Origin of the sequence: Algoriphagus sp. (assembly GCF_029254265.1) — a bacterium.
GTDB lineage: Bacteria > Bacteroidota > Bacteroidia > Cytophagales > Cyclobacteriaceae > Algoriphagus.
Window position 1 is genome coordinate 113,773 of record NZ_JAQWXX010000047.1, and the last position, 57,671, is coordinate 171,443.

At 39.8% G+C, this 57,671-nt stretch carries 56 protein-coding genes and 2 tRNA genes (2 of these 58 only partly in view); 34 read left to right on the forward strand and 24 right to left on the reverse strand.

Features of this window, described 5'->3' with window-relative positions; translation table 11 throughout:
* From P8O16_RS06655 to pgk, 4 genes are all read left to right on the forward strand, one after another.
* A protein-coding gene (locus P8O16_RS06655; RefSeq protein ID WP_300312304.1) for a thioesterase family protein crosses the window boundary here: on the forward strand, positions 1-278 show its 3' portion. Its footprint begins 160 nt before the window's first position; 278 of the gene's 438 nt are visible here — the last part of the coding sequence; its start codon lies off the left edge, out of view; its stop codon occupies positions 276-278.
* Between the two features lie 114 nt (positions 279-392).
* Positions 393-1,028 (forward strand): tetratricopeptide repeat protein, encoded by a 636-nt coding sequence (locus P8O16_RS06660; protein ID WP_300312456.1) that lies wholly within the window; start codon positions 393-395, stop codon positions 1,026-1,028.
* A gap of 3 nt (positions 1,029-1,031) precedes the next feature.
* Complete coding sequence (locus P8O16_RS06665) at positions 1,032-1,997, forward strand: L-threonylcarbamoyladenylate synthase (protein WP_300312307.1); 966 nt, start codon at positions 1,032-1,034, stop codon at positions 1,995-1,997.
* 102 nt (positions 1,998-2,099) lie between these two features.
* Positions 2,100-3,299, forward strand: a complete 1,200-nt coding sequence (pgk, locus tag P8O16_RS06670) for a phosphoglycerate kinase (RefSeq protein WP_300312310.1) — start codon at positions 2,100-2,102, stop codon at positions 3,297-3,299.
* 87 nt (positions 3,300-3,386) lie between these two features.
* Here the strand turns inward: pgk and P8O16_RS06675 are convergent, their stop codons facing one another.
* Positions 3,387-4,235 (reverse strand): endonuclease/exonuclease/phosphatase family protein, encoded by an 849-nt coding sequence (locus P8O16_RS06675; RefSeq protein ID WP_300312312.1) that lies wholly within the window; start codon positions 4,233-4,235, stop codon positions 3,387-3,389.
* 139 nt (positions 4,236-4,374) lie between these two features.
* Between P8O16_RS06675 and P8O16_RS06680 the strand changes: the two genes are divergently transcribed.
* Positions 4,375-5,268: a flavin reductase family protein gene (locus P8O16_RS06680; protein WP_300312315.1), complete on the forward strand. Its 894-nt coding sequence runs from the start codon at positions 4,375-4,377 to the stop codon at positions 5,266-5,268.
* A gap of 25 nt (positions 5,269-5,293) precedes the next feature.
* Here the strand turns inward: P8O16_RS06680 and sppA are convergent, their stop codons facing one another.
* Positions 5,294-7,063 (reverse strand): signal peptide peptidase SppA, encoded by a 1,770-nt coding sequence (gene sppA / locus P8O16_RS06685; protein ID WP_300312318.1) that lies wholly within the window; start codon positions 7,061-7,063, stop codon positions 5,294-5,296.
* 70 nt (positions 7,064-7,133) lie between these two features.
* Between sppA and folK the strand changes: the two genes are divergently transcribed.
* A complete protein-coding gene (folK, locus tag P8O16_RS06690) occupies positions 7,134-7,622 on the forward strand; it encodes a 2-amino-4-hydroxy-6-hydroxymethyldihydropteridine diphosphokinase (protein WP_300312321.1) in 489 nt (162 codons plus the stop codon).
* A 33-nt stretch (positions 7,623-7,655) separates the two neighbouring features.
* On the opposite strand, the gene fabD is transcribed toward folK, so the two are convergent.
* The gene (gene fabD / locus P8O16_RS06695; protein ID WP_300312324.1) at positions 7,656-8,531 is read right to left on the reverse strand and encodes an ACP S-malonyltransferase; all 876 of its coding nucleotides are present in this window, start codon (positions 8,529-8,531) and stop codon (positions 7,656-7,658) included.
* A 61-nt stretch (positions 8,532-8,592) separates the two neighbouring features.
* Positions 8,593-9,519, reverse strand: coding sequence for a LysR family transcriptional regulator (locus P8O16_RS06700; RefSeq protein ID WP_300312326.1), 927 nt, complete (start codon positions 9,517-9,519; stop codon positions 8,593-8,595).
* Positions 9,520-9,606: 87 nt separating this feature from the next.
* On the opposite strand from P8O16_RS06700, the gene P8O16_RS06705 reads away from it, so the two are divergent.
* Complete coding sequence (locus tag P8O16_RS06705) at positions 9,607-10,566, forward strand: sodium-dependent bicarbonate transport family permease (RefSeq protein ID WP_300312329.1); 960 nt, start codon at positions 9,607-9,609, stop codon at positions 10,564-10,566.
* Positions 10,567-10,607: 41 nt separating this feature from the next.
* On the opposite strand, the gene P8O16_RS06710 is transcribed toward P8O16_RS06705, so the two are convergent.
* The gene (locus P8O16_RS06710; RefSeq protein WP_300312332.1) at positions 10,608-11,030 is read right to left on the reverse strand and encodes a thiol-disulfide oxidoreductase DCC family protein; all 423 of its coding nucleotides are present in this window, start codon (positions 11,028-11,030) and stop codon (positions 10,608-10,610) included.
* Positions 11,027-13,804: a gliding motility-associated C-terminal domain-containing protein gene (locus P8O16_RS06715; protein WP_300312335.1), complete on the reverse strand. Its 2,778-nt coding sequence runs from the start codon at positions 13,802-13,804 to the stop codon at positions 11,027-11,029. Before P8O16_RS06715 ends, P8O16_RS06710 begins: the two co-directional genes overlap by 4 nt.
* Before the next feature lie 313 nt (positions 13,805-14,117).
* Between P8O16_RS06715 and P8O16_RS06720 the strand changes: the two genes are divergently transcribed.
* From P8O16_RS06720 to P8O16_RS06750, 7 genes are all read left to right on the forward strand, one after another.
* Complete coding sequence (locus P8O16_RS06720; protein WP_300312338.1) at positions 14,118-14,804, forward strand: succinate dehydrogenase cytochrome b subunit; 687 nt, start codon at positions 14,118-14,120, stop codon at positions 14,802-14,804.
* A 12-nt stretch (positions 14,805-14,816) separates the two neighbouring features.
* Positions 14,817-16,751: a fumarate reductase/succinate dehydrogenase flavoprotein subunit gene (locus P8O16_RS06725; protein WP_300312341.1), complete on the forward strand. Its 1,935-nt coding sequence runs from the start codon at positions 14,817-14,819 to the stop codon at positions 16,749-16,751.
* 25 nt (positions 16,752-16,776) lie between these two features.
* A complete protein-coding gene (locus tag P8O16_RS06730; RefSeq protein WP_300312343.1) occupies positions 16,777-17,526 on the forward strand; it encodes a succinate dehydrogenase/fumarate reductase iron-sulfur subunit in 750 nt (249 codons plus the stop codon).
* A 245-nt stretch (positions 17,527-17,771) separates the two neighbouring features.
* Complete coding sequence (locus P8O16_RS06735) at positions 17,772-19,502, forward strand: FAD-dependent oxidoreductase (protein WP_300312346.1); 1,731 nt, start codon at positions 17,772-17,774, stop codon at positions 19,500-19,502.
* Between the two features lie 295 nt (positions 19,503-19,797).
* Complete coding sequence (locus P8O16_RS06740) at positions 19,798-21,234, forward strand: sodium:solute symporter (RefSeq protein ID WP_300312349.1); 1,437 nt, start codon at positions 19,798-19,800, stop codon at positions 21,232-21,234.
* Positions 21,231-21,671, forward strand: coding sequence for a GNAT family N-acetyltransferase (locus P8O16_RS06745; protein WP_300312352.1), 441 nt, complete (start codon positions 21,231-21,233; stop codon positions 21,669-21,671). Before P8O16_RS06740 ends, P8O16_RS06745 begins: the two co-directional genes overlap by 4 nt.
* Before the next feature lies 1 nt (position 21,672).
* Positions 21,673-22,746, forward strand: a complete 1,074-nt coding sequence (locus tag P8O16_RS06750; RefSeq protein WP_300312354.1) for an alanine/ornithine racemase family PLP-dependent enzyme — start codon at positions 21,673-21,675, stop codon at positions 22,744-22,746.
* 36 nt (positions 22,747-22,782) lie between these two features.
* Here the strand turns inward: P8O16_RS06750 and P8O16_RS06755 are convergent, their stop codons facing one another.
* From P8O16_RS06755 to P8O16_RS06765, 3 genes are all read right to left on the reverse strand, one after another.
* Positions 22,783-23,877 (reverse strand): SO2930 family diheme c-type cytochrome, encoded by a 1,095-nt coding sequence (locus P8O16_RS06755; protein ID WP_300312357.1) that lies wholly within the window; start codon positions 23,875-23,877, stop codon positions 22,783-22,785.
* Positions 23,877-25,169 carry a parallel beta-helix domain-containing protein gene (locus tag P8O16_RS06760; RefSeq protein WP_300312360.1) on the reverse strand — a complete coding sequence of 431 codons (1,293 nt, stop codon included), beginning with the start codon at positions 25,167-25,169 and terminating at the stop codon, positions 23,877-23,879. The genes P8O16_RS06755 and P8O16_RS06760 overlap by 1 nt, the downstream gene beginning before the upstream one ends.
* A gap of 74 nt (positions 25,170-25,243) precedes the next feature.
* Positions 25,244-25,807, reverse strand: coding sequence for a Crp/Fnr family transcriptional regulator (locus tag P8O16_RS06765; protein ID WP_300312362.1), 564 nt, complete (start codon positions 25,805-25,807; stop codon positions 25,244-25,246).
* Positions 25,808-25,985: 178 nt separating this feature from the next.
* Here P8O16_RS06765 and P8O16_RS06770 point away from each other — a divergent pair, with 178 nt between their 5' ends.
* A complete protein-coding gene (locus P8O16_RS06770; protein ID WP_300312365.1) occupies positions 25,986-26,534 on the forward strand; it encodes an outer membrane beta-barrel protein in 549 nt (182 codons plus the stop codon).
* Between the two features lie 43 nt (positions 26,535-26,577).
* Here P8O16_RS06770 and ruvC read toward each other — a convergent pair whose 3' ends face one another.
* On the reverse strand, positions 26,578-27,153 hold the full coding sequence (gene ruvC, locus P8O16_RS06775; RefSeq protein WP_075350524.1) for a crossover junction endodeoxyribonuclease RuvC: 576 nt from the start codon (positions 27,151-27,153) through the stop codon (positions 26,578-26,580).
* 21 nt (positions 27,154-27,174) lie between these two features.
* On the opposite strand from ruvC, the gene P8O16_RS06780 reads away from it, so the two are divergent.
* The 8 genes from P8O16_RS06780 to P8O16_RS06815 all read left to right on the forward strand — a co-directional run bounded on the left by P8O16_RS06780 (position 27,175) and on the right by P8O16_RS06815 (position 33,525).
* Complete coding sequence (locus P8O16_RS06780; RefSeq protein WP_300312371.1) at positions 27,175-28,311, forward strand: glycosyltransferase; 1,137 nt, start codon at positions 27,175-27,177, stop codon at positions 28,309-28,311.
* A complete protein-coding gene (locus tag P8O16_RS06785) occupies positions 28,308-28,559 on the forward strand; it encodes a hypothetical protein (RefSeq protein ID WP_300312374.1) in 252 nt (83 codons plus the stop codon). Before P8O16_RS06780 ends, P8O16_RS06785 begins: the two co-directional genes overlap by 4 nt.
* Positions 28,560-28,561: 2 nt before the next feature.
* On the forward strand, positions 28,562-29,773 hold the full coding sequence (locus P8O16_RS06790; RefSeq protein ID WP_300312376.1) for a PP2C family protein-serine/threonine phosphatase: 1,212 nt from the start codon (positions 28,562-28,564) through the stop codon (positions 29,771-29,773).
* A gap of 1 nt (position 29,774) precedes the next feature.
* Entirely contained in the window at positions 29,775-30,401 is a 627-nt protein-coding gene (locus P8O16_RS06795; protein ID WP_300312379.1) for a polysaccharide deacetylase family protein, read from the forward strand.
* A complete protein-coding gene (locus P8O16_RS06800) occupies positions 30,398-31,507 on the forward strand; it encodes a glycosyltransferase (protein WP_300312382.1) in 1,110 nt (369 codons plus the stop codon). The genes P8O16_RS06795 and P8O16_RS06800 overlap by 4 nt, the downstream gene beginning before the upstream one ends.
* The gene (locus P8O16_RS06805; protein ID WP_300312384.1) at positions 31,504-32,280 is read left to right on the forward strand and encodes a TatD family hydrolase; all 777 of its coding nucleotides are present in this window, start codon (positions 31,504-31,506) and stop codon (positions 32,278-32,280) included. Before P8O16_RS06800 ends, P8O16_RS06805 begins: the two co-directional genes overlap by 4 nt.
* Complete coding sequence (locus P8O16_RS06810; RefSeq protein WP_300312387.1) at positions 32,277-33,344, forward strand: asparaginase; 1,068 nt, start codon at positions 32,277-32,279, stop codon at positions 33,342-33,344. Before P8O16_RS06805 ends, P8O16_RS06810 begins: the two co-directional genes overlap by 4 nt.
* Before the next feature lie 94 nt (positions 33,345-33,438).
* Positions 33,439-33,525, forward strand: a tRNA-Ser gene (locus tag P8O16_RS06815).
* A 33-nt stretch (positions 33,526-33,558) separates the two neighbouring features.
* On the opposite strand, the gene P8O16_RS06820 is transcribed toward P8O16_RS06815, so the two are convergent.
* A complete protein-coding gene (locus P8O16_RS06820; RefSeq protein ID WP_300312389.1) occupies positions 33,559-34,737 on the reverse strand; it encodes a 6-bladed beta-propeller in 1,179 nt (392 codons plus the stop codon).
* A 422-nt stretch (positions 34,738-35,159) separates the two neighbouring features.
* Between P8O16_RS06820 and P8O16_RS06825 the strand changes: the two genes are divergently transcribed.
* From P8O16_RS06825 to P8O16_RS06855, 7 genes are all read left to right on the forward strand, one after another.
* Positions 35,160-35,969, forward strand: coding sequence for a MotA/TolQ/ExbB proton channel family protein (locus tag P8O16_RS06825; protein WP_300312392.1), 810 nt, complete (start codon positions 35,160-35,162; stop codon positions 35,967-35,969).
* Between the two features lie 55 nt (positions 35,970-36,024).
* Positions 36,025-36,354 carry a hypothetical protein gene (locus P8O16_RS06830; RefSeq protein WP_300312395.1) on the forward strand — a complete coding sequence of 110 codons (330 nt, stop codon included), beginning with the start codon at positions 36,025-36,027 and terminating at the stop codon, positions 36,352-36,354.
* Between the two features lies 1 nt (position 36,355).
* Complete coding sequence (locus tag P8O16_RS06835) at positions 36,356-36,994, forward strand: biopolymer transporter ExbD (RefSeq protein ID WP_300312398.1); 639 nt, start codon at positions 36,356-36,358, stop codon at positions 36,992-36,994.
* 1 nt (position 36,995) lies between these two features.
* Positions 36,996-37,460, forward strand: coding sequence for a biopolymer transporter ExbD (locus P8O16_RS06840; protein ID WP_300312401.1), 465 nt, complete (start codon positions 36,996-36,998; stop codon positions 37,458-37,460).
* Between the two features lie 65 nt (positions 37,461-37,525).
* Positions 37,526-38,842 (forward strand): MFS transporter, encoded by a 1,317-nt coding sequence (locus P8O16_RS06845; RefSeq protein WP_300312403.1) that lies wholly within the window; start codon positions 37,526-37,528, stop codon positions 38,840-38,842.
* Positions 38,842-40,311 carry an NAD(P)H-hydrate dehydratase gene (locus P8O16_RS06850; protein WP_300312404.1) on the forward strand — a complete coding sequence of 490 codons (1,470 nt, stop codon included), beginning with the start codon at positions 38,842-38,844 and terminating at the stop codon, positions 40,309-40,311. Before P8O16_RS06845 ends, P8O16_RS06850 begins: the two co-directional genes overlap by 1 nt.
* A 62-nt stretch (positions 40,312-40,373) precedes the next feature.
* On the forward strand, positions 40,374-41,561 hold the full coding sequence (locus P8O16_RS06855; protein ID WP_300312406.1) for an MFS transporter: 1,188 nt from the start codon (positions 40,374-40,376) through the stop codon (positions 41,559-41,561).
* 103 nt (positions 41,562-41,664) lie between these two features.
* Here P8O16_RS06855 and asnS read toward each other — a convergent pair whose 3' ends face one another.
* The gene (asnS, locus tag P8O16_RS06860; protein WP_300312408.1) at positions 41,665-43,116 is read right to left on the reverse strand and encodes an asparagine--tRNA ligase; all 1,452 of its coding nucleotides are present in this window, start codon (positions 43,114-43,116) and stop codon (positions 41,665-41,667) included.
* 174 nt (positions 43,117-43,290) lie between these two features.
* On the opposite strand from asnS, the gene rpoN reads away from it, so the two are divergent.
* Positions 43,291-44,745 (forward strand): RNA polymerase factor sigma-54, encoded by a 1,455-nt coding sequence (gene rpoN, locus P8O16_RS06865; protein ID WP_300312410.1) that lies wholly within the window; start codon positions 43,291-43,293, stop codon positions 44,743-44,745.
* Positions 44,745-45,365: a PA-phosphatase gene (locus P8O16_RS06870; protein ID WP_300312412.1), complete on the forward strand. Its 621-nt coding sequence runs from the start codon at positions 44,745-44,747 to the stop codon at positions 45,363-45,365. Before rpoN ends, P8O16_RS06870 begins: the two co-directional genes overlap by 1 nt.
* A gap of 45 nt (positions 45,366-45,410) precedes the next feature.
* Here the strand turns inward: P8O16_RS06870 and P8O16_RS06875 are convergent, their stop codons facing one another.
* The gene (locus tag P8O16_RS06875) at positions 45,411-46,157 is read right to left on the reverse strand and encodes a porin family protein (RefSeq protein ID WP_300312414.1); all 747 of its coding nucleotides are present in this window, start codon (positions 46,155-46,157) and stop codon (positions 45,411-45,413) included.
* Between the two features lie 178 nt (positions 46,158-46,335).
* On the opposite strand from P8O16_RS06875, the gene P8O16_RS06880 reads away from it, so the two are divergent.
* A tRNA-Arg gene (locus P8O16_RS06880) sits at positions 46,336-46,409 on the forward strand.
* Positions 46,410-46,545: 136 nt separating this feature from the next.
* Here the strand turns inward: P8O16_RS06880 and P8O16_RS06885 are convergent.
* The 5 genes from P8O16_RS06885 to P8O16_RS06905 form a co-directional block, all read right to left on the reverse strand.
* Positions 46,546-46,998 (reverse strand): JAB domain-containing protein, encoded by a 453-nt coding sequence (locus P8O16_RS06885; protein WP_300312415.1) that lies wholly within the window; start codon positions 46,996-46,998, stop codon positions 46,546-46,548.
* 49 nt (positions 46,999-47,047) lie between these two features.
* Positions 47,048-48,034, reverse strand: a complete 987-nt coding sequence (locus P8O16_RS06890) for a DUF3871 family protein (protein WP_300312417.1) — start codon at positions 48,032-48,034, stop codon at positions 47,048-47,050.
* Positions 48,015-48,905: an AAA family ATPase gene (locus P8O16_RS06895; RefSeq protein ID WP_300312419.1), complete on the reverse strand. Its 891-nt coding sequence runs from the start codon at positions 48,903-48,905 to the stop codon at positions 48,015-48,017. The genes P8O16_RS06890 and P8O16_RS06895 overlap by 20 nt, the downstream gene beginning before the upstream one ends.
* A 207-nt stretch (positions 48,906-49,112) precedes the next feature.
* Entirely contained in the window at positions 49,113-49,490 is a 378-nt protein-coding gene (locus tag P8O16_RS06900; protein WP_300312421.1) for a Bro-N domain-containing protein, read from the reverse strand.
* 127 nt (positions 49,491-49,617) lie between these two features.
* Positions 49,618-50,373 (reverse strand): hypothetical protein, encoded by a 756-nt coding sequence (locus tag P8O16_RS06905; protein WP_300312423.1) that lies wholly within the window; start codon positions 50,371-50,373, stop codon positions 49,618-49,620.
* A 102-nt stretch (positions 50,374-50,475) separates the two neighbouring features.
* Between P8O16_RS06905 and P8O16_RS06910 the strand changes: the two genes are divergently transcribed.
* The gene (locus P8O16_RS06910) at positions 50,476-50,979 is read left to right on the forward strand and encodes a hypothetical protein (protein WP_300312425.1); all 504 of its coding nucleotides are present in this window, start codon (positions 50,476-50,478) and stop codon (positions 50,977-50,979) included.
* A 9-nt stretch (positions 50,980-50,988) separates the two neighbouring features.
* Here P8O16_RS06910 and P8O16_RS06915 read toward each other — a convergent pair whose 3' ends face one another.
* From P8O16_RS06915 to P8O16_RS06940, 6 genes are all read right to left on the reverse strand, one after another.
* Complete coding sequence (locus P8O16_RS06915) at positions 50,989-53,862, reverse strand: type I restriction endonuclease subunit R (RefSeq protein ID WP_300312428.1); 2,874 nt, start codon at positions 53,860-53,862, stop codon at positions 50,989-50,991.
* Positions 53,863-54,029: 167 nt separating this feature from the next.
* Positions 54,030-54,935, reverse strand: coding sequence for an Abi family protein (locus P8O16_RS06920; protein ID WP_300312430.1), 906 nt, complete (start codon positions 54,933-54,935; stop codon positions 54,030-54,032).
* A gap of 147 nt (positions 54,936-55,082) precedes the next feature.
* Positions 55,083-55,559, reverse strand: coding sequence for a hypothetical protein (locus P8O16_RS06925; protein WP_300312432.1), 477 nt, complete (start codon positions 55,557-55,559; stop codon positions 55,083-55,085).
* 145 nt (positions 55,560-55,704) lie between these two features.
* Entirely contained in the window at positions 55,705-56,652 is a 948-nt protein-coding gene (locus P8O16_RS06930) for a hypothetical protein (RefSeq protein ID WP_300312434.1), read from the reverse strand.
* Between the two features lie 5 nt (positions 56,653-56,657).
* Positions 56,658-57,386 carry a hypothetical protein gene (locus P8O16_RS06935; protein WP_300312436.1) on the reverse strand — a complete coding sequence of 243 codons (729 nt, stop codon included), beginning with the start codon at positions 57,384-57,386 and terminating at the stop codon, positions 56,658-56,660.
* An 87-nt stretch (positions 57,387-57,473) separates the two neighbouring features.
* Positions 57,474-57,671, reverse strand: partial view of a hypothetical protein gene (locus P8O16_RS06940; protein WP_300312439.1) — the 3' end only. It continues 459 nt past the right edge of the window; only the last 198 of its 657 coding nucleotides appear in the window; its start codon lies beyond the right edge, outside the window; its stop codon occupies positions 57,474-57,476.

Below are 57,671 nucleotides of genomic sequence, written 5' to 3' on the forward strand. Positions count from 1 at the left end.
ATTGGAATATCATGGAAGTGGGTACCGTAGTTGGTAGAGTTGAGATCGATTATTTGCGTCCAATCCACCTAGAAGATCAAATTCAAGGATTGGTCAAATGCACCCGATTGGGAAACTCCTCCTTTGACATCGAACAATACTTGATCGGAACTACGAAGCAGGGAGAGTCAGTTACGTTCTCTCATTGCAAATGTGTGATGGTCTCCGTAGATATGAAGACCATGAAGCCGACATCCATTCCTGTGGCGTTCCGTGAGAAACTTTCTCTCAAAGACTGATCTAAAAGGTCTAACCCCTATCTTTGCCCAAAATTTTATTCTGTGAAAAAGCTTTTATTTATAGCCGTGACATTGATTGCGCTGGTAAGTTGTAGTCCTAGTGAAGAAGAATTGATGATCGCTGGAATGGAGAAAATGGATACTCAGTCTTGGAAGGAGGCTATTGCCTATTTTGATCAATTATTAGAGCAAAACCCTGCAAACAGTCAAGCCTTGAATGCAAAAGGAGTTGCGCTTTTTCAACTTGGGGATTTCAAAGAAGCGATTCCGGTTTTCACCGAGGCGATCAAATCAGATTCTTCATCCTACAAACCATGGTTTAACCGTGGTAACTCGAATTTGGAATTAGAGAATTTCAAGGAGTCGGTTTCAGATTATAATATGGCCAATCGACTTGATCCGAACCAAACTGATATTTATTACAATCGTGGCTTAGCGTTGCTTGGCTTGGAGGAATACGAAGATGCACTGCTGGATTTTGATGCTGCACTGCAAGTAAATCCCAATCAGGCATTGGTTTTTTTCAATCGTGGTAAAGCTCAGCTGGGTAATAACGATCCTGCAGGCGCCATGGAATCACTTACCAATGCGGTGAACCTTGATGGGAAAAATGCTGCCGCTTATTACTTGCTGGGAGTCACCCGGATGAGTGCATTGGGTCAGAAAGAAGAAGGTTGTGTTGACTTAAAAATGGCCTATTCATTGGGTTATGAAGAGGCGAAAACTTGGATTGAAGATTTTTGCGACTAATAAATGGCTGAAATTTCAAAAGATTTGCGGCTTGCCAAAAGGCTTTTGGAAGAAGCAAAATTAGTAGCTATTCCGACAGAGACCGTTTATGGTCTTGCAGGGAACGCCTTGAATCCAATGGCTGTTGCAGCGATTTTTGAGACTAAGAAGAGGCCGAGTTTTGATCCTTTAATTATTCATGTTTCGGAACTTTCTAAAGTAGCAACTTACGTCACTGACTTTCCATCACCTCTTCGAAAATTAGCAGAGGAATTTTGGCCAGGACCTTTGACTTTATTATTGCCAAAATCGAGTAAAATCCCCGATTTGGTAACTTCAGGATTGGATCGAGTTGCCATTCGTGTTCCTAATCATCCCCTAACTTTACAATTGCTGACTTCGCTGGATTTCCCTTTGGCAGCTCCAAGTGCAAATCCTTTTGGCTATATCAGTCCTACACTTCCAGCTCATGTTGATGCCCAATTGGGAGATAAAATCCCATTGATTTTGGATGGTGGGCCTTGCGAAGTAGGTTTGGAAAGCACGATTATTGGATTGGAAGGCGATGAAATTACGGTTTATCGATTGGGAGGTCTGGAGATTGATGCGATCGAAGCGGTAGTTGGAAAAGTTTCGATTAAAGATTATAGCTCATCTAATCCACAGGCGCCGGGACTTTTGGAAAGTCACTATGCGCCAAGTACATCTTTTGTTTTGGGAAATCTAGAGGAGTTGATTCCTCTATATATTCAGCGCGGAATTCCATTTGCAGTTTTGTCTTTCTCAAAAAAATGGCAATCTATTTCAAATTTCAAGCAGCTGGCACTTAGTGAAAAAGGAGATTTGAAGGGGGCTGCAGCAAATTTATTTTCCCATATGAGAAAGTTGGATGAGTTAAAAGTTGAGGTTATTTTGGCTGAATTAATGCCTAATATTGGTTTGGGAAAAGCGATAAATGATCGACTTAATAGAGCTTCTGCTAAAAGGTAATTTCTGACTGTTTGGAAATTGACCGAGCTCAAAAGTCGATTTTTCCGTCAATCTTTGATAAATTGAAATTGATATTTTTATAAAAACTTATAAATCCTATTTATGAATCCTAGAATTAAAACTGTAGATAATCTGAGCTTTGAAGGAAAAAAAGCATTGGTCAGAGTGGACTTCAATGTTCCGTTGGATAAGGACTTTAATGTCACAGATGATACGAGAATCCAAGCAGCAATTCCTACAATTGAAAAGATTCTGAATGATGGCGGATCGGCTATTCTAATGTCTCACTTGGGTAGACCAAAGGGTGTTGATGACGATAAGTACTCGCTTCGACATATCGTCTTGACATTGGAAAAAGCATTGGGTAAACCTGTGAAATTTGCTCAAGATTGCATTGGGACAGAGGCTGAGCTTATTGCTGCGGAGTTAAAACCTGGCGAGGTATTACTTTTAGAAAACCTTCGATTCCACAAAGAAGAGGAAAAGGGAGATAAAGAATTTGCGAAAAAGCTTTCAAGACTTGGCGAAATCTATGTAAATGATGCCTTCGGTACAGCTCACCGTGCACATGCTTCCACAGCAGTTATAGCTGAGTTTTTTATCGATAAAGTCTGTGGCTACTTGATGACTTCTGAATTGAAAAATGCAGATAAAGTGCTTGAACACCCTGAGAGACCCTATACTGCGATCATGGGTGGAGCAAAGATTGCGGACAAAATTTTGATCATCGAGCGTTTGTTGGACAAGGTAGATAACCTGATCATCGGAGGTGGAATGTCTTATACTTTTGCAAAAGCACTAGGAGGTACTATAGGGAACTCATTATTGGAAGAAGATAAGTTGAATTTTGTTCTTGAGTTGATGGAAAAGGCTAAGGCAAAAGGAGTTAATTTGATTCTTCCTGAGGATACGGTGATTTCTAATGCTTTTGCCAATGATGCCGAACAGGGATTAGCGGATAAGGGTGAGATTCCTGAAGGTTGGATGGGATTGGATATCGGACCAAAAACCAGAGAAATCTTTGCTGCAACCATTCTTAAATCCAAAACGATTCTTTGGAATGGCCCAATGGGAGTATTTGAAATGGATTCATTTGATAAAGGAACCAAAGCCATAGCCGAGGCAGTAGTAGCTGCTACCAAAGCAGGAGCTTACTCACTCATAGGTGGTGGAGATTCTGCAGCTGCGGTAAACAAGTTCGGTTATGGAGATGATGTTTCATTTGTCTCTACGGGTGGTGGAGCTTTGCTAGAGTATATGGAGGGGAAAATCCTTCCTGGTGTGGCAGCGCTTGAGCCTTAATAAAAAAACATTATAGAAAAGGGCTATTTCGAAAAAATCGAAATAGCCCTTTTTGATTTATGCCACGTGAACCTCTTAAATATTCCCTTAAAACTCAACTTCTACCATTACGGGAAAGTGATCTGAGGGATATTTTTTACCATAGTTGTCAGTTAGTATTCCATGGCGAAGTACTTGAATCTGGCCAGAGACAAAAATATGATCAATGATGCCATCGGGTAATTTCTCCCAGTCGAATCCGGTAAAGGTGCCAGCCGGGCCATAGGATAGATCAGAAATCAATCGTGCATCTTTCCATTGCGGTTGGGTGGTGATCACCGTATAGGCGGGGTTTTCCGGAGTTACATTGAAATCACCCATCCATATCACTGGGAGTTTTTCTTTATTGATTTTTTCGATTTGTTTGAGTACGAGTTTGCTACTTTCTTCACGTGCCTTTTGCCCTATATGATCGTAGTGGATGTTGAAAACATAGAATTCAGTTCCGCTTTGATCAGCAAATTTTCCATAGGTTGAGACTCGGTTTAATGCTGCATCCCATCCCTTACTTGGCTTCTCAGGCGTAGGAGAGAGCCAAAAAGTACCTTGATCCAGTAATTGGTACTTTTTTGAATTGTAGAGAATCGCTGAAAACTCACCTTTATTTTCCCCATCGTCTCTACCGACACCGATATACTTGTAGTCTAGCCCTTCACTCATTTGTGTAAGTTGATGCTGAAGAGCTTCCTGCACACCCAAAAGGTCTATTTGGTGAAATTGAATCAAGTCAATCACATGTGGAAGTCTGTCCTTCCAGAGATTTCCTGTATCATTTGGATTGTCCCAGCGAATGTTAAATGTCGCAAGGTTATGGCTTTGCGCTATTACAGGTGGACTGGAAGAAATAAAAATAATAAGAATTAAAATACTGAAATAAAACGATTTAGGTGTTTTCATAAGCGAAGCGGTTAAACTAAATCTTGTAAATTGGTTTAAGTAATTAAAATTGAGTTTTAATTTCATCAAATAAAATCAAGGATGACTAAAAAGTCCCAATTGGACTGTAATGTTGCAATTAAAGAACAATACTAAATACATGAAAACCTTTTATCCCAAAGACCTATCCACTCAGGAATTCCATGGATTGCTACAAGGAAGTATAGCTCCGAGGCCCATTGCTTTTGCAAGTACCATCGATAAAGAAGGGAATGTAAACCTGAGTCCTTTCAGCTTTTTCAATCTATTCAGCACTAATCCTGCGATTCTAATCTTTTCTCCTTCGCGAAGAGTGAGAGATAATACTACAAAGCATACTTTGGAAAATGTGCTCGAAGTACCAGAAGTGGTCATCCATGTCGTTCATTTTGGATTGGTGGAGCAGATGTCTCTAGCTAGTACAGAATATGGAAAAGGTGTCAGTGAGTTTGACAAAGCAGGCTTGACTCCAGTTCCGTCTCTTGAAGTGAAACCTCCCCGTGTGAAGGAAGCTCATATTGCATTTGAATGCAGAGTAAATGAGGTGAAGTCGCTTGGTGATCAGGGAGGTGCAGGAAATCTAGTAATCTGTGAGGTACTTGTAGCTCATGTCAATGAGGAAGTCATGGATGATCATGGGGTTATCGATCCTTATAAACTAGACGCAGTGGCACGATTAGGTGGAGATTGGTATAGCCGTGCCAGTGGAGACTCACTGTTTAAAATCCCAAAGCCAATCCGGACTCTTGGGATTGGAGTGGATCAGATTCCGGAGGAAATTCGGAATAGCACAATTCTTACCGGGAATAATTTAGGACGATTGGGCAATGTGGAGCAATTACCTAACTCTGCCCAAATAGAAGAATTTGGGAAGTCTGAAATGATTCAAGAAATGCGAGTTCGCTTTAAAAATGATCCAGACTCATGGATTGATCATCTTCACCTTGCAGCCAAAGCTGAATTGGAAGAAGGTGATGTAGAAAAAGCTTGGTTAATCCTGTTACAAAAGCAATAAAAAAAGCGGCCTAAGCCGCTTTTTTTTACTTTATGGTAATATCCTGTGACATCCTTACTTGGATTCCTTGATAGTTTTTTAATTTTTCTACTTGTTGGTAGAGAGGGTAATTCTCTTTCAATTCTCTTTTTAAGAACCCAACCCTCACATTTTCACCCAAATCCTCCATAATCATTTGAAACCAAGGCTTTACTTCAGGATAGTAAACTACTCGATAATCATCACCAGCTTTAATCTTACCAGCGGCAATTTCTATGGCAGTATCCAAACCTCCCAAAACATCCACTAGGCCTCTTTCTTTGGCTTGATTTCCTGTCCAAACTCTACCGGAAGCAACTTCTTTAACTGCCTCAGTACTCATTCCTCTTCCTTCAGCCACTCTCGAAATGAAAGTCTCATAGCCATCTTCAACAGAGCTTTGGATGATCATTCGCTCCACATCAGTCATTGATCTGCCTGCGTTCATAAAGTCAGAAAGTTCACCAGTAGTCACTACATCGGTGGTGATCCCGAGTTTATTATTGAGTAATTCCTGCACGTTGAACATCAACCCGAAAATCCCAATCGAACCTGTGATGGTGTTTGGCTGTGCCACGATTGTATCCGCAGGTGCAGCGATGTAATATCCTCCAGAAGCTGCTACTTCTCCCATAGATACAATTACAGGCTTCACTTTTTTAGCTTCCGCCATTTCTCTCCAGATCACCTCAGAGGCTACAACTGATCCTCCCGGAGAATTCACTCGGAGCACGATCGCTTTGATACTCTCGTTCTTTCTTGCTTTACGGATTTCTGATGCAAATTTTTCAGAGCTAATTGCGCCAGCTGCTTTACCACTTACAATTTCTCCTTCTGCGATGATTACTGCGATTCTATTTGAAGAAGTGATATTTTTCGATTTAGCAGAAGATGCTAGGTCTGTCGCATTGATTTTTGAGATATCATCGTCATCTTCCAGTCCAAGCTTTTCTTTCAATTTGGAATGTACCTGATCTTCATAAAGCAACTCAGTCATCAAACCATAAGTCACAGCATCTGCTGGCTTTCTAACCAACATCAGATTATTGATTTTTTTCAAACTGTCGAAAGCAATTCCTCTCGACTCTGCAATATCCATCAACGCATTGGTGTTGATGTCATCTAAGAAAAACTGGGTTTGAAGTCTGTTTTCAGGGCTCATTTTATCCAAGATGTAGGGCTCAACAGCACTTTTAAATTCGCCTACACGAAACACTTCAGGCTTGATGCCTACTTTTTCAAAGAAACCTTTCAGGAAAATTCCTTCAGAGGCAAAACCATTGAAATCAACACCTCCAATAGGGTTCATATAAACTTCATCAGCGACTGAGGCTAGGTAATAACCACCTTCAGAGAAGGCCTCATCATAAGCGATAATGAATTTCCCAGAGCTTTTGAAATCTTCCAACACCTCTCGAAGCTCTAGTAAATTTGCTTGACCTGCGATGATCAAACCAGTGTTCAGGTAAATACCTTTAATGTTTTCATTCGTTTTTGCCTCATCGATTGCTTTTTTCAAGTTAACTAAACCGGCATTTGCATCACCTCCGAAAGGATTTCCTAAAAATCCAAGATCAAGATTATCCTCGGTGGTCCGCTCTACAAGAGTTCTTCCATTAAGATTCAAGTGGAGAACTGTGTTTTCTTTCACTTTGACCTCCGCATCACCTGCAGAAGAAGCGATGATCCCAATAAAGCCAAACATGACAAGAATACTGAGAATGCTGAAAACAAAAAGACCTACTATGACAGCAAGTACATTTCCTAAGAATTTCATAAGCTAAATTATTTAGGCGCTAAAATAACCTATTTTAGCCCGAGATTACAAAAGGAATTCTACGGAGAAAATGTTCAGTAAGGTTGTTATTATTTTGGGGGGAAATAAAGGGGATCGTGAAGATTTGCTCGAAAAAGCTATTCTTGAGCTTGCGAAGGCTGGAAAATTCATAGGTAAATCTTCAATATATGAAACGGAAGCCTGGGGTGGCGTCGCAAATGGGGCATTTCTCAATCAAGTGGTTCAACTGGAAACGAATCTAAATCCTGAGCAGTTTTTAGAGTTGATCCAAAAAATTGAGTTCAATCTGGGAAGAAAGCGAGACGAACACTGGGGAGATCGCACGATGGATATAGACATTCTCTACTTTGATCAGAGGGTGATTTCAAATTCTTTACTTCAAATCCCACATCCATTTATAGCTCAACGAAGATTTGTCCTAGTGCCATTGGTAGAGGTCTTGCCTAAGTTTATGCATCCTATTTTAGGAAAGAATCATTTGAAACTTTTGGAAGAATGCAAAGACGAGACTAAGGTACTTATTTACAAGCCTTCATAAAAAAAAGCCCACTAGATGCGGGCTTTTAAAAATTTAGAGACCGGAAACTTCAGCCCCGGGGTGGATTTTTTGAACCAAGCCTTGAAGGACTTTTCCAGGTCCGCATTCAACAAACTGAGTTGCCCCATCTTTTACCATGTTTTGCACAGACTGAGTCCATTTTACAGGAGCTGTCAATTGGGCAATAAGGTTAGCTTTTATTTCGTCCACATTAATGATAGCCGTTGTACTTACATTTTGATAAACTGGACAAATCGGGGTATTGAAAGTGGTAGATTCGATTGCGGCCTTTAATTTTTCTGCAGCTGGCTGCATCAAAGGTGAATGAAATGCTCCTCCAACCGGAAGGGGAAGGGCTCTTTTTGCTCCAGCCTCTTTCATTTTAAGGCAAGCGATCTCTATTCCTTTATTCGTCCCTGAGATGACTAATTGGCCTGGGCAATTGTAATTCGCAGGAACTACAATTTCATCTGTAATTGAGGCGCAGATTTCTTCTACCTTTTCATCCGCAAGCCCTAGAATCGCTGCCATCGTGGATGGATTGATTTCGCATGCTTCCTGCATAGCTAATGCTCGTTGGTAAACCAGTTTTAATCCATCTTCAAAAGCCAAAGTACCGTTGGCAACTAAAGCTGAAAATTCTCCTAATGAATGACCCGCAACCATGTCTGGAGCGAAATCTGGAGTAGTCTTGGCCAGTATAACAGAATGTAGAAAAATTGCAGGTTGAGTCACCTTAGTCTGTTTCAACTCTTCAACAGAACCCTCAAACATGATATCAGTGATTCTGAATCCAAGGATTTCATTGGCTTGTTCAAATAATGCTTTTGCCTGTGGATTTTCCTCATAAAGAGCTTTTCCCATTCCGGGAAACTGGGCACCTTGGCCCGGGAAAACAAATGCCTTCATCAAATTGAATTTTGGTTTGAGGCGCAAATATAAACCTTTTCAACAAGTGATTAATTTCGACTTATTCGTCAAAGGTGTTGAAGTGAGCTTGAAACACAGATTTTTTATTTTCGGAAATCCATCTGATAAAGGCCAATACAGCAGGAGAATGCTTTTTTTGCTTTAACCAGATCAATTTCCACATTGCTTTCATCGGCAAGTCCGGATATTTCAAAAGTGTGATTCTATTGTCTTCAATTTCCTGACTCATTGAAAAATTAGAGAGGATTGAGGCTCCCAATCCAGCCATGACTGCCTGCTTTACAGCTTCGTTGGTGGCGAGTTCAAGTTTGCTATCAACTTTGATATCTCGCTCGTTAAAAAATTCTTCCATTTTGACCCTAGTTCCAGAGCCCTTTTCCCTAAGGATAAATGGAATTTTTCCCCACTTGTTATTATCTATTTCTGCTTGAAACTTTGTCGCATGTTCTGGTGCACATGCCAAATACCATTTGTTTTCTTCCAAAGTAATACTGTCAAATGCTACATCATTGGGAGGAGAAACAGAGATTAAGGCTAAATCCGTATTGTTTTCTTGTAGGTGTGCAAGGACACTGTGTCGGTTGGATACTTCCAGACTGATTTCTACATGTGGGTGGAGTTTCATAAAGTCCGCCATCAAATAGGGGATAATATATTTACCAGTAGAAACTGCGGATATCCGTATTTTCCCTGCTAGAAGGCCTTTTAGTTCTAGCATTTTTTGCTCGATTTGATCCACTTCGTCAAAGATCCGATCTGCCATATCTACTAACTCTTGGCCGAATTCAGTGAGATAAATTTGCTTTCCAATAATCTCTGTGAGCGGTACTTCGAATTGCTCTTGGAGATTTTTTAATTGAATGGAAACTGCCGGCTGAGTCATATTTAATGACCTTGCAGCACTGGTAATGCTTTCTTGAGTGGAAATAGCCTTAAGTGCACGGAGCTGAGTTAGTGAAATATTCATAAGTAAATTATATACAAAAACCAGTACGAATAAAAAAACTTTATGGTTTAGTTTTTTTTTCCTGTTTTTCCTTTAAATATTTGTTGCATGGATTTTCAGATACTTATCAACAACATAACGAATCCGAGTTTACTGTTTTTCGTTTTGGGGATCTTGGCAGTTCGGTTCAAAAGTGATCTGGAGATACCTCCCAGCAGTTCCAAGTTTATAGCCTTATACTTGATGCTTTCGATTGGGTTTAAAGGAGGTCAAGAACTTTCCCATAGTAGTTTTGATTTAAGTATTTTTTGGGCTTTAGTATTTGGAATTTCACTTTCAGCTCTGGTTCCTATTTACACGTTTTTCATTCTTAAAAGAAAGCTGAATGTTTCAAATTCTGCAGCTATTGCAGCAGCATATGGTTCTATCAGTGCGGTTACTTTTGTGGCAGCAGTTGCATTTTTGGATCTTCAGGGTGTTCCATTTGGAGGTCATATGGTGGCAGTGATGGCTTTGATGGAGGCTCCGGCAATTATTTCCGGTGTGATCTTGCTTCAGAAATATTCAGATCAAAAACCCGAAGGAGGCCTAAAAAAGATTGTAATCCATGCATTTACTAATGGAAGTGTGCTCTTAATCTTGGGGAGTTTGGTGATAGGATTGATTGCAGATGAGAAGCAAGCCGAAGGAATTAAGCCTTTCGTAACAGATATTTTCAAAGGATTTTTAGCTGTTTTCCTTTTGGATATGGGAATTCGAAGCGGTAAAAAGCTAAAGACTTTTTTCAAATACGGTTATTTTTCTACGGTTTTTGCAATCCTGATTCCGCTTGTTAATGGGGTTTTGGTAGCATTCCTGAGCTACTGGGTAGCAGACGCAGATGGAGACCGGTTTATATTTGCCATTCTAGCAGCCAGTGCATCTTATATCGCTGTGCCTGCCGCAATGAAGCTTGCAAATCCAGAAGCAGACGAAGGTCTGTATATCCCAATGGCATTGGCAATCACATTTCCTTTCAATATCACATTAGGAATGCCTATCTATTGGATGATCATTCAAGCGTTTTAAAGCCAAATTATTCAATAGAGTTTCTAATTAATATTTCGGTTTTAAACAGGTATGTTTTCTTTGGTGAGAAATTTGGCCTTTTCTTCAGGACTAGGAAGCCTGCACGTATTCTTTTTTCCGAACCAACTGTATCGATTCTTAGCAATCCAATCGTAAATAGGGTCACGAAGCCCCTTTGGTAGATAAATCAATGGATATAAGCCTGGCCATAGTCCAGAGAGGTTCTTTGCTATCTTGAGTGCGGCTGTACTTTTGTAAAAAATCTCCTTGTTCTCAAGAAGTACAAGCGAGTCCAAATAATCTTTCTTAACCTCAAATTCAGAAAGCACCTTTTTGCTTATGGCATCTTGCAATGCTCCCACTAGGAACTTTCCCTTTTTATCTCTTTTGATGATAAAATCTATGGAAGCATTGCAAAGGTTGCAGACTCCATCAAAGAAAATGATGGATTTGGAACTTGTCATCTTAAGATTTGAATAGTTCCTTTTAGATTTTGTTCCTGCTTGCTAGGATCCAACACATCGAATTTGACTGATCCGGAGTAGAAATATGTTCCTGCTGGAAGATCATTTCCATTCTTGTCTTTTCCGTCCCAGCGAATGAAGATGTCGTTTTCGTTTGACTCTAAGCTATTGTAGCTAAATACCTCGGCTCCCCAACGATTGACTATGAAAATCTCAACTCCGATAACAAATCTTGGACATTTTGAGAATGGATTGTCAAAGGCAATGAAGGTGTCATTATTTCCATCCCCATTTGGAGTGAATGCATTAGGCAATTCATAGTATGGGCAATTGTTCACACATACTATATTGCTTGGTTCACTTTCATTTCCAGATCTATCCACAGCCGTGATATAATAACATCCTCTGAAATTCGATAGGTTATTGATTCTGGTTTCTAATTCCAAAGCGGAAAGTTCAGCCACTAATTCAAACTGACCGTCTTCACCGTCTTCAGTGAAATACAGTTTATAACCACTTAGTTGGTCATCACAATCTCCACTGAAATCGGGAGTCCAACTCAAATCATGGTAATAAGTTGTCGTGTTGCAAGAAACTTCAGCTAAGTATTCCTCGCATACAGGACCTTCAAAAGTTAATACTGGAGGACATGGCAATCGATTATCATCAGGTTTGGCACAAACTATTTGAGATTTATTTTCGAGTGGGTAAATAAGTCCCGCCACATTGTAAGAACCTTTGGTAATTACATAATAGCAGTACTCTATATCTTTCTCTAAAGCCACGCCATTGAAGCTACCATCATCGAAGTAGGTAAAGCCATCCTGAGTTACATCCACTTCAGCTATTTTGACAAAAGTGTCTGCATCTTGGGCTTCTGCATCAGTCCTGTTTCGATACACATCATGTTTAAACTCCTGAACAGAATTATTCCAAGGTACTGTAAATTCCCAATTTAACTCAATGGCTTGATTGATAATGGTTGGTTCTAATCGAACTGATGAAGCGGAAGAAGAACTGTCTATTTTGGTTCCCCGATCAAGAAGGACTACTTTGTAATTGTGAACTAAATCCGCGGTGTTTATTCCGGTATCTGTAAACAATGTATCTGCCGTGATTCCTAGTGAAACAGCACCCGAGTTGCCCGTGAAGCCGGTTCTTCTGTACAATTCATATGTGAATGGACCGGGATATTGAGTTCGATCAATATCATAAGGAGGAGTCCATTTTACAAAAATCTCACCATTTGCTGGGTCTGTAGCCTCAATACTAACATTCGTAATGATAGGTACGTCCACGTCGATAGTGATGCAAATTTCCTCTGAAACTATGCTCTCACCAGCGCGTGGCTGGGGATAATCTGCCACTAATCGATAGCAATAAGTATTTCCAGGAGCTAGTCCCTCACCGCCATTCTCATCTAAGAAACTGAAGATTTCCATATTCGTGGTTCCTATCAGTTCGTAACCAGCTCTGATTCCGGTTTCACAACTATCCGGCATGTAAGGGTCCGAATTGATTCGTCTCCAGACTTGCATTTCCTGCGCCGAATTCGCGCAAACATAAGGATCCCAGTTCAATTCTACAGATCTTCCAGTTCCTTGTTCGATTTCATTGAAGACAGGAGGTGGACCAATGACTTTGATTCGCCATGTTTTAATATCAACCAAGGAAGGTCCGGAACTTGGATCATCGGAGATTCGAACACGGACTTCATATTCCCTAGCTCGTACGTGGTTGCAAACTGTCTGCCAACTGAAATTCACAATCCCAGGGCTAGCTTGAAAGACACTTTCAGGAGAATAGGTAGCTGGAGAGGCATTGATTTCGATGGGTTCGCCAAAAATTTCAATTCGAATAGGATCTCCATCTGGATCTTGACCTTGGATAATCTCTTCAATTAAAGTGCCCGCCTCTACACAAAGATCAGGAGGTAGAATCAATTCCGGTCTTCGGTTATTTGAATTCTCGATAATGATCTGCATGTCTCTTACGACATAGCCGATCAACTCGTATTTCCCGTTTAATTTCCGATATTCTTTAATTAAAAACGCGACGTTAAATTGGCCGGCAGTCCCGGGAGCGTCCCAAATTAAATCTCCAAAAATAGGATCAACTCTCAAAAAAGGAGGGACTGAACCATCTTCCTGGCTAAAGCTGAATTCGTTTGTTGCAGGACTTCTATAGTTATTTACTGTTCTTTGGAAATCTTGATTTGGAACACCCAACTCATAAGCTAAACTATCTCCATCTGGATCATAAGCACCTGGGTTGTGAATAAACCGAACATTCACTGCACCATTATCTACCGGTGGAATTGTCAAAACAGGTGAATTGTTGACACCTATAAATGGGTCAATGGTAATCTGGGTTTCCACATAAAAAGGAGTATCCACCGAATTATCCATATTCAAAGTCTTGTCATTTCGATTAAATTCCTGAAAACGGATGGTGTATTGCCCTGGACCTTGGAAGGTATGTGTAATTACAAAAGTGTTTTTCTCAATTTGATCACCTAAGCTTTCTACCAAAGAGAAATCACTTTCGGTATTTAATTGCTCTTCTCGTCCATCTCCAAAATTGATAATACCTGGACCAAAAACCACGCTTGATCTGGTATCAGTGTAACCAACAACTACTATGCGGTAGGTTAAAGTTTGAACTGAAATTCGCTCAGCAATTATTTCTCCTGCCCTAATGTGGGTGGCCCAGACATTTGTGAGTCCTGCGAAGAAAAATAAAATAAAAATACCTAGTATGACTTTAAGCTTCATGTTGATTAAATTCTTTACTATTTCGAAACTACTTAACGGAACAAAAGTTGAATTAATATTTACTTTGGTTCTTTTTCTTTTCCTATACGAAATAAATGGAAGTAAGTAGAAAATCTCCGCAAAATCAAACAATAAAAATAAACAGGAAGTTTTATTCTAAGTTAATTGAGAAATCTACCCACTTCGAATTTCTTTATTTAGAACCTTTTGAAATAAGTAATCAGAATAAGATCGAATTGTTTGCTAGCAGTTCCAAATGTAAATTTGGCAACATAAATCAAAGAATTCGTTCTAATCTAATCGTTAAAATTGTATGAGCTGGGTTACAAAAACCTTGAGTAGCACACTAGGAAGGAAATTGATCATGGCATTGACCGGACTTTTCCTGATTCTGTTTTTGACAGGTCACGTTTCAGGTAATTTATTGTTGTTTAAAGGTGATGGAGGTGAGGCATTTAATATTTATGCCAAATTCATGACCACAAATCCCGCAGTAAAATTACTTTCGTATGTGACTTATATTTCAGTAATAGGCCACGTCATCTATTCAATCATCCTGACGCAGGTCAACAAATCCTCAAGACCTGTAGGTTATGCCACGTCAAATGCTTCTAAAAGCAGTTCTGCGGCATCCAGAAACATGGGGATATTGGGAACGATCATTTTGATCTTTCTTGTAATACACATGCAAAGCTTCTGGTACCAAATGCATTGGGGAGAAGTTCCATTTGTAACTTATGAAGGAGAGCAATACAAAGACCTATTTTCTATAGTGACTTTCGCATTTCAAAATGAATTGATGGTTGCAGGATATGTCGTCGCAATGGCTTTTCTTTCTTTCCACCTTTCGCATGGATTTGCAAGTGCATTTCAAACCTTAGGATTGAATCATAAGAAATATACCCCAGCTATTGAAGTCTTGGGAAGAATATATAGCATTCTAGTGCCGATTTTATTTGCTAGTATGCCGATTTACATCTATTTCACATCACAGAGCTAATAATAGTCCCGTATGATACTAGATTCCAAAATACCTGCTGGCCCATTGGAAGAAAAATGGACCAAGCATAAGTTTAACAGTAAGCTGGTAAACCCAGCCAACAAAAGAAAGTACGATGTCATCGTAGTAGGAACAGGTTTAGCTGGAGCATCTGCTGCCGCTTCCCTTGCGGAGTTGGGGTACAATGTAAAGGCCTTTTGTTTCCAAGATAGTCCAAGAAGGGCGCACTCTATTGCTGCTCAAGGTGGGATTAATGCTGCGAAAAATTATCAGAATGACGGTGACTCAATCTTTAGACTTTTCTATGACACTATCAAAGGCGGTGACTATAGATCACGAGAAGCCAATGTGTACCGTTTAGCTCAAGTTTCAGTAAATATCATAGACCAGTGTGTTGCGCAAGGAGTTCCTTTTGCCAGAGAATATGGCGGGTTACTTGCCAACCGTTCATTTGGTGGAGCACAGGTTTCCAGAACCTTCTATGCAAGGGGTCAAACGGGACAGCAGTTGCTTTTAGGGGCTTATTCTGCGCTTAGCCGACAAGTAGCTAATGGAAAAGTAAAGCTTTTCCCAAGAACAGAAATGATGGATCTAGTGATGGTGGATGGGCATGCCCGTGGTATTGTGACTAGAAATCTAATCACTGGTGCAGTGGAGACTCATGCAGCCCACGCAGTGCTATTATGTACTGGAGGATATGGAAATGTATTTTTCCTTTCTACCAATGCAATGGGATCCAATGTGACTGCAGCATGGAGAGCTCACAAAAAAGGAGCTTTATTTGCCAATCCTTGTTTTACTCAGATTCACCCAACTTGTATTCCAGTTTCAGGTGATCATCAATCGAAATTGACATTGATGTCAGAATCACTTCGAAACGATGGTAGAGTATGGGTACCGAAAACTGTGGAGACTGCTGAAAAACTTCGTAAAAAGCAGATAAAGCCTGCAGATATTAAGGAGGATGATCGGGATTATTTCCTAGAGCGAAAATATCCAAGCTTTGGAAACTTAGTTCCTCGAGATGTAGCCTCAAGAAATGCAAAATATGTTTGTGATGAGGGTCGTGGAGTAAACGAAACTGGTGAGGCTGTTTTCCTTGATTTTAGGGATGCCATCGCAAGAGATAGTGAGGATACAATCAGGGCTAGGTACGGTAACTTATTTGATATGTATCAGCAGATTACAGGTGAGAATCCTTACAAAACCCCGATGATGATCTATCCAGCAGTTCACTATACAATGGGTGGACTATGGGTTGATTATAATTTAATGACCAATATTCCTGGCCTATACGCTTTGGGAGAAGCTAATTTCTCTGACCATGGCGCTAATAGACTTGGAGCATCGGCATTGATGCAAGGACTTGCTGACGGATATTTCGTAGTCCCTTACACTATAGGTGATTATTTGGCCCAAACTCCCCCAAAGAAGGTAGATGAGTCACATCCTGCTTTTGCAGAGGCAGTTGACAAAGTAAAAGGCGGAATCAATCAGCTTTTAAATATTAAAGGTTCTAAAACGGTAGATCACTTCCACAAGCGTTTGGGAAAAATCATGTGGAATGAGTGTGGAATGGCACGAACTGCAGAAGGACTGAAAGAAGCCAAAAAAGCTATCAAAGCATTGAAAAAGGAATTCTGGTCAGATGTGAAAGTACTCGGAGAAAATGAAGAACTTAACCAATCGCTTGAAAAAGCGAATAGAGTTGCAGATTTCATCGAACTGGGCGAGCTAATGATTGATGATGCCTTAAATAGAAATGAATCTTGTGGAGGACACTTCAGAGAAGAGTATCAAACTCCGGAAGGAGAGGCGCTTCGAGACGATGAGAATTATGCTTACGTAGCAGCTTGGAAATTCATGGGTGAGGATCAAGAAGAAGAATTAGTGAAAGAGCCTTTGGAATTCGAGAACGTGAAGCTCACACAGCGTTCCTATAAATAACCTTAAGACAAAAATTCATAGCTATATGAAATTAACATTAAAAATATGGAGACAAAAAAACGCCTCAGATAAAGGCGGTTTTGCGACTTATCCAGTGGACGGTATCTCTACAGACATGTCTTTTCTTGAGATGTTGGATGTATTGAATGAAGAATTAACAGAAAAAGGAGAAGACCCGGTTCATTTTGACCATGATTGTAGAGAAGGTATCTGCGGGATGTGTTCGCTCTATATCAATGGTAATCCTCACGGACCTCTTCAGACTACAACCTGTCAGCTCCACATGCGGTCTTTTTCTGATGGGGAAACTATTACAATCGAGCCATGGAGAGCTAAAGCTTTCCCAGTTGTAAAGGACTTAGTAGTAAATCGTTCTGCTTTTGACCGGATTATCCAAGCAGGTGGATATGTTTCAGTCAACACTGGCGGTGTCCCGGATGCAAATGAAATCCCAATTCCTAAAACTATTGCGGATGAGGCATTTGATGCAGCGACTTGTATAGGTTGTGGAGCTTGTGTCGCTGCTTGTAAAAACGCTTCAGCTATGCTCTTTACGTCTGCAAAAATCTCTCAATTAGCACTGCTTCCTCAAGGGAAAGTGGAGCGAAAGACCAGAGCAGAAAAAATGATTGCCCAGATGGATTCAGAGGGATTTGGTGCTTGTACTAATACAGGGGCCTGTGCAGCAGAATGTCCAAAGGGAATCAGCCTCACTAATATTGCTAGAATGAATCGAGAATATTTCTCCGCGGTTGTTAGCAGCGACAATATGTAATAAAAATAAAAATTCAAGTAAAAGCCGGCGAGAGTCGGCTTTTTTTATGAAAACTCAAATTTGATTGAGCTTTAATTGTAGATGTCTTGCGGAAAGAGAAAGGTTCGTAATTGTTAATTAGACTGAGATAATTTAAATTTTTTAGCGTATTTTAGTTTAAATCTGTTTCTCGATTTCGGACTCGGATTTGACCTATATTAAGGAGAATTTTAAATTCTATTTTTACCAACAAGTTTTTATCCAAAATGAAAGACACAAAGTTTTTAACTAGTATCACCCTATTTATTTTCTTGTTTTTCACTTCTTTTAAAACTTTAACTGATTCGAGTGATCCCAGTCAGGAAAATCAGAATTCTGCTGATGTGGTTATTTATGGTGGAACTTCCGCAGGTATCACCGCAGCAATTCAAACTGCAAGATTCGGAAAATCTGTACTACTTATAGAGCCTTCAAACCGCCTTGGAGGACTTACTACAGGAGGACTTGGGCAGACGGATATTGGTAATAAGCAAGTTGTAGGAGGGATTGCGCGTGAGTTTTACCGAAATATTAAATCCCATTACGAAGATCCGGCAAGTTGGGTATGGGAAGAGAAATCTGACTATATCGATGGAGGACAAACCCGCTCTGGGAAAGACGAGGATGCGATGTGGACATTCGAGCCCTCCGCAGCACTAAAAATATATCATGCGATGTTGGATGAGTTAGATATTACGGTTATCTACAACCAGCAATTGAACAGAGCAAGTGGCGTGACTAAAGTTAAGAATGCTATTACTTCCATTAAAATGGAATCGGGAGAAATATATTACGGTAAAGTATTTATTGATGCTACTTACGAAGGTGACCTTATGGCGAGTGCCGGATTGTCTTATACGGTTGGAAGGGAGTCCAATTCACAATATGGAGAAACCTTAAATGGGGTTCAAGCCAACGAAAGGAGTCAAACACTTTTGGGAACTGTATCAAATAATAGTGTTTACCATAATTTTATTGATGGGGTAGACCCTTATGTTAGGAAGGGCGATTCTTCAAGTGGGCTTTTACCTTTCATTACGGAAGGAGGTTCAGGTGTAGATGGGCAGGGTGACAATAGAATTCAGGCTTATTGTTTCCGAATGACTTTGACTGACCATCCCGACAATCGAATTCCTTTTAGGAAGCCCGAAAATTATAAGGAACTAGACTATGAGTTGCTATTTCGGAATTATGAGGCTGCTCTAGGGCCGATTGAAAAGATGTATTCCTATGGTGATCCGTTAGTGCCTTGGATCAATTCCGCAATGCCCAATCGCAAAACAGACACAAACAATCAAAAAGGATTTTCAACTGACTTTATCGGACAAAACTGGGACTATCCGGAAGCATCCTATGCGGAGCGTGAAAAAATAGTGGCTAGACATCGAGATTATCAGCAAGGACTAATGTGGACATTGGCTTACCATCCTCGGATTCCGAAAAAAGTTCGGGATAAGGTCTCGCAGTGGGGGACCTGTAAAGATGAATACAACCAAGAAGATGGTTGGCAACAACAATTGTATATAAGAGAAGCCAGGCGAATGATCAGCGACTATGTAATGTCTCAAAAAAACTGTGAGGGAATTGAAGTTGTAACTGATCCTGTTGGAATGGCTGCCTATGGGATGGACTCACATCAAGTGAAGCGCTATGTGAATTCGGATGGCTTTGTGTCTAACGAAGGAAATGTAGAAGCTCATGTCAAAGCTCCTTTTCCAATTAGTTTTCGGTCAATTGTACCTAAAAAGGAAGAGTGTGTAAACCTACTTGTTCCTGTTTGTTTGAGTGCGTCACATATTGCTTTCGGTTCGATCCGAATGGAACCAGTATTTATGGTGCTAGGTCAAAGTTCTGCAGTGATCGCGAGCATGGCAATAGATGAAAATAAGGCTGTTCAAGATTTAGCATACACAAAGGTTAAGACGAATTTGATTCAGCTTGGACAGATATTGGAATAATAAAATAGCCTAAAATAAAATGGGAAAAATTCTCATCATTTGTGAATTGACTCCCTTTTAAAAAAGATGCTCAAAAGTTTAAAAAAGTAGAGTTTATTTTTTTCAAATTTAAACACTTCAACTCTTCATTAACAAGATTCTTCCTAGCTTCTTTTATTTAGATTATTTATATTTAAAATTGCACTGAATGACCAATTTTAGCTTTTTGATCTTATAAATTTTTTAAAGGGGGCCAATATGCCTAACTTTAAAAAGTCATATTTTAAAGAGATTTTGTTACAAACCAAAGTAAATAATGCATTTAGTGGATCTGGGGATCTTCCTCGCTTACATGCTAGCCATGTTAGGAGTTGGATATTTTTTCATGAAAAAAAATTCAGATCAAGAGGACTACTACGTTGGTGGTAGAAATATCGGTAGCTGGCATATTGGTTTGTCAGTTGTTGCTACTGATGTTGGTGGTGGTTTTTCTATAGGATTAGGCGGACTTGGATTCGCTATGGGGATTTCTGGTTCATGGATGCTTTTTACAGGATTACTCGGTGCCTGGCTTGCAGCTGTTATTTTGATTCCGAGAGTAAAGTCGGATCCGGCTTTCACGAAATTTTTCACATTTCCTCAGATTATTGGACATCTTTATAATTCTACTGCAGCCAAAGTAGCTGCGGTGATTTGTTTTTTAGGATATCTGGGATTCACAGCTTCTCAGCTATTGGCAGGGGCAAAATTGGCTTCCGGGACATTCGAGGGATTTGACTTGCATACAGCACTTTTAATGATGGGAGCAGTAGCCGTTGGTTATACGGTGATGGGTGGATTAAAAGCAGTAATTTATACCGATACGGTTCAGTGGATTATTTTGATGGCAGGCTTGATGTTCATAGGCATTCCAATTTCCTACACCTATGTGGGGGGATGGGAAGCAATTCATAGCGTTTTGCCGCGAGAGTTTTTTAGCTTTTCTAACTTAACATGGCAAGATCTTGCAAATTGGGGGATTACGATTATTCCAATTTGGTTTGTTGGAATGACTCTTTATCAGCGGATTTTTGCGGCACGAGATGTGAAATCAGCAAAAAAGGCATGGTTTATTGCAGGTCTTTTTGAGTGGCCAATTATGGCCATGCTCGGAGTGACTTTGGGTTTGCTTTCTCGAGTTGCAGTCGAGCAAGGAGCCTTAGAGGGATTTACCACCGCCATGGATCCTGAAATGGGTTTACCTGTTTTATTGAGAAATATTTTACCGGTAGGAATCTTGGGTCTGATGATGTCAGCTTATTTTTCGGCGATCTTATCTACTGCAGACTCCTGCCTTATGGCAGCTTCGGGTAATTTGACTACGGATCTCCTTGATCGTTTTTTTGCTGGAAGATCACTAAAAAGTCAAATCAGATTTAGTCAATTCTTCACGTTTGTGATTGGTGTAGTGGCGATATTCATTGCATGGCAAATGACTGAAGTGCTTAGCCTGATGTTGTATTCCTATGCTTTTATGGTTTCGGGATTACTTGTTCCTGTTGTAGCTGGATTATTTTTCAACCAGCGAAATTCCACTGCAGCGATTTCTGCGATGATTTCAGGAGGAACATTAACGGCTGTATTGGGTTTCTTTACTATATCCCTTCCTTTTGGATTGGATGCTAATCTTTTTGGATTGACACTTTCTTTAATTACATTTTGTTTCATCACTAGACTTCAAAAGAAAAAACACATTTACGTTAAAGCGACATGATTAAAATTGAAACAATTACCACTATTGATAACGCCACTTTCCTTCAGAAAAACGAAATAGCAGATTTTCTTTTTGACCATCTCGGGAAATATGGTGATCCCAAAGAGGATATTATGAAATGTCTTGATTATGCCCTAGATCAAAATCTACATGCCGGTGGATTTGTAGTTCTGGCTAAGGAAAATGGGAAAATCGTAGGAGCATTAGTAATGAATAAAACTGGAATGTCCGGTTATATCCCAGAAAATATTCTGGTCTACATTGCTGTAGATGCAAGTCATCGGGGAAAAGGAATTGGTGGAAAAATAATGGATATGGCTATCAAAATGGCAAATGGCGCGATTGCACTTCATGTGGAGGCAGACAACCCTGCCAAAAAACTTTATGAAAGACTCGGGTTTACGAATAAATATCTTGAAATGAGATTGACGAAATAAGATGGCATATCTGACTTTAAGTAAACACAAACTCAGGCAGAATTTCCTTTTCCTCAAAAATCTCTTTGAGGAAAAAGACATTTCTTGGGGTGTAGTTTCCAAGATTTTTTGTGGGAATCGATTATTTCTAACTGAATTGATAAATCTTGGAGTTACAGAAATCCATGATAGTCGGATCAGTAATCTGGCTATGATCAAGATGATCAAGCCAGAAATCCAAACGGTCTACATTAAGCCGGTTTCCAGAAGAAACGTTGGTAAAATGGTTCAGTTTGCAGATGTGAGTCTAAATAGCGAATTGAAAACCATCGAATGGATTAGTGAAGAGGCTGTGCTTCAAGGTAAAAAGCATAAAATCATCATTATGGTTGAGACCGGCGATCTTCGAGAAGGAGTGATGGGGGATCAGTTGTTAGATTTTTATGCGCGGGTTTTTGAGCTGCCAAATATTGAAATTATTGGTCTTGGTACCAATCTCAACTGTTTGAATGGTGTAATGCCCTCAACTGACAAGTTGATTCAGCTGAGCCTCTACAAACAAATTATCGAATTAAAGTTTAACAAATCTATTCCTTGGGTATCTGCGGGAACTTCGGTGACAATTCCTTTAATGCTAACTCATCAGTTACCCGCCGGCGTAAATCACTTTAGAGTAGGGGAGACTCTATATTTTGGGGTGAATTTAGTTGAAGAGTCCATCATAGAAGGAATGCATGGAGACGTATTTGAGTTGAACGTGGAAATCGTCGAAATGCAGGAAAAGCCACTTCTTCCAACAGGAGTATTGGCATCGACCCCTCAAGGTGAAGTAAAGGAAATTGATGAGAAATTAATGGGAAAAAGTTCGTTCAGAGCTATAGTAGATGTAGGCATTTTAGATGTTGATCCTAAATACTTAATCGCTAAGGATAAAAATATTGAGATTTTGGGAGCGAGTTCGGATATGATTATCATTAATCTTGGACAAAATCCTGAAGGTTATAAAGTTGGAGATGTATTAAGTTTTGATATGAAATACATGGGTGCCTTAAGTCTCTTGAATTCAGATTACGTAGACAAAAAAATAGTCGATTAAATAAAAACAGCTTCCTGTAATCAGGAAGCTGTTTTTTTAGGGTTTCATCGAATTGATCCAATCGCGAATTAAAGCAACTCCTTCTTTATGGATCGTTGTTCTTCCAAGTTCCGGCATAGCAACTCCCACCTGATTAGAGTTCATCCGATGGGTCATGATTGATTCATCTGCATTTCCAGGCGCAACATCAAATTTGAATTTTCCCGCACCAATTCCTGCGGCAACAGGCGTTTTGTTCACACCTAGCTTCATAGGATCTGTCTGGTCATAGGTCAGGAAAAGACCGGAAGTACTCGCTGGGCCTTCTGCGCTGTGGCAGTGAGCACAATTAATGTCTAAGTATGCCATGGCCCGATCATTTAGCGGAAGAGTAGAATCTTCGTAATTGATCATGGCAGGATGATCACTTTTTTCCTCAAATCCTTCCAGTTTATCTAGTGAAGTCCAATGCGTCAGTTGATTTATTTTCCCTGAACCAAAATCCAGATCATTGTTCAGGTGTTTTACTTTTACCCCAATCGGAGCCATTTCCTCAGACTTATTGTGGCAGGTTTTGCATTGATTTTTATTTGGAATGAGGTAATTGATCACTTGATCTTTTCCAGAATAATCTACAAATCTCACCTCGGTCTGCCCACCGACCACCTTCAGTACTGCGTCTGTTTGGCTTTCGTTCCAGATATAAGGAAAAGCTTCCCATCCTTTTGAGGAGTTTACCATCAATCTTGTTTCAATAATTCGTCTATCACCGTCTGGGTCTCTAAAATCGATAGGGTAATAGAAGTTTTTGATGATTACCGTTCCTTCAGGAAACTCCAATTCATTTGCTACTAGTTGTGCTTTTTCCCCTTCCGGGAAAAAGATAAACCTGGTTTTCAAAGCATAATCCGTAAAGAGGGAGGACGCAGGCTGGTACAAAAGTACATTTGGAGCAGGCTGAAGTTGGTTTAGTTGCCCCTTGAAAAAGCCATAGCTGGAGAGCCGCTTGTATGGATACATCCCGTCAGCCTCTTCTTCTGCTAATTTTTCTGTAGAGGAGTTCAGTTCTTCGGTTTGTTTTTGGCAGGCAAAAACAACAAGAGAAAAACCTAGAATCAAATTAAACACCCAAACTAAACTAGTTTTCTGCATTACATTTTGGCTAGTTGACTGATGTCTGTAAGCACTTCTACCTTACAGTTTTGGAAGGGTTCAGATTCTTTAAATGCTTCGATATTTTCGTCTCCGTCCATTAAAAAGAATCTTGAGAAGTATAATTCATTCATGGTCGGTTCCGAAATACAAATCCGCATTGGATTAGTTTCTATGGTTTCGCTCACCGAAGTATCCCAAATTCCATCATATATAATGTCTTGAGTCGAAGCTTTTCCATGAGCATTGTAAATACTGACTAATTGGCCAAGTTCTCTTGTCAAATCAGGAAATCCTTCACTTCTATCATATTGGTTGTCATGGAGATAGATGTCAGTCGTATAGGGTGACCAGTTAGGAGCTTCGTCTGGAAAACCTGTAATCTGATAGGAAGCAATTGCGACTCCAAATGTCTTGTTCTTCAGGATTCGGTTATTGAATATTTCAACTTCTTTGGCTGCCAATAAAACGATTCCCGATCCTGGAGGAATCATAGTTACCGTATTTCCATTTGGACCTTCGCCGATAGCTGTAGCGAAATTTTCATGATTGTTTTCTATCACATCATTGTCATAGATTCGGGTAAGTTTTCCATCCGACTTTGGAAGGCCAGGAAGGTTGAAAACCAAGATACCTCCTGCATTGTCTCTGGCGATATTTTTGAAGACTTCGGCGTTGTCACAGTTTTCAATTTCGATTCCAGCTACATTGCCAAAGGCTAAAGAATTTTTTACTACAATATTTTCCGATTGTCCCACGTAGATTCCGGCATCTCTCGAGTGAGAGGCGATTACTTCATCTATCATCACGTTTTTGCACTGTACGGGATAGATTGCGTAGGTTCCGTTTTTTGATTTGTCTCCATTTGTCCAGGTTACATTTATTCTTCGAAATGTAATCCCGTCTGTATGTTGTGCTTTTACTCCATCTCCGGGAGCATCTTCTATCGTAAGATCTTGAATAACAATATTTTTACCCACGATCTTCACGCCTTCTCCACCTGTCTGTAATCCTTTGAAGGAAAGAAAGGTCTGATCCATTCCGGCTCCTTTGATTGTGACATTGGATTTATTATCAAGAATAAGCTGGGTATTTAATTCGTAGAAACCGGCAGGAATTTCAATTAACCCGCCATCTTCAACCATAATAAAATCCTCTACAACTTTTTCTACCTCTTCTGCTGAAACTCTGGTGATATTTGAGGAATCAAAAGTTTGTTCATTTGAGCTACTACTACAAGCTGATCCAAATAGGAGAAGAATAAAGAAAGGAAGAAAATTAAATTTGCTCATAAGTGGGCTTGAGATGTTTAATGTTTCAAAATTAAGGCTTCCCACAGTGAATGCCCTTGACTAAAGTCAAATAATTAGATTTTGGCTCTGGTTCGGCTCAGTGTCTCGATCGTCATATCCAAATAGGAGGCAATGTGACCTACTGATGCTTTCTGAATTACCTTTGGTCGATTTTGCATTAATTCCAGATACCTTTCTTTGGCTGTTTTGAACTTTGAAAAAATCTGATGCTCTTCTAATACGATGTAATACTTCTCTAAAATCATCCGATATGCCCGCTCAAGTTCCGGAAAATCAGCAAAACATTCCTGGAGAGCATTATGGGAGATTTTTAGGATTTTGCTTTTTTCCAGTGTTTCTATTTTTTCATAAGAAGGCTTACCTGTAATGAAGGAATGCATAGCAGCGACAAATTCTCCATCCAAGGTAAAAGAAACGGTAATGTCTCGGTTTTCTCGGGTGTAATAACTGCGTGCAGATCCTTCCAAAAAGTAGTAAAGATGATCTGCCAGTTGACCTTCTGTCACGATCAATTGCCCCTTTTCGACCTCCATTAGTGTCATTCTATTTGCAAAGGCCTGTTTGGCCTGGTCGGAGATTCCTTGGTACTTATCGAAAGCATCAAACAGGTTTTCCATTTTTCGGTTTTAAAAATTCAAGCCTTTTATACTTTTATCAAAAAGCTTCTGTTAGTTTTAACCACTTAATTTAAAAATAACTCATTCAAGATTATTCTTTTCCTCAAAAAAAGTGATCGAGATATTTCTTAATTAACTTGTTTCATTAAAATCCCGCAATTTCAAAATTTGCTTATTTATGAAAAAAACACTTATTCTACTTCTCTACATTTGTTTAATTGGGACGGCTCAAGCACAATTTGGGATCCGTGCAGGCCTTAGCTCAGCTAATTTCTCCGACACAAATTTTAATGCAAAACTTGGGTTTCATGCAGGAGGATATTATCACTTTGATGCAGGTTTTTTATCTATAGAGCCAGGGCTCCAATATGCCCAGAAAGGCTATGAGGGAAATGAAGCCGCAACCGGTGCCGTTATTTCAGAGCAGTTAAGCTATTTGGATGTTCCAGTTTTATTTCGCTTAAATTTCCTTCCCTTTTTAAATGTTTTTGCAGGACCCCAAGCTTCTGTTTTACTTTCCAGAAATTACGAGCTGGCAGGAAATGTCAGTAGTTCAACAGATGTAGTTCGTGGGTATGATCTTGGTGGGGTAGTAGGGATAGGTGTAGGATTTCCCCTTGGGCTCAATGCTCAATTGAGCTATGATTTAGGTTTAACTAGTTTAAATTACTTTGATACTGATGTCAAAAACAGAGTCCTTAAAATATCACTTGGATATGATTTTTGATCTTCAATATTAAATCCTTAAAACCCGATCTTTTGGTCGGGTTTTATTTTTTTAGGCGATCTGGATTCTCTTGAATAAAAGATTTCCAACCTTCGTTTCTTCCCCGACTCTGCACTCTTCCATCGTGAAAGTGATGGCACAGTGCAACTGCTAATGCATCTGTGGCATCAAGCATTTTGGGAAGTTCGGTAAGATTAAAAAGTGTCTGAAGCATAGCGGCTACCTGCTCCTTTGATGCATTTCCATTTCCTGTAACAGATTGCTTCACTTTTTTCGGAGAGTATTCTGTTATAGGGATATCTCGAGCAAGAGCAGCAGCCATTGCAACACCTTGAGCACGACCCAACTTGAGCATTGATTGGATATTTACTCCATAAAAAGGGGCTTCCAATGCAACAGAGTCTGGCAAAAACTCATCAATAATCCCGGTAATTCGCTCAAAGATTTTCTTCAGCTTGAGCTCATGAGTTTCATATTTTTTGAGGTGAATCACCCCATACTGGAGCAATTTGTATTTTTTCCCCTCAGTCAAAATTATGCCATAACCCATGACTGTGGTGCCGGGGTCAATCCCCAATATGATTTTTTCCTTTGCTTCTTTTTTTGGTTCTTTACTCACCCGCGCAAGTTAGCCCAAAAGATGCTAAATTTTTACCTGATCTGGTCTTTCAGTTATGCCCTTTTACTTTGGCTGATCAGCCGAACATGGAAAGCCGATCATCCCAAATTTTCCGGAAACCAGATTGATATCGCTGTTTCATTACTCATTCCCATCCGAAATGAACTTGAAAATCTTCCTGATTTGGTCAAAGAAATTCATCGTCTTTCTAAACTTAAAATAGAGATTATCTTAATCGATGACCAAAGTGAGGATTTGTCTTTGGATTTTTTAAAACATAATCTTTCAGAGAAACCCAATATCAAAATTTTAAAAAGTCCAGGAATTGGAAAAAAAGCAGCTATAGAATTTGGAGTCAAGAATTGTGTGGGAGAAATTATTCTCTGTTCAGATGCGGACTGTAGCTTTTCATCCGATTGGGTAGAGAATATGTTGAGGCCTTTTTCGAACCCAAAGATACAGCTAGTTGCAGGTCCTGTTATGTCAATGGGAAGGATTACGTTTTTTCAGCGATTTCAACAAATAGAGTGGTCGAGCATTTTATTAATGAGTAATTATTTTTTCCACTCTGGAAAACCAATCATGTGCAGCGCGGCAAATCTTGCCTACCGGAAATCCGCATTTCAGGAAGTGAATGGTTTTGAAGGAAATAAATCCTTTCTTTCTGGCGATGATGAGTTTCTTTTGAAGAAAATTACAAATCGCTTTTCAAGTGAAAGCTGTGTTTACCTGAGTAATCCTGAAGTTTTAGTCCAAACAAAAGCTATAAAGGACTGGTCAAGCTTGATTAATCAACGAATCAGATGGGCAGGTAAATGGAAAGCACACAACTCTTTATTTCATGGTCTTGCCGCCCTCATTCCTTTTTTTATTCAAATCATCTGGTTGCTTTCCTTTTTTATTTTGATTCCGATACAAAATGGTCCAGTCGTGCTCTTGATTTGTTGGGCGGTTAAAATTTTAGCAGAAAAGTGGTTCCTTGGAAAAGTTCTTGATACCTATTCGATTACTTCAAAATGGAGTGATGCTCTATTTACAGGAATTATTCATCCAATCTTTGTCCTTTGGACAGTATTTGGGGTCATTCGAGGAAAATTCACCTGGAAAGGAAGGGACAAAGTGAGAAGTGTTATTTTAGCTGATAAAATAGAGCAATGAGCGAAAACGAATTTGATTTAATGGATGAACTTTATTTCGTCCAACCTTTCCAATATTTGAAAGAGACTTTAGGGTGGGAAGATGAGTTGATACTTTCTACACTGCAGTCACTGCATAAAAGCGGTTATATAAAATGCCTTAAATCTCCGGATGATGAAATTTTTGAAAGTGTGAATTTGGCTCTGGATGGAAGAAACTTTTATTATCTGGCTACCAAAAATGGGCTGATGGCTCACAATACTCTATAGAAGTGCAAACAGAAAAAAACAAATATCTGCGCAAAGAACTTGAGTTAAAAGCCCTACTCGAGATCACTCAGGCGATTAATGAAAATCAGCCTGAGAGCGTATTGTTGAATATATTCAAATTCACGTGTTTGGTCCATCTGAATATCAAATCGATGATACTTTATGTGTCTAAAGACGGAGCATTTGAAAATAAAATTTCACATGGTGTCAAGGGGAATATTCCCAGTCTGATTCCCGAAGGACAAGTATTAGATGAAAAGTCAACAGGCGAGCTCAAGCTTAAATTGGGGAGTGAATACTCTTTTAGTGAGCTGGAAACTTACCTGCCTGTTTATCATAAAAAGCAGATGTTGGCAATTTTATTTCTTCGGAGAAAGGATCCGTCTTTTGATCTGGATTTGGATTTTACCGAAGCGATCACCAATATTTTGGTCGTAGCTCTCGAGAATAAGCGTTTTGCGCGGAAGCAATTAGAGCAAGAAGTGTTGAATAGGGAAGTGGCTATTGCTTCTCAGGTGCAGCAAATGCTTTTTCCCTCCAACCTTCCTAAAACAAAAGCACTAAAAGCAAAAGTTACTTACATCCCACATAGCTTAGTAGGAGGAGATTATTATGACTTGATTCAAAAAAACTCAGATGAAGTTTATTTCTGCATTGCGGATGTTTCTGGAAAGGGGATTTCTGCGGCTTTACTGATGTCAAATTTTCAAGCTACCCTCCGTACGCTTCTCAGAAGTGATGCTGATTTGGAGACAGTAGTTAATCAGTTGAATTTTACATTATTTGAAAATACCAAAGGAGAGCGCTTTATAACTTTCTTTTTGGGCTATTATAATCGAAGAACTAAAACACTCGAATACATCAATGCTGGCCATAATCCTCCTTTATTATGTTGGGAGAATGACCGAAGAAGTGAGACACTTGATGCTGGGACGACCATATTGGGTGCTTTTGAGTCACTTCCATTCATGGAAATTGGAAGAAGGGAAAATCTGGAGCAATTCACCATTCATCTCTATACTGACGGGCTTACTGAGGCCATGAATAAAGATGAAGAAGAGTATGGTGAGGAGCGATTTGAAGATTTTGTAAATTCTCATATCTGTGTAGATCCGATTGATTTTCACCGTGATTTCATGAAAGAAATGAAATTGTTTTCTGATGGAATTCCCCTCAAAGATGATTTGACATTATTGAGTTTGAGATTCAATTGACATGTTTTTCCATAGAATCCCAGCGATAGTCCAAAGACTTTATCCAAATCGAACTTGGAATAATAAAGATGCGGAAGGTAAAGTCTACCTGACTTTTGATGATGGACCGGTTCCGGGCGTGACAGAATTTGTTCTTGATCAACTCGCTAAACGTGGAATGAAAGCGACCTTTTTTATGGTAGGCGATAACGTCCGAAAATATCCGGCATTGGCGAGAGAGGTAATCTCAGCTGGTCATCAATTTGGAAATCATACTTATCACCACTTGAAGGGTTGGGATACTAACTTGGAGCATTATTTTGCTGATGTTCAAAAATGCGAGGCAATTTTCGAGCAAGTAATGGGTAAGAAATCAACTTTGTTTCGTCCCCCATATGGATTGATGACTGGCCCTCAAATGAGGAAAGTTTCCCAAAGTCATAAAATAATCATGTGGAATGTGCTTTCCGGTGATTATGATCCAACTCTCAAATCTGATAAAATCTTGGAAAACATAAAGAAATTGACTGATTCAGGGGCAATCATACTTTTTCATGATCAGAAAAAAACCGCTGAAGTTTTACCAAAATTGCTTCCTCAATATTTGGATTTTGTCCAGCAAAAAGGCTTTGAAACAGCACAGCTATGATCATCGCTTTATCAGTATCTGTTGGAATTCTATTGATTTTCCAATTTGTATTTATCCTTACACGGGTAATTTATTTTTGGAAAAATAATCAATCTGATTTGCCATCAGATTTCCCTTTTGTTTCCGTTTTAATCGCTGCCCGAAACGAGGAAACCCAACTGCCACAGCTCTTTGAATCTCTTGAGAAACTAGACTATTCGGATGAAAAAATAATGTTTTTGTTTGCGAATGACCAGAGCACGGATAGGACTGAAAAGCTTCTGGAAGATTGGTGCGGGAAAAAAAGCAATCGGAAATTCATCACAATTTCCGATTCTGAGATCAGGAAATATCATCCAAATGGGAAAGCAAATGCTTTGGCGATTCTAGGAGATTATGCCAAAGGTGATTTTTTATTTTTCACCGATGCAGACTGCGAAGTCAACCCAAATTGGATTAAGGCGGGCGTAGCTGCATTTGGTCCAAAAATTGGTTTGGTTATCGGGATTACTCAAGTTTCAGGAAGAGATTTTTTTGGAAGATTTCAAACATTGGACTGGTTGAATACATTAGGTCTGGTTAAAGTAGCTTCTGACTTAGGCCTTCGGACCACTGGTTTGGGAAACAATATGGTGATTGAGAAATCGGCTTACATCAAATCTGGAGGATTCAAGAATTTGCCAGATACACTTACAGAGGATTTAGAAATTTCCAAATCTATTGCAAACTCGGGATTTAAAATTTCGCATCAAATCAGTTCTGGGATGTTAACAAAGACCAAGCAGGAAGACTCCATCAAATCATTGCTTCAACAGCGGAAACGATGGTTTAGCGGAGTGATTACCCTGCCGTTTTTCTGGTTGATTTTGCTTTCATTGCAATTTTTTTATTTACCTGCGGTATTAGTTCTTGTGGTTCATAATATACTTTTTGGTGTAGGAGTTTTTCTGGTTAAAACCTTTCTTCAAGGAGTTTTTCTAGGGGAGGTTGCATCTAGAGCAGGAATGAAATTGAAGTGGAACTATTTGATTGGATTTGATTTTTACTTCTTTTTAATAAATGCCCTAACGATTCTTTATTACTTTTGGCCTTCAAAAATCCGCTGGAAATCCAGAGACTATTCATGAATTTAATTGATACCCACGCACATATTTACTCTTCTAAGTTTGATTCTGATCGGGACGAGGTGATTCAGGAAATCCAAGACTCAGGAATTGAGCGGATTTACATGCCTAATGTCGATGTAGAAACAATCGATGCAATGCTGGCTTGTGAAGCTAAATATCCAGGCTTATGTATTCCAATGATGGGGCTTCATCCTTGTGATGTAAAGGAAGATTTTGGAGCCCAACTAAGAATCATGAAAGATTGGTTGGACAAAAGACCTTTTGCAGCAGTGGGAGAAATTGGACTGGATTTGTATTGGGATAAGACTTTTTTTGAGCAGCAAAAAGAAGCCCTGAAGATTCAGATCGAATGGGCTAAGGAAAAACAACTCCCGATCGTTTTGCATTGTAGAGAATCCATGGATGAGACGATTGAGATCGTGAAGGAAAATCATGATGGGACTTTGAGAGGTATTTTCCATTGTTTTAATGGGAATGTTTCCCAAGCTAAGGAAATCATCGAGATGGGATTTCTTCTCGGGATTGGCGGAGTGGCAACCTATAAAAATGGCGGGTTGGATCAGGTTATTCCTGATATAGGACTGGATCATTTGGTTTTGGAGACAGATGCTCCATATTTGGCGCCAGTTCCCTTTAGAGGGAAAAGGAATTCTCCTGCCTATTTGCCTTATATCGCAGAGAAAATTGGTGACTATTTACAAGTTTCTAAAGAAATTGTAGCATTGAAAACCAAAGAGAATGCATTGAATCTATTTAAAGAGTTCAGCTTATGAATTATAAAATAGTAAGATTAAACACTTCCCTCAGGACGAGTAAAACATCTTCCGTCCTTATTATCTATACCGGCGGTACCTTGGGAATGGCCTACGATGATTCAGGAGCTTTGGTCCCTTTCAACTTTGGACAGATTCTGGAGAAGATTCCGATTCTTTCCAATATGAATATTGCCATTACGGTGATTTCATTTCCCGAACCCATTGATTCTTCCAATGTTTCTATGAAGCATTGGAGTGACATGGCATATATTATTTATGAAAATTACGACAGTTACGACGGGTTTGTAGTTTTACATGGTACCGATACGATGGCATATTCTGCGTCGATGCTCAGTTATATGCTACAGGGGCTCAATAAACCTGTGATCTTTACCGGAGCGCAACTTCCGATTTCAGCTATGCGGTCTGATGCTAGGGAGAATCTGATGACTTCTTTGGAAATTGCCACGGCTAAGATTAATGATGAGCCGATCGTCCCAGAAGTATGTATTTTCTTCAATCATATGCTTTTGCGTGGCAATCGAGCTAAAAAAGTTCAAAGTGTTCACTTTGATGCTTTTGAATCTGAAAATTATCCGCCATTAGCCGAATCTGGAATCGTAATTGATTACCATACGGCAGCGATTCGCCCTTTGGAATCAAACAAGAAACTTGTCAACCGAAGTAAATTGGACAATAATGTGATGGTTCTAAAGCTTTTCCCAGGAATCACGGATAAGATTATGGATGCCTGCTTCGCCATCGAAGGGTTGAAAGGAGTGGTTTTAGAGACCTATGGCTCTGGAAATAGTCCAAGCGAAAAGTGGTTTATGCAATCGCTGGAAAGAGCAATCAAAAAAGGAATAATTATCCTGAATGTATCTCAATGTAATGGTGGTCGTGTGATTCAAGGTCGATACGAAACCAGTAAAGAACTATTGAATGTAGGGGTAATTAGCGGTGCAGATATGACTACTGAGGCTGCGATCACAAAACTGATGTTCTTGTTTGGGCAAGAAAAAACTTTAGAGGATGTAAAGTCTAAACTGATGATTCCATTAGCTGGAGAGATTACTGCTTAAGGTTTTCCGGCTATTTTCGGGGAAAGTTTGGAAAGGGGGGTAATAATATTTTTCTTTGCACTCCAATTCAGCGACTTCATCTAATTATTTATACAGAGAGGTGTCCGAGTGGTTGAAGGAGCACGCCTGGAAAGTGTGTATACCCGTGAGGGTATCGAGGGTTCGAATCCCTTCCTCTCTGCAGAAGCCAATTTCAGAAATGAGATTGGCTTTTTTATTTCACTTTTAAGAGCACCAATACATACTTTTCTTGTTTAAGCTTTTCTCTGTTTTTTGCAAAGAAGTCATGAATATTCCCCTCCGAAATCTCTACCTGCTGATCATTAAAAGTCTCCACATAATCATTGAAGAATTGTCTGGAGTCGATTTGATAAACGATTTGAGTCTTGGTTTGGGTCCAGGTTCTCATTTTTATTGGACTTCCATCAATATCATTCTCTAATTCGTCTATGATAGCATTGGGAATAAACTCTTTGTCTAAAAAAATCCAATAACTCTTTTTGGGTGAATGACTGACTGTTAAGAAAAACTTCTTATCAAAGGCAAAGAAACTATTAATGGAACGAATGATTGGGTTATTTTTCAGGTATTCTTGCGCCTCTCTAGGTTTTTCTATAAAGTTTAATCGTAATTCTTCAGGATAATTGTGGCGCCCAAAATCAAAATTGATCGTGTTCAAATAGAATCCAGAGCTATCAAATTCTTGAACAGCATACGAGTACCATTCCTTAAAATAAATTTTTCCTGTTGAAGCATCCTTAATAAAACCAACTGGAGAGGCAAAGGAGTAGAATCCTTCATGTCCTGGAAGAATAGAGACATATCCTATCGTGTCATTTTTAGAAATTCTGAAAAATGTTTTCTGATCTTTTCCATCACCATCTTGGATATGGCTAATTCTAAATTCTTTACCAAAGTGAAAATCATCAGCAATCGACACTTTTTCTTCTGAAATAGACTCACCATCCATTGTGAACTTGAGTATTGCCAACTTGTGTCTCACATATACATTTAAAATGGAGTCCTGTAGAAAAAGTCCATCTATAAATCTAAACTCACCTGGGCCATCACCGTAATTTTGAATGATTTTCTTAACCTTTCCTTCCCAATCAAAAATAAAAATACTTGCATTTTCTCTGCTTTCCACAAAAAAGCGGTCTTGTGAAAAGGCCATCTTATATGGGGAAACAATAGGCTTTTCATCAGAATAATCCAATAAAACATAATCTAGGCGTTCAAAAAAGTCTGAAAGTTTAGCGGAACTACTCTTCGAAAGGTCTATTTCAACAGTAGTGTTATTTAAAGATTCAGGAGCTTCATTACAGGAGAACAAAATAGGAATACTCAGAAATAATAGAGCTAATAAATGCCAGCGATCTAAAGATAAAATCATTGAATAAACTTAATAACTGTAAAAAAATCTATTGAACGTAGTATTTAATTTGATTTTATCAAAGGTTAAGAATAATTTTTTTTGTCCCAAATACAGCTAAAACCCATGATTGATAGGGCTTTTGGAACTCGATTTTTTGCCATTTAAAAAAAGGTTCAGATTCAGTGAGGTAATTATTTTTGTTTCTGCGAAAAAATAAGAACCTTACCGTCGAATTTGGAGCTCTTAGCCTATTTCAGATTTAATTTAAATTTAGTCCGTTCGTGTAAAAACTCGCTTCATCACGATTTAAATGGATCATTTTTAAAAAAAATCTGTTGAAGGAGATTGTTTTTTGAAATTAAAAAATGATAACTTTAAGACTCGATTTTAGTGTAGAAACCATTTAACCTTTATCTAAAAGTCTATTTAAAATTCAAATTATGAGAAAGTTAATCGCTTTGTTCATGCTTGCAGGAATCCTATTTGTACCTGCTTTCGCTAACGCACAAGAAGCAGCAGCTGATTCAGCAGCTCAAGAAGAAACCACCCCTGTAGTAGAGGAACCTGCTGCATCTCCCGCCATTGTAGACGATGAAATCGTTGCAGAGGAGCAAAGCTTCCACCAAGTAGTTAAAGAGAAATTTATTGAGGGAGATCCTCTTTATATGACTCCGGTACTTATCTGTTTGATTTTAGGTCTTGCAGTTGCCTTGGAAAGAATTATCACTTTAAACCTTTCTACAACCAACACCAAGAAATTGTTGGCTAAAGTTGAGGATGCACTTACTTCCGGCGGTGTTGAAGCTGCAAAAGATGTGACCAAGAACACTAAAGGTCCAGTTGCCTCCATCTTTACTCAAGGATTGATGAGATACTCAGAAGGAATCGAAATGGTAGAGAAATCTATTATTGCTTACGGTTCTGTAGAAATGGGTAGATTGGAAAAGGGTCTAGTTTGGATCTCTCTTTTCATCTCACTTGCCCCAATGTTGGGTTTCATGGGTACTGTAATTGGTATGATTGGTGCTTTCGACTCCATCGAAGCAGCAGGTGATATCTCTCCTTCATTGGTAGCTGGTGGTATTAAAATCGCCCTTTTGACTACTGTTGCAGGTTTGATCGTTGCAATCATTCTTCAGTTGTTCTACAACTATCTTGTATCTAAAATCGATTCTTTGGTGAATGATATGGAAGATGCTTCCATCTCTTTGGTTGACGTTTTGGTAAAGCACAAGTTGACTGGCAAATAAGCCCAACAAACTTGTAAATTTTCAAATTATTCAATTAACATCTAAGAGCTACATTATGGATACTTATGACATCTTATTATACGGAAGCTACTTACTAATTCTAATCGGTGCAATTGTGGCAGTTGTTATGCCTCTAATTAATTCTTTGGATGATCCAAAGAGTTTGCTCAAAACGATTGTTGGTATTGTAGGGATCGTAGTGTTGTTCTTCATCGCTTATTCAATTTCAAGCAATGAAGTACTTCCAAAATTCGAAGCTGATCCTTTCAATTTGACCCCGCAAGGATCTCAAGTAGTAGGGGGAATGCTAATCACTACTTATGTTCTTTCACTTGTTGCTATAGGCAGCATTTTAGTGACTGAGGTAACAAAAGCAATAAAATAATATGGGAGCTAGAAAGAAAAATAGACCAAGTCAAGAGGTCAATGCAGGTTCAATGGCAGATATCGCCTTCTTGCTCCTGATCTTCTTTCTTGTCACTACAACAATCGCTTCGGATAAGGGTATCTTGAATATCTTACCACCGAAACTTGATCCCAAGGTCCCACCTCCTGATATTCAGGTGAATGAGCGGAATATATTTACCATTCTGATCAATGCTAATGATCAACTTCTAGTGGAAGGTGAATATTCAGATACCGAAGGATTAGATTTGCAGGTAAAAGAGTTTATCTTGAATTTTGGAAGTCCTACAGATGAAGAGGCGGTTCAGTTGTTTAATGGTTTGCCTCCTTCATTGAAGGCATTGTCCAAAAGATTGCCTGAATCATCTGACGACCCGGGAGAAGCTGTTGTTTCGATCAAGACGAACAGAGGTACATCCTATGAAACTTACCTTGAAGTGTTTGATTTGGTGAAAAAAGCCTATTTCGACATTTATGCTGCTAGAGTTAATCTAGACACAGATGAATACAGGGCTCTGACTGGAAAGGATGATGCTGAGGTAAGTCTTCAAGACCGAGGAAAAGAAGGAATCCCTATGGCGATTTCAATTGCAGAACCAGATAAACTAGGAGGTAACTAATATGTCAAAGTTTAAGAAAAAGCCCAAGTCCGAACCAGGTATATCTACTGCGTCCCTACCTGATATTGTTTTCATGCTTTTGTTTTTCTTCATGGTAACAACTGTGTTGAGGGAGCAAGAAATATTAGTAGAGCAAAAAATTCCATCAGCAACACAACTTCAGAAACTTCAAAAGAAGACGTTGATATCTTATATTTTCGTTGGAAAGCCTAAGAATACTGCTCTTTTTGGAGTTGAACCGCGAGTGCAAGCTAATGATGCATTACTTGATCCTTCAGGAATTAGACAATGGGTTAATCAGGAAAGGGATATGCTACCAGAAGCAGATCGAGGTTTGATTACTATCTCAATAAAAGCTGATAGAGATGTGAAAATGGGCCCTATCTCTGATGTTCAGTATGAGCTTAGAGAAGCAGATGCTCGTAGAGTGCTCTATGCCGCGATTGGAAAAGTAGTAAAGGACTAATAAGAAATATTATTTATATTCAAAGCTATCCCAGTTAAAGGGATAGCTTTTTTTATTTAAAGCAAATGCAAATAGCTTCCGTTAGAACTAAAAAGGTCCAAAATGCTTGGGCGATGTATGATTGGGCAAACTCGGTATATAGTTTAGTGATAACTTCTACCATTTTCCCTGTCTATTATAACAGTGTCACCAAAGGTATTGATGGTTCTGGGATTGTTGATTTTTTTGGGTTTAAGATGATTAATACTGTTTTATATTCTTATTCAATTTCTTTTTCTTTTCTCATTATAGCTTTGATTTCACCTTTACTGTCCGGAATCGCCGATGCTAGTGGTAAAAAACTTCAGTTTATGAAGTTTTTCGCGTATTTAGGTTCTTTAGCATGTATTGCATTATTCTTTTTTGACGGGAGTAATCTGGAATTTGGGATTATTTGTAGCATCCTTGCTAGTATTGGCTATGCTGGAAGTATTGTGTTTTATAATGCCTATTTGCCAGAAATATCTATCCAAAGTGAATATGATCATCTCAGTGCAAAAGGATTTGCCTTAGGCTATATAGGGAGTGTAATTTTATTGATATTTAATTTGGTAATGATTACGTTTCCAGAATGGTTTGGACTTTCAGATGAAAGTTTTGCTCCTAGATTTTCATTCCTGATTACAGGAATTTGGTGGGCAGGATTTTCGCAGATTCCTTTTCGAATTTTGCCTAAAAATGTTTTTAATAAAAAAATTAAAAAAGAGTTCTTGGCAAAAGGGTATCAGGAAATCAGGAAAGTATTCAATGAAATACGACAGATAAAAGTGATGTCTCGTTTTCTTGCGTCTTTTTTCTTCTATTCGATGGGGGTGCAAACGGTTATGTACCTTGCCGCTACCTTTGGAGACAAGGAGCTTGGACTTCCTGGAGATCAATTAATCATAACAATTCTTATTATTCAAATCGTCGCTATTTTCGGAAGTTTTCTTTTTGCTTTTATATCTGAGAGGCTAGGTAATAAAATAAGTTTAGTAATTATGGTTTTTATATGGACTGGAATCTGTGGTGCCGCTTATTATGTTTATACCGTTTATGAGTTTTTTGCTTTAGCTTTCGTGGTAGGGTTGGTTATGGGAGGAATTCAATCCATTTCTAGATCTACATTTACTAAATTGATTCCAAAGCAAACTACAGATCATGCTTCTTATTTTAGTTTTTATGATGTCACTGAAAAAATTGCTATAGTTTTGGGTACTTTTTCTTATGGCTTTATCGAACAGCTTACAGGAAATATGAGAAATAGTGCTCTTTCTCTTGGCATTTTCTTTTTGGTAGGGTTAGGTTTTTTGTTGTTAGTAAGTATCCCTAAAAAAGGTTTAGAATTTCAAAGTGAATTGTGATGCAAGAAATCTTTTCTGGAAATCAGGTTAAAATTCTTGATGCAGAATATCTGCAACGGACAAGTATGAGTAGTTATCTTTTAATGGAACGTGCTGCTCAATCGTTTGTAGATTGGTTTCTAGAGCAAAAATACGAGAAGAGTTTTATCTTGTATGTAGCAATTGGAAGTGGGAATAATGGAGGGGATGGACTTGCTATAGCCCGACTTTTAAAAGAGAATGGATATGATTTAAAATTAATCATACTATTTGATTCGATTGCTGATTTGAGCAGTGATACCAAGATCAATTTTGATTTAATTTCGAAAGAAATAGATATTTATGATTGGAAGAATTTTTTATTTCAATCCCAAGGAATTCTAATTGATGCATTTCTTGGTGTTGGTTTAAAAGGTAATTTAAGGCAGTCTGCAAAAGAAAGGATTGAATTTCTAAACCGGTTTGAAGGGGAAATAATAAGTGTAGATATGCCGTCCGGTTTATACGCTGATGAATATCGGTCTACTGAGGCAGTTAAGGCCTCAAAAACGGTTACTTTTCAGTTTCCTAAACTAGCCCTTTTGGCACCTGACTATGCTGAGTTTTGTGGGGAATTAGTCGTTTTGGATATTGGAATTACTACAGATGTTGACTCTAAGTTGACTTCGAATAAATATTTTCTTCAAGAAAAAGACTTGATGAGGCTTCATAAAAAGTTTAACCGGTTCAGTTACAAAGGTGACTTTGGGAAATGTTTAATTATTGGAGGAAGTCCAGGGAAAATGGGAGCTTTATTCTTAGCATGCAAAAGTGCTTTGCGTACTGGGGCGGGGCTTGTAACCTGTTATTTAGATGAGTTAGAGCGAACTATAATCCAAGGAAGTGTTCCAGAGGCGATGTGTACTTGGGGTTCTCTTCCGGAATTTGATCAATTTCATGCTCTAGCTATTGGTCCAGGTTGGGGGACAGATAACAGAATTTCTGTATTTGAGAGAGTGTTAAAATCAAGCAAACATCCACTTGTTTTGGATGCGGATGCATTGAATTTATTGGCTCAAAAACCCTCTTTAATTAAATTCTTGCCAAAAAACTCAATTCTCACCCCTCATTTAGGGGAGTTTAAAAGATTAGTAGGTGATTCAACCAACTACTTTGAGCGGATAAAACTAGCTAGAGATTTCGCCATAAATAATGCTTTGATTTTAGTTTTGAAGGGTGCTAACACGGTCATAAGTCTACCAGATGGAAGACAAATATTTAACTCCTCCGGAACACATTACATGGCGACAGCCGGGGCCGGAGACGTGTTGACTGGGATGATCGTAGCTTTCCTTGGAATGGGATATCTTCCTGAGAATGCTGCCTTATGTGCTGTATATCATCATGGATTGGCTGGAGAAATTGCTTCCAAAACCAAGCGAAGAGGATTGATCGCATCAGATATTATCGATAAGATCCCAGAAACATACTTGCGCTTAAATATTTCCTGAATTCTTATGTCTATACAAACTATCTGTATTCGGTGGGGTTTTTGGACTAGTTATTTTTCAATATGAAGGAAGAAAAGCTTTTACTCTGGACCCTTGCGGCCATCAACTTTATCCACATTGTAGATTTTATGATTCTGATGCCATTAGGCCCTCAGCTCATGAGGATCTTTGATATTTCTCCCAGAGAATTTGGGTTATTGGTTTCTTCCTATACCTTCAGTGCTGGGATTTCAAGTTTCTTTGGAGCCTTCTTTCTGGATCGATTTGATCGGAAAAAGATTTTGCTTTGGGTTTATGTAGGATTCGCAATTTCAACTTTTGGCTGCGCACTTTCACCTACCTATCCAATATTACTTTCTGCAAGAGTTCTTTCAGGTCTTTTTGGAGGACTTACTTCAGCTCTTATCCTAGCTATTATTGGAGATGTGATTCCAGACACAAGGAGGGGTAGAGCAATGGGTTTAGTAATGGCGGCATTTTCGGTAGCTTCAGTTTTGGGAGTTCCTATGGGATTGTTCCTTGCAAGTTTATCTGATTGGCATATGCCTTTCTACATATTAACAGGATTGTCTATTTTAAGCCTTGGGATGATAATCCGATACGTTCCTAATATAACTGAACATCTAAAAAATGATATTGTAAGACCAAATCCGATGGTCGTAATCAGACGAGTAACTGGGAATCAAAATCAAATGCGTGCGATTACTCTTTCGGTAATGATGATGTTTGGGCAATTTATGATCATCCCTTTTTTAAGTCCCTATACCGTTGCAAACGTGGGGTTCTCTGAAATGCAGCTTACCTACATTTATATGGCAGGTGGGGCTTTTACGATCTTTACTTCCCCCTGGGTGGGTAAGCTTTCAGACAAGTATGGTAAGCTTCGGATTTTCACCATATTCATGATTTTGAATGTGATCCCAATTGCTATTATTACTAATCTGGGCGTAACTCCAATTCCGTTTGTTCTAATGGTTTCCACTATGTTTTTTGTGACTTCAAATGGAAGATATGTTCCTGCTGCTGCGATTATTACTGGTACATCCAAGCCAGAAAACAGAGGTAGCTTCTTGAGTTTCAATTCGGCTATTCAGCAGTTGGCCACTGGCGTAGCTTCGTTGATCGCTGGGATTATTATTGGAGAGAATGCGGCTGGGGAATTGACTAATTTTAACGTTGTTGGTTACATAGCTATTGGATTTAGCTTGCTTTGTATTCCTATAGCGCGAAGAGTAGAAATCGTGAGCTAAACCCAAAATATGCAATAGATATTCTGTTTCACTCTCCATTATGAACCTTATTGCATAATTCAGGCGAAAAAAAATCCCCAACTTTTCAGCTGGGGATCTTTCTTTAAAACTCTGCGTTGCCCGGTGTCCTTGGGAATGCGATGACGTCTCTGATATTCCCCATTCCAGTAACAAATTGGACCATTCGCTCGAAGCCTAGCCCAAATCCTGCATGAGGTGTAGCTCCAAATCTCCTAGTATCTAAATACCACCACATTTCTTCTTGTGGAATATTCATTTCCTCCATACGCTTGGTCAATACATCGAGTCTTTCCTCGCGTTGAGATCCTCCGACAATTTCACCGATTCCAGGGAAAAGGATATCCATGGCTGCAACGGTTTTTCCATCTTCATTTTGGCGCATGTAGAAGGATTTTATCTCTTTTGGATAGTCAGTAAGAATAACTGGTTTTTTGAAGTGCTTCTCTACCAAGAATCGCTCATGCTCAGATTGTAAATCTGCCCCCCAAGAATCGATTAGGTACTGGAATTTCTTTTTCTTGTTAGGATTTGAATTTCTCAAAATATCGATCGCTTCAGTATAGGTTATTCTCACGAAATCATTTTCTGAAACAAATTTCAATTTTTCTATCAAAGACAATTCGGAGCGCTGATCTGCAGGTTTATTTTTCTCCTCTTCCACCAATCTATTTTCTAGGAATAGTAGATCATCCTGACAGTTTTCTAAAGCGTAATTAATGACATATTTCAAGAAATCTTCAGCTAGATCCGCATTGTCCTCCGCATCATAAAAAGCCATCTCTGGTTCAATCATCCAAAATTCTGCAAGATGCCTTGTGGTATTGGAGTTTTCTGCACGGAAAGTAGGGCCAAAAGTATAAATCTCAGCAAGAGCCATAGCAGCAAGTTCACCTTCTAACTGGCCTGATACAGTCAATTTAGTCTCTCTTTCGAAGAAATCTTGTTTAAAGTCGATTTTGCCCTCTGTGTTTTTAGGGGGATTCATTAGATCAAGTGTTGTCACTTTGAAAGTTTCCCCAGCACCTTCAGCATCTGAAGCCGTTATAATTGGCGTGTGAATGTAGAAGAATCCTTTATCGTTGAAATATTTGTTGACAGCAAAAGCCAAAGCATGCCTAACCCTAAAAACTGCACTAAAGGTACTTGTGCGCATCCTTAAGTGAGCAATTTCCCGAAGAAATTCAAGTGAATGCTTTTTTGGTTGAAGGGGATATTTCTCTGGGTCCGCTTCACCAAGCACCTCAATTGATGCTGCATTCAACTCTGAACTTTGTCCTGAGCCTTGAGAAGCAACCACTTTTCCTTTTATTTTTAGGCAGGCACCAGTGCTACATTTTTTTAATATTTCTTCTGAAATTACAGTTGGATCTGCGACAATTTGGTAGTTGGTGATCGTCGAGCCATCATTAAGTGCGATAAATGAAACGTTTTTATTCCCTCTCTTAGTTCTTACCCAACCCATTAAAGTGACCTCTGAGTCAATAGGGGCCTGTTCGAGGATATTTTTGATTTTTATACGTTTGTTGAATGCCATGTGGTGATTTTTTTGCGGAAGTGGAATCTCCGATGTTTTTTTGTGGATTGCAAAAAAACGATTAAATCAGCTTTTTATCAAAAAATTGATCGTTTTTCCTAACTTTGAATTATTGGCTTTTTCACTTGGAAAAGCCTTTTTTGAACCCAAATAGCAGGTTTAATCCAATTCTGAATGCAAAAGCTAAATCTTAGCCAATCACTTTCTCAAAAGCTTTCCCCACAGCAAATCCAATTTATCAAATTGTTACAGGTGCCGACGGCTGAGCTCGATACTCGAATCGAAGAAGAACTCGAGATTAATCCTGCTTTGGAAGAAGGCAAAAGCGAAGATTCTGATAATTCTGAGGATGAATTTGATGATAATTCCGAAGAGGATTTTTCTTCAGATGACCGTGATGTAAATATCGATGATTACTTAGATGATGAATATGGTGGGTACAAAATGCAAGGAGATGGGAATTACAGTCCTGATGATGAGGATCGTGAAATCCCAATTTCTAGCCAGTCATCTTTGCATGAGCAACTATTGTCACAACTCAGTTTTTTAAGATTAGATGAGCGGCAGCGAATTATTGGAAGACAACTTATAGGCAGTATCGAAAATGATGGCTATATCCGAAGAGACTTGGAGGCCATTATTAATGACTTAGCATTCAGTCAAAATATTGAAACGGATTTTGATGAAGTAGAAGAGATCCTGAGGAAAGTCCAAAACTTTGATCCTGCTGGAATAGCCGCCCGGAATTTACAAGAATGTCTAATTATTCAATTGGAGCGAAAAGAGCACCCTGATGATCCCACTGTGCAGCATGCGCTGATGATAATTCAAGACTGCTTTGATGAGTTTACAAAAAAACACTATTCCAAGATTCAGAAGAAATGCGATCTCTCAGAAGAGGAAATTAAAGAGGCAGTGAATTTAATTACAAAATTAAATCCAAAACCTGGAGGAGTAGCAGAAGGGCTGGTAAGAACACAATACGTAATTCCTGATTTCATATTGAATCAAGTAGGTGGAAAGTTTGAGATAAGTCTCAACTCCAAAAATGCACCAGAGCTTCGGATTTCCCGCTCATATTCAGAGATGTTTGATGCGTATGATAAGAGTGACAAAAAAGATAAAAAGCTTAAAGAAACGGTTACTTTCGTTAAGCAAAAACTAGACGCTGCTAAATGGTTTATTGATGCGATTAAGCAGCGTCAAAACACTCTCCTTCGAACTATGGAGGCTATTCTGAAGTATCAAAAAGAATTTTTTATCGATGGTGATGAGACAAACCTTAGACCTATGATCTTGAAGGATATTGCTGAAAGGATCGATATGGATATCTCTACAGTATCTAGAGTGGCCAATAGTAAATCAATTCAAACAGAATTTGGAGTTTATCCTTTGAAATACTTTTTCTCTGAAGGGATTGCTACAGATAGCGGAGAGGATGTCAGTAATAGAGAAGTAAAATCCGTCTTGCAAACTATGGTAAATGAGGAAGATAAGAAACGGCCACTTTCAGACGATAAGTTGGTCAAAATGTTAAATAAAAGAGGGTATAATATTGCAAGGAGGACTGTGGCGAAATATCGAGAGCAACTTCAGATCCCAGTAGCAAGGCTAAGAAAAGAACTGTAGTGCAGCGAATACTTTCTTTATTTATCTCAGTTGTCTTTCAACCTCTAATTATCCCAACTTTGGTATTTGGGTTAATCTTTTTTGTGGTACCTGAATCCACCAGTTTGCCTTTGGAGTTTAAGACTAGAATCTTTTACCTGATTGTACTTTCTACTTTTGCAATACCGATGATTACTATTTTCGGCTTAAGGCTAAGCGGGACATTGAAAAGTCTTCATATGGAAACTATTCAAGATCGAGTCATTCCATTTTCCATCACGTCAGCTTATTACTTGCTAACTCTCTATTTTTTGTACGATAAGTCTGAGCTTGACCCTATTCTTTGGCAGGTGCTCGGAATCATTACTTCCACAGTCTTGGTGTTGACTTTAGTGACGTTTTTCTGGAAAATGTCTGCCCATATGACTGGGATGGGAGGGCTTTTAGCAGTGGTTTTGGTACTGGGATTCAAGTTCCCAACATTTGAAGTCCTTTATCCATTATTGCTTACAATTATGCTGACTGGTGTAGTTGGAAGTTCGAGGATGTATTTATCAGCGCATCGGCCGGTAGAAGTTTATGTTGGGTTAATCTTTGGATTTTTGGTTTGCTTTTTAGGATTTTCGTATTTGTGGGCATAAAAAAACCGGACTTAAGATCCGGTTTAAAAGTTGATTCATTACGAATTAGAAAACATTTATTGCAATTCCAAAATTGATCTGACTTGCTTGATTTGCAAAAGGACCTTTGCCACTTTGAAATAAATCATTTAATCCAAAATATGACCAAGCATAAAAACCAGGAGACCCTGCTTTAACACTAATTCCGTATCGGAATTTTTCAAAACCATAATTTTGAGAATCTTTCACTTGTCGCTTGAGTCCTGTAGAATCTTCGTACCTAATTTTTGTATGTGAATTATATAAATATCCGATTTTAGCACCTACACTGAATCTGAATCCCTGTGAATAATTAGGTTTGTTCAAGTGATAGGTAAAATCAATTGGGAGATCAAAGTAATTCGCGGCCACCACATTCTTGTTGATCCGAATATTATCACCAAAAACATCAGTTATTAGAAGTAATTCGCTTGATTCTGGACCTAAATCCTCATTCATAAATAAGTTTTGGTCATCATTGAATGCGTATTTGTCTGTGCCAACACCAACACCTATGTCCATAGTCATTCCTGATCCTTTTCCTAAAATCTCAATAGGATAAGAGTAATAGACATTGAAAGTACGTGAGGCAAAGAAATTCACACCCATTTCAGCTGGTCGATTATTCAACTGAGAAAAACCAAATTCAAATTTCAAATCACTTGGGATATTAGGTCGACCACCAATCGGGTTTTTTGGTTTTTTTTCGGTCTCTTGCGCAAAAGCTCCTTGAAAAAGGGTTAAGGCAAGTAAGAAGGAGAATATTTTTTTCATCAAATAGTTACTTTTTCGGCATTGGATGCGGGCAAAAATAGGAAATCCCTAATGATTTACCCCTCTTTTGATCTTAATTATTCTAAAGGCAGCTGAATTATCTTTAAGTTTTTCTGGTTTTAATTGCAGTATGATATTTGGAAAAAAAAGATTTCCAAGTACCTTTGCATTCCAATATGGCTTCGTAGCTCAACTGAATAGAGCACCTGATTACGGCTCAGGAGGTTTCAAGTTTGAATCTTGACGAGGTCACAAGTTACGCGAAATAGAGGCACATTTTACAACGTTTTGTCTCCATTTCTTGTCACCCTCCGAAAACTGAGGGAGACACAGATCGCGAAAAAGACAAGGGAGGAGCGAAAAGCTTCTCCCTTTTTTTGTTTTTGCTTCAAAGCTTCCCCTCATCCGCAAAGCTGTAGTAACCCTGACCCGCTGTGAGAATCAAATGATCCAACAGTTCCATGTCAACATGTTTGCAGGCTTCCTTGACGCGGTTGGTTAATCGGATGTCTGGTTCAGATGGTGTGAGTCTTCCAGAGGGGTGATTGTGTGCCAGAATGATTCCTGATGCAAGTGTTTTTAAACCCATGCTGAGAATCAATTTTGTGTCTGCGACCACCGAGGAGACACCTCCTTGGAAGGCCTTGTAGTATCCGATTACCGTATTCGCTCTATTGAGGTAAAGGATCACAAACTCCTCCCTCGCTTCAATCAGGTCTTGGTCAAATACTTTTTCAAAGATTTTGAAGGCATCTTGACTTGATCTGATTGACCCGTGTGCTGTTTTTTCTTCTGTTCTTCGGTAACTGAGCTTAAGCTCATATAGAAAGTTTTCCATCATGCTTCTCGAAAAAGAAACCCCACCGGTTTAAATCAGTGGGGTTTTCGTTTTAGCTCAAATACCAGAAGTCTGGGTGTGAAGAATCCAGTGCATGTCTGATCCGTTCAGTGAACTCATACCCATTCACCCCACGTTCCAGAAACTTGTCAATGTAGGACTGCTTGTTCGCCCCTGTAAACAGGTTGAAGAACCTCCACAGATCGATAGACCCATTTGAACTCCTACTGAAATTTGCGTCTTGGTAGAAGGACTCCGCGATTCTAGAAACCTGAGTGTCGTTTATCATTAGTTCCGGGATCTCGCTTCTCAGATTTTTGGGGAGAAACTGGTACATCCTACAGCGTCCGATGATTTGAGCAAATTGTTTCTCCTCTAGTTCATAGGCTGTAAGTGAGGCCATGTTTCTCACAAATCCCACTGGGTTAAAACCAGCGATCATCTCAATTGTCTGTTTGTAAAGATCCTCCACAGACCTAACCTTCAGATCGAGTTTCACACCGTCCGTTGAAACACACAGGTTCGTGCAGACCCTATTCTTGAACCCGATAAAGATCTTGAAGTGCTCAAGTCCACCTTTGCAGGCGTTCAAATTGTCTAGATGAAAAGCTTTGACACCTCCCACCGTCAGCTCAAGGAGATTGCCAGAAATCTCATCTTGGATTTCAGGGATGGTGATCATAAACGCCATCCGTTCGAAGTAGATGGTTTTTTCATGATGCAGAAGATCCTGTGCTTTTTTGTGACGTGCTTCATAAACGCGACCTTTTACGGGGTGGGAAACCCTGATGTTTGCATCCGGAAACAGACCAAGACCAAAGCAATCCCGAGCTGCCTGAGATACAGTTTCCACGAATTCACAATGAGAAATCGCAGGTTCATTATCCTTTAGGAACACGGGAATCACATGTGTATCCCGCATTTCACAAAAGTCCACAGCTTCAGTGTTAGCCTCAAGGAAACTGGATTTAGCCGAAACCTCCAAGCTAGTATTTGGTCTTGGTCGGACAGGCAGTCGATCAATGCGCAGTAGTTCCATTTTGTCTGAAGTTTGATTGTGTTCGAAGAGCATTTTTCTGAGAAATGAATTCATCTTTGTACATCGCCTGCAATTCAGGATTCGCGTTGAAAAGCTTAATCAGTTCATCCATGTTTTTACAGGACTGAATCGCATCGATGAAAGAGATGCCTCTTTCAAACTCATCCATGAGTGAGAACGCACCACGGTTCTGAGAGGCAGATTCTCCTTCCATGCACCATTTTAGAATTTTCTGACCAGTTTCTTGGCTGATCAGGAATTCAGGCTGATCCACAAACATACCCGTCCGATCTTTCGATGAAGTAGCTTGGTGCTTGATATTCACATCAAATACAATAGTGAAATCGTATTCCAGACCATCGCGCTGTACTCCCTTCAGACCTACCTTTTCAGGAACCATTTTGCCGTTTTTGTCTGTGAGAACGTAGTCCTGTTTGCTTCTCACAGTCGCGATGACATGGGAGGTAGAAGACAGGATTTTATTGATCAGGGCGTTATGCCGAGGTGTGATCTTGGCCCAGTTGGTGAAGCTGTTTCCAGGCAAGTTGGAGTGAATATCGAGAAGCGTTTCCCACTCGTGTGAGATGCTGTCGATGATTATTGCATCCATACCAGCTTTCTCACAAATTTGGATCGCCTCCACGTATTTCTCAGGAGTCTGCGGTGATCCAACCGAAATCACATTGTACTGACCAAGGCTGGCGTACAAGTCTGCACTCTGGTTTTCGGTGTCGATTACAGCAATTTTTGACCAGTTGCCAGTAAGACCGAAAGCTAGCAAGAGGGAGGAGTAAGTTTTTCCTGATCCGCTTGGACCCTGCAACGCAATTCGGATGCGTGCTTGGGAACGTTTTGATTGACGTAAATCCATGTGTTAATAGTTTAAGTTTACACTGGATTTTTCGGGGGGTAGGAAACTGGGTATGGAAACTCGGGAAGAGAGACCCGGGGGGTAGATCCCCGACTTTTCATTGGCGGGGACTGTTTTCTGGGGTACCTTCCTCGCTTTTGTTTACGTCAAAATTCTGGGTAAGAGACCTGGGGGTTTTGATTGGAAAGATTCTCGGAATTGATAGGGTCAAGTTCTGAGGTGGTACTGATCAATGGATCTCATCGCCAATAAGAACGTCTTGTGGGGAATAATCTTTCCCATCTGAATATTCCTCTCAAAAGGGATCACCTCGTCGAATACCCACGATTCGAATTTCACCGCAGCTGGCAGTTTGGACTTCATCACCAGACGCCAAACATCACGTTCTGGGATTATACTCATTTCCTGAATTCCACTAGAAGTAGGGAGGCGGTGTTTTACAGCCCCCTTGCAATGCTGTTTAACAGCGTCTCTTTCTCTTTTGTACCCCAACAATTCAGCAACATCCTTGGCGACAAACCAAGGCTGATTGTGTTCGTCTAAAAAGATACAGGCGTGGATCTTGGGAGGGGTTATTTTCCTCAAACCGTACCAGTAGCCGAGGTGTAAGAGACCCTGATGTGGGAAAGGAGGACCTGCTGGTATTCCTCTACCCTGGACTTCGACGATCGGTTTTTGCTATTTACTTATAGGGGGCTTTAAAGGTTATAAGTCAGGAGGCAATTTGATTTTGATCGGGAAGGAGAGAGGCCACTTTCGCTTGCTTTCTCACAGTTTTTGTCTTGGGGAAAAGTTGTCTTTCGATGAAACCTTTTGAGCCTGTATATTTTCGGCTGATCCTCTCCATCACTCTTGTGACAAATTTGATGAGGTAAGCTTTAGGGTCCGTTCCCTTCTGGGTCATGATAAAAGGGTTGATCGTGTTATGGCCACGGTGTAGGCATTTGACTGCATTCATCTCTTTTAGGGTTTTGAGCGCTTTTTCAATCGCGACCAATGACGGAACCTTGTCGTTAACTATGAGAGAAAATTCTTGAAATTGAGTAATCTCTCTTTCAGTCCAAATGAAGTCAAGGCTACCTTCCTCCTGCATCACGAGGAGGTATAAAAGCAGGTTTTTGGTGACACCCTCAGTCTGGGTAAGGAAAAGCAGAGATTCTGGTTTCAGTTGAACCGCTCTTTTCGTCATCTTGATCGTCCGATAGTCATCTCCGGTCGTAAATATCCTTTCTTTTTTCTTCTTACCCCCTTCGGTTCCCTTACCCAGAAAGGTGACGCTCCCCGAATCCGGTAGTTCCACGACTGTCATATTCTCTGGGCTCTTTCGGTGGTTTTTGAGGAACTCTTGATACATTCGCAATCTGTTTTCAGAAGTCTCAAAACCCTTGAAGTTACTGGCGGAAGAAGGAAATAACGAGACAATCTCTTGGGTAGTTTCCTTTTTTTGCTCTGATTTCAGCTTAATCATCGTTTCGTATTCTTGTTTCGGTGGTTTAAATGATGTTTTTCGCTTTTTGTGACAAACGGCTAAAAAGAGAAACCATAATCACGATACCCTTACTAGTGTAAAATGAGCCAGTATTCGCACCTCAAACGATTCATCACAGATGTAAAATTCGGTGGAAAAAAGGAGATTTCCATCCCATACGTCACAAGTTGTCACACTGTGTATTTTAATGCGCAGCATCTTTTCTTGCAGCTGAAACCTATGGAGAGATGTTATTTTGACTTCCTGGTGGAATCCTCACAGAAGGATGGATTCGTTTTGCTCGACAAGGTTTTAAAAGATCAGTTTCTGGAACACTTAGTCAAAGTTGGAGGGGGGAAGATAAAGCTTCCATCCCCAAAAGGGCTACACAACACTACCGTCAAGCTGGTAGATCTTGGTCTGTTGATCAGAACTACCAAGAAGGCCGAATATTACATCAACCCGAAGTATGTGTGTGTTACTGCTCCCTCAAAGCGGATGGAATTGATCGAGAAAATGTTTCGACTTGCAGAGCAAGGTCTAATCATACCATCCCCTCTGCTGGACAAGCCAATCGAGGAATATTTTGGTGATCCAGAAAAGTGATTTGGTCTCTTAAGCCGCAGCTGAAACCCCGTTGATAAAAGTCTCCACGAAGTCCATGATTTTGGTTTTTACACGCTCGGCAATGGTCTTTCGTTCGCGAAGTGATGGTCGCTTGGTCATCATTCCGATGATGTCATCTCGAAGAGGTTCCTTCTCTGTGTAAATGAAATCACCGATCACTTGCTCCAACTTTTCAGCGTCTAGAGATTCCTCTTCACTCAGATTTTTGATTGCCTCCACACGCTCTCTTGTCCAGAAGTTTAGGAACTCCTCCGGGATGTCTTCTGAATCTTCGATCACTGGTAGCGTCTGGTTGATGAACTTCTCGATCAGCTCTCGCTTACTCCGAAGCTGGGACTCCCCAACGATTAATTCGACGATCGCTTTCTTCTGTTTTTCTTGTTCTGCAGGAGCTGCGTCTTTCAACTTGGCTAGTAATTTCAAGATGTAACTCACATTGATCTCGTCCCGGTGGATCAACTCGAGCTCAAAGTCCACATCATTCAGGATAGAAACTTTCTCTTTACCCGGCCCTTTGTTGCTATCGTAGATGTCTAAGTACTTGGACTTGTAGTCTTCGAAGTCCTGCTCTGACATCACCAGATCATCGAACTCAAACTCCGTGAACGTGGAGAGCACATTCTTCAGACGCATGATTTCTCGGAAAGCTTTTATGAACTCGAGTTTTTCTACTTCGCTCGGTAGGTCATTTACACTGTCCACTGTAGGCACGACTTCTAGCAACTTTGCCACCGCTTCTTGAAATTTACCCACATAGTCCTCGTAAGGCTGCATGATGATTTCATCCTTTGCGTTGATATTAGAGAAAAGTGTGATTGCATCATCCGTAGCAGATTTCAGATTTCTGAAGCTGACGATATTTCCCTGCGACTTCAGTTCGTTGAGGATTCGATTCGTGCGGGAGTACGCCTGGATCAGTCCGTGATACTTCAAGTTCTTGTCTACATAAAGCGTATTCAGCCACTTGCTGTCAAAGCCTGTGAGAAACATGTTCACCACAAGCAGGATGTCTATCTGCTTTTTCTTTACTCGGTCTGCGAGATCGTTGTAGTACTGGTAAAAAAGTTTACTGTCTTTGGTGTTGTAGTTTGTGGCAAATGTGGTGTTGTAGTCAGCCATGAACTGATCTAGGTATTCACGTGGATGCTTCTTCTCTAACTTGCTGTAGTCGTCTCTTTTCAGGTCTGCAGCTAATCCAAACTCACCTTCTTCCCAGTCTTCTTCAAATTCCTCTCCGTTGTCTATCAGGTCCACATTTGCACCATAGGAGAAGATCGTCGCAATCTTCAGGTTATGCTCACCAGCTTCCTTTTTCTGTTGGAAAAGTTGATAGTATTCAATCAGTGTGGGTACGCTTGATACACAGAAAATAGCTGTGAGAGATCTGTTGTGTGTTTTCCTACCGTGGTTAGTGATGATGTAATCCGCCACATTATTCAGTCGCTGTGGGGCATTCATGACTTCTTCCTCGTCTATTGCCTCCACATTGATGTCCAGAATGTTCTCCCGCTTTTTGAAGGTGCTGATGTATTCCACTGAGAACTTGAGCACATTTTCATCCCGGATGGCATCGGTGATCACATACTTGTGAAGGCAGTCACCAAAAAGCATGGTGGTGGTCCGCTTGCCGTAAGCATTCTTTCCAGCGTTCTCCTCGAAGATCGGAGTGCCGGTAAAACCAAACATCTGAGAACCTTCGAAAAACTTTTTGATGTCTTCGTGAGTCTTGCCAAACTGACTTCTGTGACACTCGTCAAAAATGAAGACAATTCGTTTGTCTTTCAGATCTTCCAGTTGGTTCAAGTGCCTCGTCGTGGTGATGGCTGTATTTAGCTTTTGGATGGTAGTGACGATCAACTTATTGTCACCTGCCAGCTGCTTTACCAAGGTGTTGGTGTTATTGGTGCCGTCAATACTTCCTTTTGCGAAAGCGTTAAACTCTTTGGTCGTTTGATAATCCAGATCTTTTCGATCTACCACAAAAACGACTTTGTGTACCTGTGGCAAATTTGTGAGAATCTGTGCAGCCTTGAAAGAGGTGAGCGTTTTGCCAGAACCTGTAGTGTGCCAGATGTAGCCAAATTTCGGAGTAGTCTTCACTCGATCGATGATTGCCTCCACCGCATAAAACTGGTAAGGTCTCAGTACCATCAAGGTTTTCTGAGTTTCATTCAGCACCACATATTTGGTAATTATCTTCGAGATATGGCACGGCTCTAGGAAAATATCAGCAAACTCAGATAGCTGGGTGATCAGCTTGTTCTTGATGTCAGACCAGTAAAATGTCTGCTTGAAAGATCTGTCCTTCAGCGGTGCATTTGCATAGTACTTCGTATTCACCCCATTGGAGATGACGAAGACTTGGATGAACTGGAAAAGACCTTGTCCTGCTCCGTAGGAATGTATGCTGTATCGATCAGTCTGTCTGAAAGCCTCTTTCAACTCTAGTCCTCTTCGCTTCAGTTCGATCTGAACCAAAGGAAGACCGTTGATCAGGATCGTTACATCGTATCGGTTCTTGTATTTCCCCTCCATGCTCACCTGTTGGGTGACCTGAAAGCGATTCTGACACCAGTGGATTTGGTTGATCAGTTCGATGGTGCGGTGTTCTCCATTATCATCTAAGTAGGGGACACGATCTCTGAGAATCTTGGCGCGCTCGAAGATGTTTCCCTTGTTGATGAAATTCAGGATCTGCTTGAAATCTCCATCGCTGAGTTTCACTTTATTCTGTTTCTCCAGTTGGGATTTGAGGTTCAGAAGCAGGTCAACTTCACCTTTGATGATGACTTGTTTGTAGCCGAGCTTAGTCAGCTGAATCAAAAGGTTGTTTTCTAAAGCTTGTTCTGGTTGTATGGTCATCTACTGGTAAAAAAGTCACCCGAGAGTAGATCTTAAAGTATGCTACTTAGGTTCTGTTGATACTAAGATGTGGATTTAGTTGATTAGAAGCAAGTACTCGGTTTGAAGTGGTCAAAAATACATAGGGTTTAAACCCTGTAGGTGTAAACGCATTATGTTTATGTGTTTTAGCTTTTCCAAAGAGCCTCTTTTTGCCATTTTGGTTTCATCCCAAGTGCATCGGGATCAACATTTGGGTATTTCTCAAAAAGATGTTCGAGCTTTTCAGTAAGACGATTTCCAGGTGTAACCACATTCAAAAGGTATTTCATAAGACATAAATGCACATAAAGTTTTTGAAACTCATGTTGTTTGGGAACTTCTTTGACCCAAGCAAAAGGGGGTTTTGGTAATAACTTCACTGTTCCAGGAAGATTTCTGTTCCATAGCCTAGCGTGATGCGCACAATAATTGCGAATTTGAGCAATTGATTGAAGCCAGCTTGGAAGATATGTGTGATTAACTGCTCCATATTCTTTTGCAATAATGTCCTTTGCCTCAATAGTGTTCCTAAGGTTTCCGTACAACTTGGAAAGTGTGCCAAAGCTAGTATGCTCCAAGGTTTTCCATGCTGGAGGGAATCGACCATCATCTTTGTGTTTCCTGAAGTGTTCCTTAATTGGGCTGTCTTTTGTTCTTGTAATTTCTTCTTCAAGGCTAGAGAGCGTTTTTACTAATGCTAGATTGTCTGTGAAGAGCGTAAAGTCTTGAAACCACCAAGGATCGAACTCATGGGAAAGGTGGTAGATCAACTTCGTTCGAAGACTTATTTCAAGTTTTTCGATGGTATCGAAGATTAAAAGTCTCAATTCTCTATCGAAGCAATACAGAGCTATCACATCTGAAAATTTACTTTCGGGTTTGAAGGTGTGGTTTTTCTTTTCCGATTGCATGCAATGCCAGTATTCTCCCAGTCGGTAATAACTAATATGCGATAGATAGTGTGTAGCATCTTTTTCAGACTCAATGTTGAGTCCTCGGTGCTTCAACAGCGCAATTTGCTGTTCGATCGTGGTGGGCTTCTTTTCAAACATTGAACTAAAAATACGACCAAAAAGCCCAAAAAAGCAAAAGACACGCCCTGGGACGCTGTTCAAGTGGGTAGCGTGGCGTGTACTGTTGATGCAAATATAAGGTAATTATTTGAGTTGGCGAAAAACTTGTCAACATTTTGTCAACACCTAGTCCCTATTATAAAGCCACAGCTCATACGCTGCAATAGAGTCAAAACCCTCTTCTGAAGCCCTACTTTTTGCTAGGCTAATTACCTTCAGGTATTCTGATTCGTCCGTCCAACTAGTCCATGGAAGCGGAGATTTGATTCCCATTTTTAGCTGAATCAACCTGTCAACTGGAAAATGGGGCGGAGTAGAGGCTGTTCCAAGACTCCATCTGTATTTGAGAAAAAGGTTGAGTATCTTCTGTGCACGACCAAAGTTGAGGTGATCATCTTCAAGAATTTCACGATGTCCTTCACTGTGAGTAATGAGTTGTTGGATATTCTCGAGATGCCTTTTCTCAGTTGGAGTGTCATTTTGGTACTCTCGGACTATCAGATCGCAGGTGAACCTAAATAGATTAAGTTTAAATCTCTCTTTCTCCTTCTCAGTCTTGCCGTTTTTATAAATAGCTGTACCCCTGCTTAGGGCCGCCCTCATGGTTGAGTTCCAAAGCTGCTGGTCAAGAAACCTTTTTTGGTTTATATTCATTTGATTTACTTCAAAAGCCGGGACAAAATTTTCAAACTTTCTTTTGGCTGACTGGAGGCCTTAGGGTCGGTTCTCGGGATGCCTTTGGCTGGCTTTACCCTGTTTTCTTGATCAACCAATCTACTAGTCCCGCAGAAATAGCAAGCTCAGCGAGTTTGTCGCTGAAGTATAAAATCGTACCAGTTTGAGGCTTCAAGTCCTTTAGTCCTTTTTCTGGGCGAGGGCATACGTAGAAAACCTTTTGGTAGTCTTTCCGAAAACCTTCCAGCTCCTTTTCGTAATCCAAAAATTCATCGAGGTTGGACTTGGCTTTGACTTGAACCACCCCTCGCTCCCCTGTGACAGTGGATTCCAAGTCTAGATCGATTGTTTTTTCTTGTTTGCCAAGGTAGCTGACTCTCCTCCACCCAGATTGCCGAAATACCAGATCAACAAAAAGCTCCAAATCGTTCCAATATAACTTTTGAATAAGTCCGCCAATTTTGTTCTGAAGCTCTGATGTTAAAGCCTTGATTTCTTCGGCTTCTTCTGAAAGCTGGCCGGTAATTTTCCGTAGAACATACTCCTTAGGGACTGAACAAATGGTGCCGCGATATGCCTTTGTAGTCAAAAGCTCACCAGACAGGTTTCCGAAAAGAAGTTTATTTCCAAGAATATCCTTGTCTGACCATGTTCCAATCACTCGTTTTGATTTCAGGTTCTGATCTTCAACCGTAATTTCTTTTTCAGTTCTACACCACCAAAGTTTGTTATCATGAAAAGTAATCCATACGGTGTTTTCATCGGCCTCATAGAAAGTTCTTACCTGACGGGTATGGTTGCTTGCCGAACCTGGTTTGTGATTTTTCTCAAAGAATTTTTGAACAGATTTCCACTCATCATTCAAAACGCATAATTCGTGAGGAACTTCACGGTAGTCAAGAATTATCAGGTTTGGATCCGATTGGAAACACCGATCCACAAATTCACCACCCTGGCCTAGTTTGATATAGTAAGTGGGATTTGCCTCAAATGGAGGTTGATTGATTAGGTATTTCTGCATGGCTCTTATTCTCCAAATTTATATTGGGGATCAACCCAAGGTAAAGTCCAATTTAGCTTCTCCGACAGCGCAAATAATTGGTGATGCTCTTGAAGGAAGCTCCATAAAATTTCGTTCTTTCCTGATTGATCATGCATCACAACAGCATTTTCGAATGAGTTGGTAGCATTGTATGTTAAGTTGAAAGAACCAGTCCAAACAGCTGTTGGCTTATACCTTATCATCACACCCTCTTCGTCGTAAGATGCTCTGCAGAACACAAGGAATTTATTGTGAGCTCTTGGAAATGCAGCTTGCTTGGCTGAGTTATGGTTTCCCAAGCAACGAATAGGGTCTACCGTTGGGTCGCCACATATACTCAATTGCCCGATTGTTGAGGCACATTGGTATCTATCATGGATGAATTTTAGATTGCTGTAGAGCTTCTGTAACCGATCTATGAAATTGCCAGGCAGTTTATTCATATCAGGCCTTAAGAAGTCTTCTTTTTGAACTATGATTTGTACCGCTAGACATTCAGCGAGGGCGAGTAAAATAGGCTCAGAAGTAAGCCAAGCGACACATCCGAATACAACTCCTCCTCTGTAATCATTGATAAGCTCTATAAGCCTTGGTTCAAGACCCCTAAATAAAACTTCTACCTCATCAAACTGTGGTTTCTTAACCCTTTTCGAAAAGTTCTGAAGATTTAAGGATTCTCCATGTGCAGGGATTTTGAGCTCATTTAGATTCATTTTTCTGTAATTTTTTGTTCAGACTTTTTGACTAAAAAGATGATCGTTTCGATCAGGTGTTGGTTGACGGAGTATTTTTGCATGAGATTATTTTTCCAAGATTAAGATGCCATCGGAAATTTTTCCCTGAACTGTTGATTTTTGCTTCATTCGGGAGGTTAAGTCTGACTCTGAAATCTTCCAATTTTCCCAAAAAAGACTGGAGACTTTGAGCTTTGAACGGCTTGGCAGAAAGTTAATTTGATTATTTAGGTTGTTTAATTCGAAGGAAACCATCGTCTTTCC

What these genes read in the sequence shown, in the direction of transcription:
- P8O16_RS06855 (WP_300312406.1), top strand. Translation starts at nt 40,374, where the DNA reads ATGAAGGAAGAAAAGCTTTTACTCTGGACCCTTGCGGCCATCAACTTT.
- P8O16_RS06785 (WP_300312374.1), top strand. Translation starts at nt 28,308, where the DNA reads ATGAGCGAAAACGAATTTGATTTAATGGATGAACTTTATTTCGTCCAA.
- asnS (WP_300312408.1), bottom strand. Translation starts at nt 43,116, where the DNA reads ATGGCATTCAACAAACGTATAAAAATCAAAAATATCCTCGAACAGGCC.
- P8O16_RS06725 (WP_300312341.1), top strand. Translation starts at nt 14,817, where the DNA reads ATGATACTAGATTCCAAAATACCTGCTGGCCCATTGGAAGAAAAATGG.
- P8O16_RS06745 (WP_300312352.1), top strand. Translation starts at nt 21,231, where the DNA reads ATGATTAAAATTGAAACAATTACCACTATTGATAACGCCACTTTCCTT.
- P8O16_RS06830 (WP_300312395.1), top strand. Translation starts at nt 36,025, where the DNA reads ATGGATACTTATGACATCTTATTATACGGAAGCTACTTACTAATTCTA.
- P8O16_RS06925 (WP_300312432.1), bottom strand. Translation starts at nt 55,559, where the DNA reads ATGAGGGCGGCCCTAAGCAGGGGTACAGCTATTTATAAAAACGGCAAG.
- P8O16_RS06915 (WP_300312428.1), bottom strand. Translation starts at nt 53,862, where the DNA reads ATGACCATACAACCAGAACAAGCTTTAGAAAACAACCTTTTGATTCAG.
- P8O16_RS06850 (WP_300312404.1), top strand. Translation starts at nt 38,842, where the DNA reads ATGCAAGAAATCTTTTCTGGAAATCAGGTTAAAATTCTTGATGCAGAA.
- P8O16_RS06700 (WP_300312326.1), bottom strand. Translation starts at nt 9,519, where the DNA reads ATGAATATTTCACTAACTCAGCTCCGTGCACTTAAGGCTATTTCCACT.
- P8O16_RS06755 (WP_300312357.1), bottom strand. Translation starts at nt 23,877, where the DNA reads ATGCAGAAAACTAGTTTAGTTTGGGTGTTTAATTTGATTCTAGGTTTT.
- P8O16_RS06935 (WP_300312436.1), bottom strand. Translation starts at nt 57,386, where the DNA reads ATGAATCTAAATGAGCTCAAAATCCCTGCACATGGAGAATCCTTAAAT.
- P8O16_RS06665 (WP_300312307.1), top strand. Translation starts at nt 1,032, where the DNA reads ATGGCTGAAATTTCAAAAGATTTGCGGCTTGCCAAAAGGCTTTTGGAA.
- P8O16_RS06920 (WP_300312430.1), bottom strand. Translation starts at nt 54,935, where the DNA reads ATGTTTGAAAAGAAGCCCACCACGATCGAACAGCAAATTGCGCTGTTG.
- P8O16_RS06735 (WP_300312346.1), top strand. Translation starts at nt 17,772, where the DNA reads ATGAAAGACACAAAGTTTTTAACTAGTATCACCCTATTTATTTTCTTG.
- P8O16_RS06890 (WP_300312417.1), bottom strand. Translation starts at nt 48,034, where the DNA reads ATGGAACTACTGCGCATTGATCGACTGCCTGTCCGACCAAGACCAAAT.
- P8O16_RS06835 (WP_300312398.1), top strand. Translation starts at nt 36,356, where the DNA reads ATGGGAGCTAGAAAGAAAAATAGACCAAGTCAAGAGGTCAATGCAGGT.
- P8O16_RS06780 (WP_300312371.1), top strand. Translation starts at nt 27,175, where the DNA reads ATGCTAAATTTTTACCTGATCTGGTCTTTCAGTTATGCCCTTTTACTT.
- P8O16_RS06705 (WP_300312329.1), top strand. Translation starts at nt 9,607, where the DNA reads ATGGATTTTCAGATACTTATCAACAACATAACGAATCCGAGTTTACTG.
- P8O16_RS06710 (WP_300312332.1), bottom strand. Translation starts at nt 11,030, where the DNA reads ATGACAAGTTCCAAATCCATCATTTTCTTTGATGGAGTCTGCAACCTT.
- P8O16_RS06895 (WP_300312419.1), bottom strand. Translation starts at nt 48,905, where the DNA reads ATGGATTTACGTCAATCAAAACGTTCCCAAGCACGCATCCGAATTGCG.
- P8O16_RS06675 (WP_300312312.1), bottom strand. Translation starts at nt 4,235, where the DNA reads ATGAAAACACCTAAATCGTTTTATTTCAGTATTTTAATTCTTATTATT.
- P8O16_RS06845 (WP_300312403.1), top strand. Translation starts at nt 37,526, where the DNA reads ATGCAAATAGCTTCCGTTAGAACTAAAAAGGTCCAAAATGCTTGGGCG.
- sppA (WP_300312318.1), bottom strand. Translation starts at nt 7,063, where the DNA reads ATGAAATTCTTAGGAAATGTACTTGCTGTCATAGTAGGTCTTTTTGTT.
- P8O16_RS06715 (WP_300312335.1), bottom strand. Translation starts at nt 13,804, where the DNA reads ATGAAGCTTAAAGTCATACTAGGTATTTTTATTTTATTTTTCTTCGCA.
- P8O16_RS06910 (WP_300312425.1), top strand. Translation starts at nt 50,476, where the DNA reads ATGAGCCAGTATTCGCACCTCAAACGATTCATCACAGATGTAAAATTC.
- P8O16_RS06770 (WP_300312365.1), top strand. Translation starts at nt 25,986, where the DNA reads ATGAAAAAAACACTTATTCTACTTCTCTACATTTGTTTAATTGGGACG.
- P8O16_RS06875 (WP_300312414.1), bottom strand. Translation starts at nt 46,157, where the DNA reads ATGAAAAAAATATTCTCCTTCTTACTTGCCTTAACCCTTTTTCAAGGA.
- P8O16_RS06765 (WP_300312362.1), bottom strand. Translation starts at nt 25,807, where the DNA reads ATGGAAAACCTGTTTGATGCTTTCGATAAGTACCAAGGAATCTCCGAC.
- fabD (WP_300312324.1), bottom strand. Translation starts at nt 8,531, where the DNA reads ATGAAGGCATTTGTTTTCCCGGGCCAAGGTGCCCAGTTTCCCGGAATG.
- P8O16_RS06810 (WP_300312387.1), top strand. Translation starts at nt 32,277, where the DNA reads ATGAATTATAAAATAGTAAGATTAAACACTTCCCTCAGGACGAGTAAA.
- P8O16_RS06680 (WP_300312315.1), top strand. Translation starts at nt 4,375, where the DNA reads ATGAAAACCTTTTATCCCAAAGACCTATCCACTCAGGAATTCCATGGA.
- P8O16_RS06820 (WP_300312389.1), bottom strand. Translation starts at nt 34,737, where the DNA reads ATGATTTTATCTTTAGATCGCTGGCATTTATTAGCTCTATTATTTCTG.
- P8O16_RS06885 (WP_300312415.1), bottom strand. Translation starts at nt 46,998, where the DNA reads ATGATGGAAAACTTTCTATATGAGCTTAAGCTCAGTTACCGAAGAACA.
- pgk (WP_300312310.1), top strand. Translation starts at nt 2,100, where the DNA reads ATGAATCCTAGAATTAAAACTGTAGATAATCTGAGCTTTGAAGGAAAA.
- P8O16_RS06825 (WP_300312392.1), top strand. Translation starts at nt 35,160, where the DNA reads ATGAGAAAGTTAATCGCTTTGTTCATGCTTGCAGGAATCCTATTTGTA.
- P8O16_RS06840 (WP_300312401.1), top strand. Translation starts at nt 36,996, where the DNA reads ATGTCAAAGTTTAAGAAAAAGCCCAAGTCCGAACCAGGTATATCTACT.
- P8O16_RS06660 (WP_300312456.1), top strand. Translation starts at nt 393, where the DNA reads ATGATCGCTGGAATGGAGAAAATGGATACTCAGTCTTGGAAGGAGGCT.
- rpoN (WP_300312410.1), top strand. Translation starts at nt 43,291, where the DNA reads ATGCAAAAGCTAAATCTTAGCCAATCACTTTCTCAAAAGCTTTCCCCA.
- P8O16_RS06905 (WP_300312423.1), bottom strand. Translation starts at nt 50,373, where the DNA reads ATGATTAAGCTGAAATCAGAGCAAAAAAAGGAAACTACCCAAGAGATT.
- P8O16_RS06795 (WP_300312379.1), top strand. Translation starts at nt 29,775, where the DNA reads ATGTTTTTCCATAGAATCCCAGCGATAGTCCAAAGACTTTATCCAAAT.
- P8O16_RS06740 (WP_300312349.1), top strand. Translation starts at nt 19,798, where the DNA reads ATGCATTTAGTGGATCTGGGGATCTTCCTCGCTTACATGCTAGCCATG.
- folK (WP_300312321.1), top strand. Translation starts at nt 7,134, where the DNA reads ATGTTCAGTAAGGTTGTTATTATTTTGGGGGGAAATAAAGGGGATCGT.
- P8O16_RS06760 (WP_300312360.1), bottom strand. Translation starts at nt 25,169, where the DNA reads ATGAGCAAATTTAATTTTCTTCCTTTCTTTATTCTTCTCCTATTTGGA.
- P8O16_RS06800 (WP_300312382.1), top strand. Translation starts at nt 30,398, where the DNA reads ATGATCATCGCTTTATCAGTATCTGTTGGAATTCTATTGATTTTCCAA.
- P8O16_RS06730 (WP_300312343.1), top strand. Translation starts at nt 16,777, where the DNA reads ATGAAATTAACATTAAAAATATGGAGACAAAAAAACGCCTCAGATAAA.
- P8O16_RS06750 (WP_300312354.1), top strand. Translation starts at nt 21,673, where the DNA reads ATGGCATATCTGACTTTAAGTAAACACAAACTCAGGCAGAATTTCCTT.
- P8O16_RS06720 (WP_300312338.1), top strand. Translation starts at nt 14,118, where the DNA reads ATGAGCTGGGTTACAAAAACCTTGAGTAGCACACTAGGAAGGAAATTG.
- P8O16_RS06805 (WP_300312384.1), top strand. Translation starts at nt 31,504, where the DNA reads ATGAATTTAATTGATACCCACGCACATATTTACTCTTCTAAGTTTGAT.
- P8O16_RS06930 (WP_300312434.1), bottom strand. Translation starts at nt 56,652, where the DNA reads ATGCAGAAATACCTAATCAATCAACCTCCATTTGAGGCAAATCCCACT.